Consider the following 54,355-nt stretch of genomic DNA (forward strand, 5'->3'; position numbering starts at 1 on the left):
GAACTCGATGTTCACGGCCTCGGAATGGCCGACAAAGACCGGCACCCGCACGCAGGTGACGGTGACCTTGATGTCGGGGTCCAGCATTTTGTGCGTCTCGTCCGACATCTTCTGCTCCTCGTCGGTCGAACCGTCCTCGAGGAAGGAGCCGATATAGGGGATGACGTTGAAGGCGATCTGTTTGGGGAATTTCTTGGGACGGGCGTCGCCCAGGCCGTAGATGGCCTTGGTCTGGTTCCACAGCTCGTCCATGCCTTCCTTGCCGGCGCCGGACACCGACTGATAGGTCGAGACCACGACCCGCTTGATCCTGGCCGCGTCGTGCAGGGGCTTCAGCGCCGTGACCAGCTGGATGGTCGAGCAGTTGGGGTTGGCGATGATGTTCTTCTTCTTGGCGTCCTTGACCGCGTCGGGGTTCACCTCGGGCACGATCAGGGGCACGTCGGCGTCCTTGCGGAAGGCCGAGGAGTTGTCGATCACGATGGGGCCGGCCTTGCCGATCTTCTCGGACCAGGCGCGCGAGACCTCGCCGCCGGCCGACATCAGGACCAGATCGACCTTGGAGAAGTCAAACTGTTCGATGTCCTGGCATTTGATGGTCTTGTCGCCGAACGAGACCTCGACCCCCTTGGACTTGCGCGAGGCGATGGCGTGGATTTCATCGACGGGGAATTCCAGCTCCTCGAGGATGTTCAGCATTTCGCGGCCCACATTGCCCGTGGCCCCGACGATCGCGACGCGATAACCCATGATGATTGGTCCTTCGGACGCGCTATCGCTCGGCCCACGGGGCCTCGCTGCTTGAGCGCGATGTGTTGTGTGGTGTGCATTTAGGCGTTCGCAGCCGCGAAGCAATCGCTTTTCGGCGGCAGGGACTTTAAGCAGGGGCTCATGACCTCCCGCATCCGAAACGCCTACGACATCCGCGTGGAAGAGGGCGTGCTGACGCCCGATCCGGCCCAGGCCGAAGTGCTCGTCGCCCTGGAGCGGCTGGAGACCGATCTGGCCCGGCGCGGCCTGTTCGGGCGCCCGCCCGAGGTGAAGGGGATCTATCTGTGGGGACCGCCCGGACGGGGCAAGTCCATGCTGATGGACCTGTTTTATTCCGCGACGCCCGAGCCCCGGAAAAGACGCGCCCATTTCCACGCCTTCATGGCCCGGGTCCACGACCTGGTGCGCCAGTGGCGCGAGGGCGACTCCAAAAGCCGCAAGGCCGTGTTCGGGACGCATAAGGGCGACGATCCCATTCCGCCCATCGCCAAGCTGATCGCCTCCGAAGCCCGGCTGCTGTGTTTCGACGAGTTGCAGGTGACGGACATCGCCGACGCCATGATCCTGGGCCGGCTGTTCGAGGCCCTGTTCGAGGACAAGGTGGTGCTGGCCATCACCTCGAACCGGGCGCCGGAGGACCTGTACAAGAACGGCATCAACCGCCAGCTCTTCACCCCCTTCATCGACATCATCCGCGACCGCTGCGCCGTGGTGCAGACGGCGGGCGCACGCGACTGGCGGCTGGACCGGCTGAGTTCGGCCGAGATCTGGCACACGCCGGACGACCGGGCCGGGTTCGAGACCCTGTGGCGCGAGCTGAAGGGGGGCGAGCCGGAGGAGCCGGCGCATCTGACCGTGCTGGGGCGCGATGTCGTGGTGGAGCGGACCGTGGGCTCGATGGCGCGGGCGAGTTTCGCGGACCTGTGCGGCCGGCCTCTGGGGCCGCAGGACTATCTGGCCATCGCCGAGCGGTTCCACACCCTGTTCCTGGAGGACGTGCCGATCCTGGGGCCGTCGAACCATCAGGAGGCGCGCCGCCTGGTGACGCTGGTGGACGCTCTGTACGAGGCCAAGACCAAGCTGATCGTCCTGGCCGCCGCCCGGCCTGAGGCCCTCTATACCGAAGGGGTGGGGGCGTTCGAGTTCGAACGCACCGTGTCGCGCTTCAACGAGATGCAGAGCAAGGACTGGCTGGCCCACGTGCGGGAGTGACACGAAAGACCCTCTCCCGCTTGCGGGGGAGGTGGCCCGGCGTTCGCGAAGCGAACCAGGGTCGGAGGGGGGAGTCTTGTTTGGCTGGAAGAAAACTTCCCCCATCGTCAGCCGTCTCGCTGCGCTCGACGAGCTGACACTTCCCCCGCAAGCGGGGGAAGATCTGGAAAGCGCAAAGAAAAAGGGCCTGCGGATTGCTCCGCAGGCCCTTCGTCATTCGATCTGTGCGATCGCTTAAGCCAGCGAGGCGTCGATATCCTTGCAGGCCTGCAGCAGGCCCTGGACCGAGGCGACGGACTTTTCGAACATCGCCTTTTCGTCGTCGTTGGTGGTGAACTCGATCACCTTCTCGACGCCGGCGGCGCCGATCAGGGCCGGGACGCCGACATAGAGGTCCGACAGGCCGTATTCGCCCGACAGCCAGACGGCGCAGGGCAGGACGCGCTTCTGGTCCAGCAGATAGGACTTGGCCATCGCAATCGCGCTTTCGGCCGGAGCGTAGAAGGCCGAGCCGGTCTTCAGCAGGGCCACGATCTCGCCGCCGCCCTTGCGGGTGCGGTCGACGATGGCGTCCAGCTCGTCCTGCGATAGGAAGCCGGCCTTGACGGCGTCCGGCAGGGGCAGGCCGCCGACGGTCGAGTGGCGCACCATCGGCACCATGTCGTCACCGTGTCCGCCCAGGGTCCAGGCGTGGATGTCCTGAACCGACACGCCGGTCTTTTCAGCCAGGAAGTAGGCGAAGCGCGCCGAGTCGAGCACGCCGGCCATGCCGACGACCTTCTCCTTGGGCAGGCCCGAGAACTTCTGCAGCGCCCAGACCATGGCGTCGAGCGGGTTGGTGATGCAGATGACGAAGGCGTTGGGGGCGTGGGCCTTGATGCCCTCGCCGACGGCCTTCATGACCTTCAGGTTGATGCCGATCAGGTCGTCGCGGCTCATGCCCGGCTTGCGCGGCACGCCGGCGGTGACGATGCAGACGTCGGCGCCCGCGATGTCGGCATAGTCGTTGGCGCCCTTCAGGGCCACGTCCGAGCCGAAGACGGCGGTGGCCTCGGCGATGTCCAGCGCCTTGCCCTGGGGGGTGCCTTCAGCGATGTCGAACAGGATCACGTCGCCCAGCGCTTCGCGCGCGGCCACATGGGCCAGGGTGCCGCCGATCATGCCGGCGCCGATGAGGGCGATCTTCGCGCGAGCCATGGATGTCTCCGTTTATTGCGTGTGCGAAAGGGGATTAATCGTGCGGGCGGTCTAGACCCGCATCGGCCGCGCTGCAAGGCTGGGAAAACCCTGTTGCGGAGACGCCATGACCGACTTTCGTCCAGACCCCGCCTTCGAAGCCGGATCGGTCGCCGCCGCCGAATGGCCGCTGTGCCATGTGCGGCTGCAGGACGACGCACGGTTTCCCTGGCTGATCCTGATCCCGCGTGTCGAGGGGGCGGTGGAGCTGGAAGACCTGAGCGTCGAACAGCGGGCCGCGCTGATGGAGGAGACGGTGCGGGCCGGCGCGCTGGTGCGGCGGTTGGGAACGGTCGAGAAGCTGAACGTGGGGGCCATCGGCAATGTGACGGCCCAGTTGCACCTCCATGTCGTCGGCCGCCGTCGCGACGACGGCCTGTGGCCCGATCCGGTCTGGGGGCGAGGGCCGGCGGTCTCCTATGCGGCGGAGGCGCGGGCGCGGCTGTTGGACGTGATCCGAGGCGGGTAGCCGAACCGACGACCGACGTGGCGTCGCGCCCCATTTGCGTCAGCCGCTCTCGCACCGCATATGAGCCCTATGGAAGACGCGCTGCGCATCCGGCTGGACGAACGCCAGGTGAACCTGATCGCCAAGGCCCTGGCGGAGCCGCGTCGCCGTCAGATCCTTAAGGAGATCGGCGCGGCCAGCGAACCCACCCCTTGCGGCGCGGTCGCCCAGCTTGTCTCGGTCAGCGCCCCCACCTTCTCGCACCATATGAAGGAACTGGAGACCGCCGGCCTGATCCAGATCTGCCGGCAGGGCAAGTTCGCCTTCCTGGTGCTGCAGCGCGACGTCCTGAACGCCTATTTGGCCCAGCTCGCGGAAATCTGAGGCCGGTTTCAGAAAATCAACAGCCCCGCTTATTGAATCAGTTCGATGGTTATCTAAATATCAAACCGTTCGCCGCTGAAGGCGACCGGAGAGAGATCATGAGCAAGCTTTCAGGCAAGACCGCCGTCGTCACCGGCGCATCGAAAGGCATCGGAGCGGCCATCGCCAAGGCCCTGGCCGCCGAGGGCGCCGCAGTGGCGGTCAACTACGCCTCCAGCCGCGAAGGGGCGGACAAGGTCGTGGCCGAGATCACCGCCGCCGGCGGCAAGGCCATCGCCGTCCAGGCGTCCGTGGCCAGCGGCGACGATGTTACGCGGCTATTCGACGAGACCCAGAAGGCGTTCGGCGGGGTGGACATCCTCGTCAATAACGCCGGCGTCTATGCCTTCGCGCCGATCGAGGACTTTACCGAGGCCGAGTACCGTCGCCAGTTCGACACCAATGTTCTGGGCTTGCTGCTGGCCACCAGCGAGGCGGCCAAGCGCTTCAGTCCCGACGGCGGCAGCGTGATCAACATCAGCTCGGGCGCCACCACCGTCGATATCCCGACCGCCTCGGTCTACACGGCCACCAAGGCCGCCGTGGACTCGATCACCCGCGTGCTCGCCAAGGAGCTCGGCCCGCGCAAGATCCGGGTCAACGCCATTGCGCCCGGCGCCGTCGAGACCGAGGGCACCCACGCCACGGGCATCATCGGCTCGGATCTGGAGGTCCAGATGGTCGCCCAGACCCCGCTCGGCCGCATGGGTCAGCCGTCTGACATCGCGCCTGTCGCTGTCTTCCTGGCCTCGCTCGACAGCGCCTGGATCACCGGTGAAATCATCGCGGTGGCAGGCGGAAACCGCTAAATCAAGCCGTGGCGAGGGACGCGGCCGGGGTCCGGCCGCGTCCGCATCCCTCAGATGATGTCCAGCGGGGTCTCGCGCGTGGGCGGGGGGAAGGCGGCGTCGAGGCGTTCGATGTCCTCGAGGTCGAACTGGATCTCCAGGGCGTCGGCGTTGGCCTCGACGTGTTCGATCGAGCCGGCCTTGGGAATGGCGATGACCCCGTCGTGGCGCAGGATGGCGGCGAGCGCCACCTGAGCCGGGTCGGCGCTGTGGCGGTTTGCGATGTCGCGGATCAGGGGCTGTTCCAGCAACTCGCCCCGTCCCAGGGGCGAATAGGCCATCATGGGCATGTCGCGGGCCTGCATCCAGGGCAACAGGTCGAACTCCACCCCGCGCGAGCCGAGATTATAGAGCAGCTGGTTGACGGCGCAGTCCTCGGCCCCCTCGATCTCCATCAGCCGTTCCATGGCGCGCAGATCCAGATTGGACACGCCCCAGCGGGCGATCATTCCCTCGTCGACCAGTTCCTGGAAGGCGGCGACCGTCTCTTCCAGCGGGACATTGCCTTCCCAGTGCAGCAGATACAGGTCCAGCCGGTCGGTCCCCAGCCGTTCCAGCGACTTCTCGCAGGCCAGCATCATCTTCATTTCCGAGGCGTTCTCGGGCCGGACCTTGGAGACCAGAAAGACCTCGTCGCGGCGCCCGGCGATGACCTCGCCCACCAGCCGTTCGGAACGGCCGTCGCCGTAGAGCTCGGCCGTGTCGATCAGGGTCAGGCCCAGGTCGATGCCGCGCGCCAGGGCCTGCTGCTCCTCGTCGCGCCAGGCGGGATCGTCGCCCATCTCCCACGTGCCTTGGCCCAGGGCGGGAACGGTCGTACCGTCTGCAAAGGTGACGAGGCGGGTCATGTCCGTCCTGTTCGATGAGCGGCGGAAGAGCCGCCTGCGAGGTTGAGATGCGCACCCGGCTTATCAAGACCGACGGCCTTGTCCAACAGATGCTGGAGGCGGGGTTCGAAGACCTCAACGCGCCATTGGTCCTGCTGATCCACGGCTTTCCGGAACTGGGGATCAGCTGGCGGGCGCAGGTCGAGGCCCTGTCGGCGGCGGGATACCACGTCGTCGCCCCCGACATGCGCGGATACGGCGGCACGGACAAGCCCAAGGGCGTCGACGCCTGTTCGATCCTGCATCTGGTCGGGGACATGGTCGATCTGGTCCGGGCGCTGGGCAAACAGAGCGCCGTCGTCGTGGGCCACGACTGGGGGGCGCCGGTCGCCTGGCATTGCGCCCTGTTGCGGCCGGATCTGTTCACGGCGGTGGCCGGCCTGTCCGTGCCGTTCCAGCCCCGTCGCCCCCAGGGCCCGCCGACGACCGTCATGGCCATCCTGTCCGAACGGGCCGGGCTGGGCGATCTCTATATCAGCCGGTTCCAGGCGGCGGACGCCCATCTGGCGCTGGAGGCTGATCCGGCGACGACGCTGAGGAAACTGTTCTGGTCCTATGACGGCGCCACCCCCGCGTCGAAACGGGCGACCGGCTTCATGGCGCGCGGCGTCGGCCTGCTGGACAGCATCGACGACGGCGCCGACCTGCCGCCGTGGATGACCCCCGCCCATTTCACCGAATATGTCGAGGCCTTCACGGCCGGCGGCTTCGACGCCCCGCTGAACTGGTATCGAGCGATCGATCTGAACTGGTCGCTGACCGCCTTCGCGCAGGAGCAGCGGATTCTCCAGCCCGCCCTGTTCATCGTCGGCGAGGACGATCCGGTCCGACACTATGCCGGCTCGGCCGAGACCGGGCTGAAGGACTGGGTTCCGAACCTGACGCGTTCGGTGGTCCTGCCCGGCGCTGGCCACTGGATCCAGCAGGAGCGGCCGGATGAGGTGACTGGGCTGCTGCTGGGGTTTCTGGGGGAGCTCTGACTCGCTTCCTTCTCCCCTTGCGGGAGAAGGTGGCCCGAAGGGCCGGATGAGGGTTCCGCCGGTGGGCCAACTCGCACTACCTTGCCCCTCACCCTTTGGCTGCTTCGCGCCGCCCTTCGGGTCGCGCAAGACCGATCGCTACGCTCTCGGGCGCTCAAGCCCTCTCCCGGCGGGAGAGGGGACGGGTTCACGCCGCCGCTTCCGCCGTCTCCATCTGCCCGCGAACTTCCGCGACGATCTCCAGGCTGTGGATGCGGGCGGCGTTGTCGAAGGCCATGCCGGTGATCATCAATTCATCGACGCCGGTCAGGGCGATGAAGTCCGACAGCTGTTTTTGCACCGTTTCCGGCCCGCCGACGGCGGAATAGAGCAGGCGGCTGCGCGCCCCCTCGATCTGTTGCGGGGTCAGGACGGCCGTGATGTCGTCGACGGGCGGGGGCAGCTTGCCCGGCTTGCCGGTCGAGAGTCGGGCGAAACTCTGTTGCATCGAGGTGGACAGGCGCACGCCCTCCGCGTCCGTATCGGCGGCGAAGACATTGATCGCGGCCATGGCGTAGGGCTGGGCCAGCCGGTCAGACGGGGTGAAGCTGCGGCGATAAAGCGCCAGGGCCTCCAGCAGCAGTTCAGGCGCGAAATGGCTGGCGAAGGCGTAGGGCAGGCCCAGCTGGCCGGCCAGCTGGGCGCTGAACAGGCTGGACCCCAGAAGCCAGATCGGCACGCGCAGACCCGCGCCGGGAACGGCGCGCACCGGCTGGTTGTCGGCGGCCGGCTCGAACCACTGGATCAATTCGACCACGTCGCGCGGAAACTGGTCGGCGCCGTCGAAATAGCGGCGCAGGGCGCGGGCTGTGGCGCCGTCGGTGCCGGGCGCGCGGCCCAGGCCGACGTCGATCCGGCCGGGGAACAGGGTCTCCAGGGTGCCGAACTGTTCGGCGACGACCAGGGGCGCGTGGTTGGGCAGCATGACGCCGCCGGAGCCGACGCGGATGCGCTGGGTGCCCGCCGCCACATGGCCGATGACGATGGCGGTCGCCGCGCTGGCGATGCCGGGCATGTTGTGGTGTTCGGCCAGCCAGAACCGCTCATAGCCCAGCCGGTCGGCGGCCTGGGCCAGGGCCAGGGTCTCGTCGAGGGCGCGGCGGGCGTCGCCGCCTTCGACGATGGGGGAGAGGTCGAGAACTGAGAACGGGATCATGACGCCTAGATCGGGGCTGACGGCCGAGGTTCAAGGGCAGGGAGCGGGGAACCGCAACCGGGTCGGGCGCTTTACCTCCGACGAACCCGGAGACATGAGCCATGACGGACGTTGACGCCGAAAAGACCGAAGCCGAGTGCGAGGATGCGCGCGAGGCCGCCGACATGGGCGAAAAGCCGGACCTGGGGCACAAGGCCGACGCCCTGATCGAGGCGTTGGACGGCACAGATTCCGGCTCCGACACCCGCGCCGGCTCGCTGCGCGGCGGGTCCGCCAGCGGATCGGACGATGATCCCGACTCGCTCGAGATCAACGAGGCCCTCGCCGAAGAAGGGCGGGCCTCGGCGGGGACACGGGGCCGCGCTGAAAACGACGATTGACGCTGACGCCTTGCTGCCGCCGCATCCTTGCGCCACGGTGGCGCCTTGACCATGGGTCCAAGGGACGATTCCCCGATGATACGCCGTCTGGCGGCCTCGGCCGCCTTAGTCTTGCTTTGCCTTGCAGGTTGCGACGACCGGTCCAGGACCGAAAAGGCGCCGGCCCAGGCCTCCCTCGCCGCCCCTGACCAAATGACCGCCCCGGCTTCGCCGTCGGAGGGAGAGGCTGCGCCTGCGCCCGAGGCGATGACGGCGGATATCCCCGCTGCACCCGGCGCGCCCGCTTATGCCGCCCTGTACCCCGGAGCCGCCCTGGACCAGCCGGCGACGACCGCCGCCGGGCCGGACGGCGAGGGCGGGCTGGTCACCTTCACCACCGCCGCCACGCCCGACGAAGTGGTGGCCTTTTATCGCACCCGCGCCGAGGAGGCGGGCCTGACCTCGGTCATGGGCATGAACCAGGGCGACGCCCGGGCCTATGGCGCGGCGGGCGGCCAGGCGGGCGCGACCAATCTTCAGGTGGTGGCGGCGCCGGGCGCCGGCGGCGAGACCTCGGTGCAGCTGAGCTGGAGCGCGGGTCTGTGAGACCGGTCGCCGCTCTGATCGCGGCGACGGTGATCCTGCCTTCGCTGCCCCTGGCGGCCTGCGCCCCGGCCGGGCGGCCTTCGCCCCGTCCGATCTTCAGCACGACCGACGAAGGCTATCTGTCGCCCGGCGTCGTCGCGCGGCTGGCCCAGGCCGTGCCCCCAGCGCCCGTGGCGGGATCGGCCCAGGATGCGGCCGACCGGGCGGCGTCGGCGCGGTTCACGGCCTTGGAGGATTCGGACCGCTGGCTGATGGCGACCGCCCATGCCGAACTGCGCCCGCCGCTGGCGCTTCAGCATTTCGACTGCGCCCTGGGGGTGCGACTGGGGTCGGCCGAGACGCCGACGCTGGACCGGATGATGGCCAAGGTCTTTCATGACGCCCAGGCGGCGGTCGTGCTGGCCCAGGCCCAGGCGCGAGGTCGTCGCGCCCGGCCGGTCGCCGAGGATCCCGCGCGCCGGGCCTGCCAGACCCTGACGCCGGCGATGCGGCGCAGCCCGTCCGCGCCCTCCGCCGGCGCGGCGTTGGGAACCGCCTATGCCGAGGCGCTGGCCCTGATCGCGCCGGACCGGGCGGCGGCGGTGCGGCGCATCGGCCATGAGATCGGCGTGAGCCGCCAGATCTGCGCCATGGACTATCCCAGCGATGGGCTGGCGGGCGAGGCGCTGGGGCGGGCCGTCGTCGCCGAAATCGTCGCGACGCCGGACTTCCAGGCCGAGATGGCGGCGGCGCGCGACGAACTGGCGGCGGCGCGGGCGACCGGGCGGACCAATCCCGGCTGCGCGGCCGAGCGCGCGGCCCTGGCTGTTCCCCTGCCCTGAGATGTGGAGCGGCCTGATCCTGCTGGCGGCGGTTCAGGCGGGCGATCCCGCAGGCGCGCGGGCCTGCACCCTGGCCGAGGTGCGCGACCTGACCGCCCCGTCCGATCAAGCCTATCGCCTGACGTGCCGCGCCGACCTGGCGGGCGTCGCCGTGCGGCGGCCTGTTCTGGTGGAGGGGGCCGAGGCCTCGGGCGCGGGGATCGACTGCGGCGGCGGGGTGATCCGACCGGCGCGCGAGGCGACGTCACAGACGCCGACGGTGGCGATCTGGTCGCGGCGTCAGGGCGACGGCTGGAGCCGTCCGGTCCAGACCTATGTGCGCAACTGCACCGTCGTCGGCAATGTGCGGATCTGGGGCATGGGGGCGGGCGGGTCGATGCGCGACCTGCTGGCCTCGTCACGGACGCCCGATCACACGACGGCGGCCCAGAGCGCGGCGCCCCTGGGCACGATTCTGGAGCGGGTGCGGTTCGAGGGCGTGGGGACTATCCCCCTGTATGTCGGGCCGGGGGTGACGCAGACCGTGGTGGCGCGCTCGCGCTTTTCGGGCCGGTCGGTCTCGACCGCCGTCTATCTGGACGCAGAGAGCGCCGGAACGGTGATCCAGGACAATGACTTCACCATTCGCACCGGGCGTGAACAGATCGCCGTGGACGGATCGGGCGCCAATCGCATCATCGGCAACCGCTTCGCCCTGGGCGGCCGCGGCGGGGTCTTCCTGTACCGCAACTGCGGCGAGGACGGGGTGATCCGTCACCAGACGCCGTCCTATAATCAGATCACGGATAATGTGTTTTCCGGCGTCGGCTGGCTGCGCCCCCGGACGGTGGTGGTGGGCGCGCGCGAGGGGAACCGGTCCTATTGCGGCGATGACGCCGGCTATCCGTTCGGGTCCAGCGCCGACGACGGCGACGGGGCGACCGGCAACCGGGTCGAACGGAACCGGACGCGTCCCTGACCCCGCACTTGCGAAATGACGCCAGCTCGGCCCTATTGGCGCGATGACGCCTCGGGGGATGCATCTAATGCGGCTGGTCTTGTTGTTGGCGGCCCTGGCGGCGGCGCTGGGGTTGGCCGTGATCACGACACAGACGCCTCGGCCCGCGCCGACAAGCGCCGCCGCGACCGGATTTTCGGCGGAGCGGGCCATGGCGGACGTGCGAGTCATGGCCCGCTCCCCCCGTCCCATAGGTTCGACCGATCACGCCCTGGTCCAAGCCTATCTGCAGGGCCGAATGGCGCAGCTGGGCCTGGCGCCCACGCTCCAGGCCGGGGCGCTGTCGCCCGCCGCCGTGCGCCGGATCGAGGACCGGGGCGAGTCGGTCGAGGGCCTGTCGGTGGTCAATCTGGTCGGCGTCCTGCCGGGCCGGAACCCCAGCCTGCCCCTCGTGGTGCTGATGGCCCATTATGACAGCGTGCCCGGCTCGCCGGGCGCCGCCGACGACGCCAGCGGCGTGGCGGCGGTGCTGGAGGCGGTGCGGGCGATCAGGGCGCGCGGACCGGCCGACAGGGGGCTGGTCGTGCTGCTCACCGACGGGGAGGAGCTGAACCTGGACGGGGCGCGGGCCTTCTTCAGCGAACATCCGTTGCGGGGTCGGGTCGGGGCGGTGGTGAACCTGGAGGCGCGCGGCGGCGGCGGTCGGGCCATGATGTTCGAGACCGGCCCCGGCAACGCCCAGACCATCGACCTTTACGCTCAGGCGACGCGCCGGGCCGACGGGGGCGCGGCCAGCAACGCCCTGGCCATCTTCGTCTATCGGCTGATGCCCAACGGCACCGACTTCACCCTGGCCGCCGACCGGGGCCTGGCCGGGATCAACCTGGCCTTCATCGGCCGGCCGGCCCAGTACCATTCGCCCAGCTCGACGCCGGACGCCCTGGACCAGGGCAGCCTGCAACATATCGGATCCCAGGCGCTGGAAATGACCGACGCCCTGGTGCGGGCGCCCGTCCTGCCGAAGGCCACGCAGAACGCCGTCTACGCCGATGTCTTCGGCCTGGGGGTGTTGCGGCACGGGCCGGGGACGGGGTGGAGGCTGCTGGGTCTGGCCTTTCTGTTGACCGGTTTCGCCGCCTGGGGCGCGCGTCACGCCACGGGCCTGACCTTGCGTCAGTTCGGCAAGGGGCTGAGCGGGGGCGTCTGGCTGCTGGCCGCCGGGATCGTCGTGGCCCAGGCGGTGCGGGTTCTGGCCGGGCCGGTCGGCGGCCGGATCGAATCGGCCGAGACCTATTATGTCCTGCTGCGCCGCCTGCCCTGGATGGAGGCGGGCGTAGGCTTGGCCGTGCTGGGGGTGATGTTCGCCCTGCTGGCGGGGCGGGCCCTGATCGGGCGGCGTCTGCTGGCGGGGGTGATCGCCGCGGCGGCGGTTCTGGCCACGGGCCTGGGCGGGTTCGATCCGGTGGTGCTGGGTGCGGCCCTGGTCGCCGTGGGTCTGAGCCTGTGGCCTGGCGGCGAGGACGAGACGGTCTGGGGCGGCTGGCTGGGGGCCGTCGTCCTGGTGCTGATCCTGGGCGTCCTGGTTCAGGCCGTGGCGCCCGAGGCGGCTTTGCTGTTCGTCTGGACCGGGTTGGCGGCGGCCGGCGCAGCGGCCCTGGCGGCGGGGATCGGGGCGCGGCTGGAGCGATGGGCCGCCTTGGCGCCCGCGGCGGTCGCCACCGGGGTCGTCGGCGGCTGGCTGGCGGGGCTGGGCCATTTCGTCTTCCTGGGCGTGGGGATGGACCAGCCGGGCGCGCTGGGCCTGATCGCCGTGCTGATCGTCGCCCTGGCCCGGCCCTTGGCTCCGGGTGGGGGAAGCGCGCGCCACACCCTGGCCGGGCTGGCGGCGGCCATGCTGATCCTGGGCTGCGGCCTGTCCCTGGCGGCCCGCCATGCCGAGCCGGCGGTTGAGGCGCCGGTCGCCGTTCCCTGATGCGTCAAAATCGGACGTAGGGTTCGGATGTTCTCATCGGTTCCAGATGAGAACATCTTGTGAACTGGAACAAACCGTGCACATAGTCGGCCTCACAAAAACGGGGGCGGGTCCATGGCGGGTCTCTCCCAAGCTTCTGACGGGAATCATGGCAAGGGAGACGAAGGCAATGGCACAGGCGGCTTTGAAACTGGTGGGCAAGGAAGACGGCGACAAGCAACGGGCCCTGGAGGCGGCGATCGCGCAGATCGATCGCGCCTTCGGCAAGGGTTCGGTGATGAAACTGGGCAAGGGCGGGGTCGCCGACGTGATCCCCTCGGTGTCCACCGGATCCCTGGGCCTGGATATGGCCCTGGGCATCGGCGGCCTGCCGCGCGGGCGGGTGATCGAAGTGTTCGGCCCTGAATCCTCGGGCAAGACGACCCTGGCCCTGCACACCGTGGCCGAGGTTCAGAAGGCCGGCGGCACCGCCGCCTTCGTCGACGCCGAACACGCGCTGGACCCCGGCTACGCCCAGAAGCTGGGCGTGAACCTGGATGATCTGCTGGTGTCCCAGCCGGACACCGGCGAACAGGCGCTCGAGATCGTCGACACCCTGGTGCGCTCCGGCGCTGTGGACATCGTGGTCGTCGACTCCGTCGCCGCCCTGACCCCGCGCGCCGAGATCGAGGGCGAGATGGGCGACAGCCTGCCCGGCCTTCAGGCGCGTCTGATGAGCCAGGCGCTGCGCAAGCTGACCGCCTCGATCTCCAAGTCGAACTGCATCGTCCTGTTCATCAACCAGATCCGTCACAAGATCGGCGTCATGTACGGCTCGCCCGAGACGACGACAGGCGGCAATGCGCTGAAGTTCTACGCCTCGGTGCGTCTGGACATCCGCCGCACCGGCGCGATCAAGAACCGCGATGAGGTGGTCGGCAACACCACCCGGGTCAAGGTGGTCAAGAACAAGGTCGCCCCGCCGTTCCGCGAGGTCATCTTCGACATCATGTACGGCGAGGGCATCTCCAAACTGGGTGAGATCATCGACCTGGGCGTCAAGGCCGGGGTGATCGAGAAGTCGGGCAGCTGGTTCAGCTATGACTCGACCCGGATCGGTCAGGGCCGCGAGAATGTGCGCGAATTCCTGAAACAGAACCCGGACATCGCCGCCTCGATCGAAAAGGCGGTGCGGGCCTCGACCAGCAAGATCGCCGACGAACTGCTGGGCACGCCCGAGCCGGACGAAGGCCAGGATCTCGAAGGCTGACGACCGTCTCGCCTTCCTAGACACTCCGTCGCCCCAAGCGACCCGCCACCGACCCCGCGAGGGACGGCGGAGCGACCCGTCCGACCTCGTGTCGGGCGGGTCTTTTTTGGGATCACCATATCCGCCAGGCCCAGGCGGCCGAGCGTGGATTTATGCCGTCATTGGGCGAGATACCGGCCAAATAGTCCGACAAGGCTGCTGGCGACGATTAAGGCGCGCGCCAGCCAGACCGCAGCCTTGCTCCCGACCGGCACGTCTGGAGACGGCGCCCGACCCAGGATCCAGTAAATGACGAGACGACCACGCTCGTAACTGGCCAGGGACGAGGGCGGTTGAAGTCTATTTCCATGTCGCCTTGCGTCAGCCTCCAGGCGTCCAGCCAGGGGAAACAAGGTCATGGTGGCCATCAGGGTGGCGATCGATAGGATGAATTGAACAGCAAACATGGTGGCCAGTGAACGTTTGGATTGACCGCATCATATCGCGTGAACATGACACGCGTATGGGTTGCTGCGTGGCTATCTAACCAAAACGGGCGACCCGAAGGCCGCCCGTTCCGTCGTTCTACGATGTCCGCAACCGATCAGGCGGCGGCCTTCTCCGGGGCGAACTTGCCGTAGAAGGTCTCGTTCTTGGCCGCCATGTCGCGCAGCAGCTGCGGGACCTTGAACCGGTCGCCGTAGGTCGCGGCCAGACGGTCGGCGGTTTCCACGAACTGGGCCAGGCCGATGCCGTCGATCATGCTGATCGGGCCGCCGGTCCAGGGCGCGAAGCCCCAGCCCAGGATAGCGCCCAGATCGGCTTCACGCGGGTCGTCGATGACGCCCTCTTCCCAGCAGCGGGCGACCTCGACCGCCTGGCGATACAGCAGGCGGGTCTTCAGCTCGTCGATCTGGGCGAAGGCGGTCGCCTCCTCGGGCTTGTCGATGCCCTTGGTGGTCGGCGCCAGTTCGCCCAGTCCCTTCCAGATTGTCTTGGGCTTCTGATCATAATCATAGAAGCCCTTGCCGTTCTTGCGGCCGTACCGTCCGCCCTCGACCATCTTGGCGACGATGTCGGCGCCTTCCGACGGGACATATTTGTCGCCCAGGTCCAGCGCCGTCTGTTTGGCGATCTTGTAGGACAGGTCCAGGGCCACGTCGTCGTGCATTTCCAGCGGGCCGCGCGGCATGCCGGTCATCCGACCGACATTGTCGATCAGGGCCGGGCCGTAACCCTCTTCCAGCATCGCCATGCCTTCCATCAGGAAGGTGGAGAAGCAGCGCGAGGTGTAGAAGCCGCGGCTGTCGTTGACGACGATCGGGGTCTTCTTGATCTTCAGCACATAGTCCAGTGCCTTGGCGATGGCGGCCTGACCCGTCTTCTCGCCCAGGATGATCTCGACCAGCATCATCTTGTCTACGGGCGAGAAGAAGTGGATGCCGATGAAGTCCTCGGGACGGACCGAGGCCTCGGCCAGGCCGGTGATCGGCAGGGTCGAGGTGTTGGAGCCGAACACGGCGCCCTCGGCCAGTTGGGCCTCGGCGCGCTTGGTCACATCGGCCTTGATCTCGCGGCTTTCGAACACGGCCTCGACCACCAGGTCCGAACCCTTGATGTGGTCATAGTCGGTCGTCGCCGTGACCAGGGCCAGGGTGGCGTCATATTTGTCTTGGGTCATCTGACCGCGCGACAGACGCTTCTTCAGCAGCTCCTCGACATGGGCCTTGCCCTTGTCGGCGGCTTCCTGGGTCTGGTCGATCAGGACGGTCTCGATCCCGGCCATGACCTGCACATAGGCGATGCCCGCGCCCATCATGCCGGCGCCGAGGACCGAGACCTTCTTCGGATCGGACTTGGGCACGTCGGCCGGACGCACGGCGCCCTTGTCCAGTTCCTGCTTGGACAGGAACAGGCTGCGGATCATGGCCTGGGCCTGAGGCGTCATCAGGGTCTTGATGAAATAGCGGGTCTCGATCCGCAGAGCCGCATCCATCGGAACCTGGGTCCCCTCGTAGACGGCCTTCATCAGGTTCACCACGGCCGGATAGTTGCCGTAGGACTGTTTGCGCAGCATGGCGTTGCCGACCATGAAGTTCTGGATGCCGGCCGGGTGATAGGGGCCGCCGCCGGGCAGTTTGAACGACTTGTCGTCCCACGGCTGGATGGCCTTGCCGCCGTTCTTGATCCAGGTCTTGGCGGCCTCGACCGACTGGCCCTTCTCGACCACCTCATGGACGATGCCGGCGCCCTTGGCGTCATTGGGGCGGAAGGACTTGCCTTCGCTCATGGCCATCATGGCGTTCTGAACGCCGACCAGGCGGGTCAGGCGCTGGGTGCCGCCGCCGCCGGGGAAGAGGCCGACCTTGATCTCGGGCAGGCCCAGCTGGATCTTGTTGTCGTTCTCGACCACGCGATAATGGCAGGCCAGGGTGAACTCCAGCCCGCCGCCCAGGGCCAGGCCGTTGATCGCCGCCGCCACCGGCTTGCCGCAGGTCTCCAGCGCGCGGAAGGCGCCGTTCAGCTTCCAGCCGGCGTCGAACGCCTTCTGCAGGTCGCCGCCGCCCGACAGCACGCCGCCGGCCATGTCGCCCAGGTCCGCGCCGGCGCAGAAGCCCGAGGCCTTGCCCGAGGTGATGACGGCGCCCTTGATGGCCTCGTCGGTCTTGATGCGTTCGACCAGCTCGGGGATTTCCTTCATCACCGAGGAGGTCAGGGTGTTCATCGAACGGCCCGGCACGTCGAAGGCGATGACGGCGATGCCGTCGGCGTCGATGTCGATCTTGAAGTTTTCCATAGTCATTCGCTCCGGATCAGACGCGTTCGATGACGGTGGCGGTGCCCATGCCGCCGCCGATGCACAGGGTGATCAGGGCCGTCGACTTGTTCGAGCGTTCCAGCTCGTCCAGGGCGATGCCGGTGATCATGGCGCCGGTGGCGCCCAGGGGGTGGCCCATCGAGATGCCGCCGCCGTTCACATTCATCTTGGCGTGGTCGATGTTCAGGGCCTGCATATAGCGCAGGACGACGGCGGCGAAGGCCTCGTTCAGCTCCCACACGTCGATGTCGTCGGGCGTCATGCCCAGCTTGCCCAGCAGTTTGCGGGTCACATATTCCGGGCCGGTCAGCATGATCGACGGCTCGGAACCGATTGAGGCGCCGCCCAGGATCTTGGCGCGCGGCTTCAGGCCCAGGGCCTGGCCGGCTTCCAGCGAACCGATCAGCACGCCGGCCGAACCGTCGACGATGCCGGACGAGTTGCCGGGGGTGTGGACGTGGTTGACGCGCTCGACCTCGGGGTAGCGTTGGTTGATCACGCTGTCGAAGGCCATCTCGCCCATCATGGCGAACGACGGGTTCAGGCCGCCCAGGGTCTGCATATCCGTGTTCGGACGAATGGTCTCGTCACGGTCCAGGATGGTCAGGCCCAGCTGATCCTTGACCGCCAGAACCGAGTTCTTGAACCGGCCCTCGGCCCAGGCCTGGGCGGCGCGCTTGTGGCTCTCCACCGAATAGGCGTCCACGTCGTCGCGGCTGAAGCCGTATTTGGTGGCGATCATGTCGGCCGACACGCCTTGCGGCACGAAATAGGTGGGGAAGGCCGACGACGGATCGGTCGGCCAGGCGCCCATGTCCGAACCCATGGGCACGCGGCTCATGGCCTCGACGCCGCCGCCGACGGCGAAGTCGGCCTCGCCGGACTTCACCTTGGCCGTGGCCATGTTCACGGCTTCCAGGCCCGAGGCGCAGAAACGGTTGACCTGAACCCCAGCGGTATATTGCGACCAGCCGGCCGAGAGCACCGCCGTGCGGGCGATGTCGGCGCCCAGTTCGCCCACAGGGGTGACGCAACCCAGGATGACGTCGTCGACCTTAGAGGTGTCCAGGTCGTTGCGGTCGCGCAGGGCCTCCAGAACCTGGGTGGCCAGGCTGAGGCCGGTGATCTCGTGCAGCGAGCCGTCCTTCTTGCCCTTGCCGCGCGGGGTGCGGACGGCGTCGTAGATATAGGCGTCAGCCATGGGCGTGTGTCTCCATTTTGATCCCGGCGCTCAAGGTCCGCCGAATGGGCGAACGTCTCGCGACCTTGGGGGAAGGACGGGTCTAAGCTCGGACGTCAAAAACCCTACGTTTACGTCAACGTCAAGTAATAAGCCGCGTGAACGGCCGCGGCGACAGGGCCGCACAAATCCAGATGGTGACCGGTCGGAGGTCGCGCCAGCCATAAAAGCGCGCAAGGCGCCGGCCACGGCCGTTACGGTCGGGCCGGCTCCGGCTGTGTCAGCGCGGCGGAATGCGGGTGGCGCCGCCCGTGATGCGGCAGGCGTATTCGGTCTCGGGTCGGCCGCTTTGCAGGCCGGTCGGGGTCAGAATGCCCTGACGCTCGGTGCAGCTCGCTTCAAGTCGCTTGAGGTCTTCCTGATAGGTGTTCGTCTGGCCCGTCGAGGCGCAGGCTGTCATCAGCGGTGCAGTCATCAGGATGGCGAAGAAGAGGGTGCGCATGGTGTCTCCTGTTTTCCGAAACGCGTCGGCGTTTCGGTCCTGCCCCCCGGCGCCGCCAGACTACTGCGCGACCGCCAGCCTGACCAGCTTGCCGTCGGCTTCATCGGTGATGGCCCAGACCGCGCCGTCCGGCCCCACAGCCACGTCGCGGACGCGTTCGCCCAGGTCGGTGAGCAGCCGCTCCTCGCCGACGACGCGGTTATTTTCGATCACCAGCCGGGCGATGTGTTTCTCCTTCAGGCCGGCCACCAGCAGATCGCCGTTCCAGCCGGGGAACATGGCGCCCTGATAGAAGGTCGCCCCGCCCGGCGCGATGACCGGATCCCAGTAATAGACCGGCTGCTCCGTGCCCTGCGCCTGCGTATTGCCGCCCGTGATCTGTCCGCCCGCGTATTCCACGCCATAGGCCGCGTCAGGCCAGCCATAGTTCAGGCCCGGCTTGTCCAGGTTGACCTCGTCGCCGCCGCGCGTGCCGTGCTCAATGGTCCAGACTGCGCCCGTGCCGGGCTGGACGGCGATCCCCTGGACGTTGCGATGGCCCAGGCTCCAGATCTCGGGCAGGGCGCCCTCACGGCCGACGAAGGGATTGTCCTGGGGCACGGAGCCGTCGGCGTTGATCCGGATGGTCTTGCCCATGTGCGAGCCCAGGTCCTGGGCCTGCGCCCGCATCGGCCTGTCGGAGCGTTCGCCCAGGGTGATGAAGAGCTTGCCGTCCGATGCGAACGCCAGGGACGAGCCGAAATGCTTGTCGCCGTCATAGACGGGCAGGGCGCGGAAGATGACCTGGACGTCCTCCACCCGCGCCCCGTCGTTGGACAGGCGACCCCGGGCGACTGAGGTGGCGTTGCCGCCATCCCGAGGCTCCGCATAGCTCCAGTAGATCAGCCGGTCCTGGCCGAATCCGGGGCTTGTGATAACGTCCAGCAGGCCGCCCTGGCCGCGTGCATCGACGCGGGGCAGGCCCTGGACCGGTTCGCCGACCTGGCCCTGGGCGGTGATGATGCGCAGCCGACCGGGCTTTTCCGTCACCAGCCAGCGCCCGTCAGGCATCAGGGCCAGGCCCCACGGATGCGTCAGGCCCGAGGCGACGACGCTGTGGCTCAGGGCGACGTCGGTCTTCACCCCCGGCGCCCGGGTCTGACCGGGGAAGGCGGGCTGCTGGTCGGGGTTGTTGGCCGGCCGGGTCTCCGGCGCGCCCGCCTGGCTTGAGGCCGGAGCGCTCTCGCCGTTGGCGCCGCAGGAGGCGGCGAGGACGAGCAGGGATGTCGAGGCGGCGAGGACGATCAGGCGCATGGCGGGGGAAGCTCCGGCGAGGTCTTGAGGGGATCTGGGACGGACTGGGGGCTGACATCGGCAACGACCCCTTCAGCGTTACCGTTCCCGCCGAGGCCTGTCCTGCGCCGCATCGCCGCACGATCTGCGTCGAGACGACTTGAACCGCGCGCCCGACGGCGATATAGGCACGCCTCTTTCGCGCTGGCCCGAGGTCGCGCGGACGCCCGGAGACGGGATGCGACTGGGTAGCTCAGATGGTTAGAGCGGTGGATTCATAACCCACAGGTCGGCGGTTCGATCCCGCCTCCAGTCACCACCTTCTCATAAGCTCCGATGCCCAAGGGAAATGGTCCGCCCTTAGAGAGCGGACCGATAGGTTCTGTTGGAATTTTATGACCAAATGCCGCCGCAGTACTCGCCGTAATATAGCGCGCTGGCGGTGCGATAGCATTGCTTCCAAGCCGTCGTACCGTAGGTATAGCCGCCCAAGTATGTGCAGTAGTCTTCGGGCGGCATGATGCAGACAGGATCTGATGGATCGGCAGACGCCACAGTCACGGAAGCAAGCGACGCAGTAGCGGCCATCGCGAGGGCAGCGCTGAACCGGGCGAAGCTCGAACGGAACAATTTCATTTCATTCCTCCTGGGGACTATTCCCTAAGAGAGGGAACCATGTTTATAGCCGGCAAGCAACTGTGGGTTTTCTTTTGTTACCTGAAGTTGCGTCTGTGGCAAACGACCTCGCAGAAGCTCTTTTGGCAACCGGCCCGGTCCTGCCGCGTTCAGCGGCCGACAACCTTGACCGGAGAGACCTCATGACCATCCGAACGAAAGCCCTGCTGACAGCCGCCGCCGTCCTGTCCCTGGGCGCCGCCGCCTGCACCGAGGCCGAGCAGGAAAAGACCGAAGCCAACGCCGAGGCGGCTGCGGATCGCACCGGCGAAGTCGCCGCCCAGGCGGGCGAAGTCATCGAGTCCGGCGCCATGAAGGCCGCTCAGGCGGTCGAGACCGGCGCGGGCAATGTCGCCGACGAGTTGGAGGAAAACCAGGCCGAGGCCGCCGCCGAGGGCAAGCCCGGCGCCGTCAACCCGAACACCGATCAGCGCGTGCCGGCCGACAACTGACGCCTCAGGCGCCCGGCGTCGCCCCGACCGGGGGCGCGCCCTCCGCCAGCAGGGCGTCGATCAGGGCGTGGGCCTCGGGGCTGTTCCAGTCGGCTTCGCCCGAGAAGGTGGCGCGGATACGGCCTTCGCGATCCAGGAAGATGGTCTGGGGCATCTTGCCCTTGCCCGGAAACTCGAACGGCAGCTGGAATTTGATGTCGCTGTACAGCGGCAGGGGCTCGTGAACGTCGATGAAGCTCTTGGCGTCGGCCAGGGCGTCGGGCGAGGCGTCGACATTGATCGGCAGGACGATCAGATCCTCGTTGCGCTGATAGGACCGGGCCAGCTGGGCCAGGGTCGGCATTTCGGTGCGGCATGGCGCGCACCACATGGCCCACAGATTGACCACCACCACCTTGCCCTCGAAGGTCGAGAACCGCACGGCCGTGCCGTTGCGGTCGCGGAACATGTATTCCGGCGCGGTCTTCAGCTCGGACGGCGTCTCCAGCGACGCCAGCGGCCCGACGGCGAACCGGGCCAGATCGCTTTTCGCGACGGGCGTCGTCTGGGGTTGCGCCTTCTGCCGATGATTGGCGTATAGCGACATCGCCAAGCCGCCGGCGCCGGCGAGCGTGCTGAACAGCACGAGCGCGCCGACGACCGCCCAGATCGCCTTTCTCGAGCCACTCATGACAGACGCCGCCTCCGATACCGCCCAAGCCAGTGCTTCTAAGGCCCCGGCCAAGCCCGCAGGTCAAGACATGTGGGGCGGCCGCTTTTCGTCGCGCCCCGCCGAGATCATGCAGGCGATCAACGTCTCCATCGGCGTGGACCAGCGTCTGTGGCGTCAGGATCTGGCCGGATCGCGCGCCCATTGCCGCATGCTGGCCAAGCAGGGCGTCATCCAGCCGGCCGACGCCGAAGCCATTCTGGGCGGGCTGGACGCCATCGAGTCTGAGATCGTCGGCGGGACCTTCCCCTTCCGTGACCAATTCGAGGACATCCACATGAATGTGGAGGCCCGGCTGTCGGAACTGATCGGCGAACCCTCGGGCCGGCTGCACACCGCCCGCAGCCGCAACGACCAGGTGGCCGTCGATTTCCGCCTGTGGGTCCGCGACGCCGCCGACCGCACCATCGGCCAGCTGAAGGCGCTTCAGGCCGCCCTGCTGGACCGGGCCGAACAGCACGCCGACGATCTGATGCCGGGCTTCACCCATCTGCAGACCGCCCAGCCCGTGACCCTGGGTCACCATCTGATGGCCTATGTCGAGATGTTCGGCCGCGACGCCGGCCGGTTCGCCGACGCCCGCACGCGGATGAACGAGAGCCCGCTGGGCGCCGCCGCCCTGGCCGGCTCGCCCTTCCCGATCGACCGCCACATGACGGCGGCCGAACTGGGCTTCGACCGGCCGATGGCCAATTCGCTGGACGCGGTGTCCGACCGCGATTTCGCGCTGGAAAGCCTGGCCGCGGCCTCGATCACGGCGGGACACCTGTCGCGCCTGGCCGAGGAGATCGTGGTCTGGATGACGCCGATGTTCGGTTTCGCCAGCCTGCCGGACGACCTGACGACCGGGTCGTCGATCATGCCGCAGAAGCGCAATCCAGACGCCGCCGAACTGGTCCGGGCCAAGACCGGCCGGATCCTGGGCTCGCTGGTCGCCCTGTCCACCGTGATGAAGGGTCTGCCGCTCGCCTATTCCAAGGACATGCAGGAAGACAAGCCGCCGGTGTTCGAGGCGTTCGACGCCCTGGACCTGGCCCTGGTCGCCATGACGGCCATGGTCTCGGCCCTGCGGCCCAATACCGAACGGATGGCGGCGGCCGCCGGCGCCGGCTTCTCGACCGCGACTGACCTGGCCGACTGGCTGGTGCGCGAACTGAACCTGCCGTTCCGCAAGGCGCACCATGTGACGGGCGCGGCGGTGAAACAGGCCGAGGCGATGGGCGTGGACCTGTCGCAACTGCCGCTGACGGAAATGCAGAAACTGGAGCCCGGGATCACGGAAGCGGTTTACAAGGTGCTGACCGCCGAGGCTTCGTGCCAAAGCCGTCAGAGCTATGGCGGCACCGCGCCGGAACAGGTCCGCGCGCGCATCGCCGACTGGAGAGCCCGCCTATGAAAAAGACCCTGATCCTCGCGGGCCTGCTCGCCCTGTCGGCCGCCGGCTGCGGCCGCATGGCCGACCTGGAATCGCCGGCGCGCGAGACCGAGCGCGCGCCGCGCAGCAGCCGCGCCCCCGGCCTGCCCGAACCGGCGACCCTGAACCGCCCGTCCAGCAGCGTGCCGATCGACGGCGGTCCCTCCAATCCGATCGGCGCCGGCGCCGCCCAGAACGATCCCCGCTAGGCCGCCTTGCATCATTTCGACCTGAAGGACGGCGCCCTGTACGCCGAGGGCGTCCCGCTCGAGATCATCGCCGACGAGGTGGGGACGCCCGTCTATGTCTATTCCACCGCGACGCTGAAGCGGCACTACGGCCTGTTGCGCGCCGCCGCCGACGCCCATCGCGAGGCCCTGGGCGAGGCCCTGATCGCCTTTGCGGTCAAGGCCAACTCCAACCTGTCGGTGCTGGCGACTCTGGCCAAGTTGGGCTCGGGCGCCGACACGGTGTCCGAGGGCGAGATTCGTCGCGCCCTGGCGGCGGGAATTCCGGCTGACCGGATCATCTTCTCCGGCGTCGGCAAGACGGATGTGGAGATGGTCTTCGCCATCGGCGTCGGCGTGCGCCAGATCAATATCGAATCCGGCGCCGAGCTGGATCGGCTGATCGCGGTCGCCGCCCTGATGCAGGCGTCGCCCGCCGTGGCCGTGCGGGTCAATCCGAATGTGGGGGCGGGCGGCCACGCCAAGATCACCACGGGCGGCAAGGGCGATAAGTTCGGCGTGCCGGTCGAGGAGGCGATGGCCCTGTACGCCCGCGCCTCGGCCTCGCCCTATGTCACGCCCGTCGGCCTGGCCTGTCACATCGGCAGCCAGATCAACGACCTGGCCCCGCTGGAGGCCGCCTTCACGGTGCTGGCCCAGATGACCCGCGACCTGCGGGCCCAGGGGCATGCGGTGACGCGGCTGGACCTGGGCGGCGGCCTGGGCGTGCCCTATTCGGGCGGGGTCGAACCCCCGTCGCCGGCGGATTATGTCGCCATGGCCGCGCGGGTCCTGTCCGGGCTGGACGTCGAGGCGGCGTTCGAGCCGGGGCGTCTGCTGGCCGCCAACGCCGGGGTGCTGCTCAGCCAGGTGATCCAGGTCAACGAACGCTCGGACGGGCGGCGCTTCCTGGTGCTGGACGCGGCGATGAACGACCTGATGCGCCCGGCCCTGTACGACGCCTTCCACGACATCAAGCCGGTCAATCCCCGTCCCGGCGCCGCCCTGTCTCATGACGTGGTGGGGCCGGTCTGCGAGACGGGCGACACCTTTGCGCGCGACCGCAGCCTGCCGCCGCTGGAGGCCGAGGATCTGGTGGTCTTCACCGGGGCCGGCGCCTATGGGGCCGTCATGGCCAGCGAATACAACAGCCGCCCCCTGGTCCCTGAGGTTCTGGTCGACGGCGACCAGTGGGCCGTCATTCGGCCGCGCCCCACCTATGAAGACATGCTGGACCGGGAACCCTTCGCCGACTGGCTGTAAGGTGGAATTGGTCTCGACCGTTATAAAGTAACGGAGTATAGCCCCACCCATGTCGCCCGTCTCCGAACCGTCCGTGTTGCTGTCCCTGCTCGGGGGCGGCTTCGTCGCGGCCTTCCTGCACGCCGCCCTGCCGACCCATTGGCTGCCCTTCACCCTGGTGGGTCGGGCGCAGGGCTGGCGGGCGTCGCGCGTGCTGCTGGCCGTAACGGCGGCGGGCCTGGCCCATATCGCCTCGACGGCGGTGGTCGGCGGCCTGATCGTGGCGGCGGGCCTGGCGCTGGATCAGTGGGTCGAGGGGCTCCTGCCTCATCTGGCGGCGGTGCTGCTGTTCCTGTTCGGCGCCTTCTATCTGGCGCGCGCCACGGTGTTGCGGCCCGCAACGGCGGGCGGCCCGACGATGGAGGCCGCGCCGCCGGCCGTGTCCGACAAGGCCGCCTTCCTGGGTCTGGTCGCCATGATGGCGGTGTCGCCGGGCGAGGTGCTGCTGCCCATCTATCTGTCTTCGGCCTCCCAGGGCCTGGCGGCCCTGGCTCTGCTGACCCTGGTCTTCGCCGTCGGCACCATCGCCGGCATGGCGGTGTTCACGGGCCTGGCCAGCGCGGGCGCGTCGATCCTGCGGATGGAGCGGTGGGCGCGCTATGAGGGGGCGGTGCTGGGCGTGGCCCTGATCGCCCTGGGGCTGGTGATCGTTCTCCAACCGCATTGATGGGTATTACATGATAACGTTCAATGCGTTATCAAGTACCAGCTTGGCCGTTGGCGCAAAGAGCGTATAGGCGAAGCCATGAACGTCTCGCTCGAACACGACCATTCCGATCATGGGCACGATCATGATGATCACGGCCATGACTCTTCGCATGGCCATCACCACCATCATCATGGGCATGGGCACGCCCATGGACCGGTGGACACCGGCGACTGGCGCTACGCCGTCGGCCTGGTGGTCAATCTGGCCTTCGTGTTCTGCGAGTTCGGCGCGGGCCTGATCGCGGATTCGACCGCCTTGCTGGCCGACGCCGGGCATAATTTGTCGGATGTCCTGGGCCTGGCCATGGCGGGCGGCGCGGCCTGGCTGGCGCGGCGCGGGGCGCACGGGGCGGCGGGCGGGCGGCGCACCTACGGCTTCGGCAAGGCCACGGTGCTGGCGGCCCTGGGCAACGCCCTGCTGCTGATCTTCGCCTGCGGGGCCATCGCCTTCGAGGCCGTGCGGCGTTTTGCAGAACCCGCGCCGGTCGGCTCGGGCGTGATCATGACGGTGGCGGCCATCGGCTTCTTCATCAATCTGGGCACCGCCCTGCTGTTCATGAAGTCCCAGCACGACCTGAACGCGCGGGGCGCCTATCTGCACATGATGGCCGACGCCGGCGTGTCGCTGGGGGTGGTGGCGGCGGGCGGGCTGATCATGCTGACCGGCTGGTCCCTGGTCGATCCGATCGTCAGCCTGGTCATCGTCGCCGTGATCCTGTGGTCGACCTGGGGCTTGCTGAAGGACTCGGTCAATCTGGCCATGGACGGGGCGCCCGCCGACGTGGACGTGGCCAAGCTGGAAAAGGCGCTGATGGGGCTGCCGGGCGTGCGCGCGGTCCACGACCTGCACGTCTGGGGCCTGTCCACGACCGAGACCGCCCTGACGGCCCATCTGGTCCACGACCGCGAGGACGGCGTCGCCCTGCTGATGGAGGCTCAGGCGCTGGCGAAACGCCATTCCATCCGCCACACGACGCTTCAGCTGGAAAGCGAGGCCCTGCCGGACTGTCCGGGGTGTTGAGTTCCACCCACCCCCACAACCGTCATCCTAGGCCTTGTGCCTAGGATCCATAGACTCAGGACCCGCCGCATAGCGAAGAGCGGCAAAGTCTGCGCCTCATAGTCCGACACCGGGAGTATGGATCCTAGGCACAAGGCCTAGGATGACGTGCGGTGGCGGAGCACCGCGTCGGCGCCGTGTCCGCCCCTACGCCTGGGCGAACGCCAGCGGCGCGCCCCAGAATTGCGACACCATTTCCGACTGCGGACCGGCCTGGCCCGTCGTCAGGAAGTCGCGGCGGCCGCTGTCGCCCAGTTCGAATTCGGGATGCCGCGCGAAATACCGCTCCAGCGCATCGGCCACGGCGGTCGGCTGATTGATCAGCACCGTGCCCGCCGGCAGGGCCGAGGCGAACAGTTCGGCGATGATCTCATAGTGGGTGCAGCCCAGGATGGCCTTGTCCGGGTGGCGGCCGATGCGGCGGCGCAGGGCGTCGACGTGGTCGTCCACCACCACCTTCAGCTCCTCGCGCGGGGCGCCCAGCTCGATCAGGCCCGCCAGGCCGGGGCAGGGTTCGGAGAAGACGGCGATGTCCTCGCGCCGCTTGTCGATCTCGATCTCGAAGACGCGGCTGATGGCGGTGGCGGCGGTGCAGAAGACGCCGGTGACAGCGATCGCCTCGACCTTATCCCCTTCTGCGGCGCGCTCCGCCTCGAAGCTCCAGGGCTTGCCGGTCGCGGCCTCGATGGTCGGCACGATGATGCCCAGCACATTGACCGGCCGGCCCAGCCGTTCGCGCAGGCCGGGGATCCAGGTCTGTTGCAGGCGGCGCAGGGCGATGGCGCTGGCGGTGTTGCAGGCCAGAACCACGACCGAGGCGCCGGCCTCGAACAGCCGCTCGCACCCCGCCCGGGTCAGTTCGACGATGTCCTCGCCGCCGCGCCCGCCATAGGGCGCGTGGGCCTGGTCGGCCAGATAGACGAAGTCCCGCTGGGGAAAGCGTCGGGTCAGTTCACGGTGGACGGTCAGGCCGCCCACGCCGGAGTCGAAAACGCCAATAGCCATATCCGGGCTTTAGAACAGTGCGACGATCGATCCAACAAGATTACGGGCCTTTAACGGGCGGGACAGGTGACGATCCGGTCCGGTGCGCCTAAGTGTGACCCCGACATGATTTTTCCACGGAGCATTCCATGCACAGACGCCAGCTTCTCATCGCGGGCGGCAGCCTGATGGCCCTCTCGGCCTGCGCCTCCACCGGATCCGGCGCTACGCCCGCCACCGGCGCGCCGACCGCCATGGACCTGGCTGAAGAAGGCCGCATCGCCCGCGCCGTCCTGCCGGCCGCGACGCCCAAGGCCGAACTGCTGCAGCCGTGGACCGGTTCGTATGACGGCCTGCCGCCGTTCGACAAGGTGACCCCGGCCAAGCTGCGCGAGGCCATGCTGGAAGGCATCGAGCTGCAACGCGCCGACATCGCCGCCATCGCGAACAACCCGGAGGCCCCGACCTTCGCCAACACCATGGCGGCGCTGGAGCTGGCCGGCGAGCCGCTGGACCGGGCGTCCAACCTCTATGGCGTCATGACCTCCAATATCGGCGGCGAGGCCTATGACGCGGTCGACACCGAACTGTCGCCCATCCTGTCGGCGGCCTCGGACGAGATCACCTTCAACGCGGCCCTGTTCCAGCGCGTCAAGACCGTCGCCGACAACGCCGACGCCATGGGCCTGAGCGCCCAGCAGAAGCGTCTGGCCGAGCGTCGCCGCGACGCCTTCATCCGTTCGGGCGCCAATCTGGACGCGGCGGGCAAGGCCGAGCTGGGCCGGATCAACACCGCCCTGTCCAACGCCTTCACCCGCTTCGGCCAGAAGGTCGTCGCCGACGAAAACGCCTGGACCCTGATCCCGAACGAAGCCGGTCTGGCGGGCCTGCCCGCCTCGAACAAGGCCGCCGCCGCATCGGCCGCACGCAGCCGCAATCTGCAGGGTTGGGCCATTCTGAACACCCGTTCGGCCGTCGATCCCTTCCTGACCTTCGCCGACGACCGGGCCCTGCGCGAGCAGGTCTGGAAGAAGTTCGTCAACCGCGGCGACAACGGCGACGCCAACGACACCAATGCGACCATCGCCGAGATCGTGAAGCTGCGCGATCAGCGGGCCAAGCTGCTGGGCTATCGCAACCATGCCGAACTGCGCATGCAGGACACCATGGCCAAGACCCCGGCCAATGCGCAGAGCCTGATGGACCGCGTCTGGGCGCCGGCCAAGGCGCGCGTCGCCGAAGAGGTCGCCGACATGAAGGCGATCGCCGGCTTCGACATCGAGCCCTGGGACTACCTCTATTTCGCCGAGAAGGTCCGCAAGGCCAAGTACGACCTGGATCAGAACCAGCTGAAGCCCTATTTCGAACTGAACGCGGTCCGCGCCGGTTCCTTCGCCATGGCCGAGCGTCTGTACGGCTTCAAGTTCACCAAACTGCCCAAGGGTTCGGTCCCGACCTTCGAGCCGGACGTCGAGGTCTATGAACTGCACGACAAGGCCACCGGCAAGCTGATCGGCCTGTACTACACCGACGACTACGCCCGTCCGGGCAAGCGTTCGGGCGCCTGGATGACCACCTACCGGTCCTTCTCGACGCTGGACGGATCGAAGGTGATCCTGGGCTCGAACAACAACAACTTCACCAAGCCCGAGCCGGGCGAACCGGTGCTGATCTCGCTGGACGACGCCGAGACCCTGTTCCACGAGTTCGGCCACACCCTGCATTACTTCTCGTCGAACGTGACCTATCCGTCGTTCGGCAATACGCCGCGCGACTTCGTCGAATATCCGTCGCAGGTCCACGAGCACTGGGTGCTGAGCCGGCCGATCCTGGACGGCTATCTGAAACATTATCAGACGGGCGAGGCCATGCCCCAGGCCCTGGTCGACAAGATCCAGGCCTCGTCCACCTTCAACCAGGGCTATGCGACCGTCAGCTATCTGTCGTCGGCCATCGTCGACATGGACCTGCACACCCAGGCCACGCCGCCGACCGACATCGACGCCTTCGAGAAGGCCAGCCTGACGCGGATCGGCATGCCCAAGGAGATCGTGATGCGGCACCGCCTGCCGCAGTTCAATCACCTGTTCACGTCCGACGCCTATTCGGCCGGCTACTACAGCTACCTGTGGTCCGAGACGATGGACGCCGACACCTGGGCCTATTTCGAGGAGTCGGGCGACGTGTTCAATCCGGACATCGCCGGCCGCTTCAAGTCGATCATGCTGGCGCCGGGCAACACCACCGACCGGGCCGAGGCCTACCGCGCCTTCCGCGGTCGCGACCCGGACGTGGCGGCCCTGCTGAAGGTCCGCGGCTTCCCGGTGTCCTGATCGGGCAGGCTTGGGGCGAAAGCCTATAACGGGGACGCCGTCGGACGATCGGTCCGGCGGCGTCCTGCGTTTCAGGCCTCGAAGGAGCGGCTGCCCCGGGCGTATTCGGTCCGGGCGTGCGCGGGCAGGTTCGACAGGGCTTCGTCGCGCACGCCTGCGCGGCAGGCGAGGCGTTCGAGGGGCGTGCGGTTTGCGCACAGTTGGTCGGCCACCTGACGAATGCGGGTGTCCAGCCGCGCCGCGCCGTCGCGGGTGGCCAGGTCCAGATCCCCATAGGAGATGCGAAGGTCGGATGCGGAGGCGGCGCTTGCGGCCAGGACGGCGGCGGCCGTTAGAGAGACAATCCTGAACATGATCCTGTTTCCTTTTTTCCCGCCCCTCTATCGGCTGGGGCAGGGAAGGGTGGCGCAGAACCGCATCCAAACGGCGAAGCTTCCGCGGCGGAAACACGGCTGATTCATAATTCGGCGTCATGACATTTCGGACAGGCGAACGTCCCCCGCTGGGGCCGTCGATGCGAGGAGCCTCGCGCGTTGAGCGCATTTCGTCACGCGCCGTCCTGCACTAAGGCGTTAGCAACGCATCCGTTTCGGGAGATTCCATGTCCGTCGTCGCCTCCTATGTGTATCGAGAGGGACAGCGCGTACGGGCGGCGCCGCTGACGGAAAAGGGCCTGACGATGAAACCCGGCGAATTCGTCTGGATCGGCCTGCACGAGCCGACCGACGCCGAGTTCGATGTCCTGGTGAAGCGGTTCCACCTTCACCCCCTGGCGGTGGAAGACGCCCTGTCGGCCCACCAGATGCCCAAGGTCGAGGTCTATGGCCACGAACTGTTCGTCGTCGCCCGCACCGCCGAAAAGGTGGACGATACGATCAGCTATGGCGAGACCCACGTCTTCGTCGGCACGGACCACGTCATCAGCATTCGTCACGGCTCGGCCCGGTCGCACACGGCCCTGCGCGCCCAGCTGGAGGCCTCCCCCGAACAGCTTCGCGCCGGTCCCGACTTCGTCCTGCACGGGGTGCTGGACTTCATCGCCGACGCCTATGTGCCGATCGTCGACGGGGCGGAGGACAGCGTGCTGGAGCTGGAGCAGCGCGCGCTGGACACCTTCCTGTCGCGGCGCGAGATCCGCCGCCTGTTCACCCTGCGCCGCGAACTGCTGAAGTTCCGGCGCATCCTGGGGCCGATGGAGGAGGTGGCGGGTCGGCTGCAGTCGCTGGACCTGCCCTGTATCGACCCGGACATCCGACCCTATTTCCGCGACATCGCCGACCATGTGCGTCGGGTGAACAGCCGGTTGAACGGGCTGACGGACATCCTGGCCTCGGTGTTCGAGGTCGCCAATCTGCTGGAACAGCAGCGGCAGGGGGTGATCACCCGCAAGCTGGCCTCATGGGCGGCGCTGCTGGCCGTGCCGACGGCCATCGCCGGCATCTACGGCATGAACTTCGAGTTCATGCCCGAACTTCACTGGCGTTACGGCTATGCGGTCGTGATGGGTCTGATCGTCGCGGTCTGCGTCGGCCTCTACATCACCTTCAAACGCACGAAGTGGCTTTAGACCGATGAGCCGGCGAAGGGCGGGGGTGCCCTTCGCCGGCCGCAGCATCAGCTGTTGGCGAACAGGCCGACGACTTGGGCGACCTGACGGGCGCCGCGCGGCGCGCGCGCGTATTCCACCTGACGCTGGCGCGGCAGCTGGCGCATGGCTTCGGCGCGAACGGCGACCTCGCAAGGCCGGCGGTTGACGATCCGGCTGCCCGGAACGGTGAAGTTGCGGCACAGGCTTGCGGCGGCCTGATCGACGCGGCTGTCGAAGACGGCGGCGCCGGCGGCCGTGGACAGGTCCAGATCGCGGAAGGCGATCCGGGCTTCGTTGCTTTGGGCCAGGGCGGGGGACACGGACAGGACGGCGACGGCGAAGAGAACGGGGGAGAGAACCTTCATCGCTTTGCTCCTAAGAGAAAGATAATCGCTCGAAACGGCGACGAAGGCGCAATACGCGTGTTGTGTAACAGCTCAATGAGGGTTCAGCCGCCAATCCAAGACGGGCGGATTAAATCGTCGTCATGGTTGCGGCTGTAATCAGCCGCTGTTGCGCAGCCCTGCCGCCACGCCGTTGATCGCCAGCAGAATCCCCTCGCGAACACGGGGGTCTTCATCCCCGGCGCGGCGGCGGCGGATCAGTTCGATCTGCACATGGTTCAGCGGCTCGACATAGGGCATCCGCAGCCGGATCAGCCGATCCAGCTCGGGTTGGCCGCCCAGCAGCCTGTCATGGCCGGTGATGGCCAGGACGGCGTCGTGGGTTCTCTGCCACTCGTCGCGGATCTCGCCATAGATGCGCGCCGCCAGCGCCGGATCGGGCACCAGGGTGGCGTAACGGCGGGCGACCGTCATGTCCGACTTGGCCATGACCATTTCCATGTTCTGGACCAGGGTGCGGAAGAAGGGCCAGACCTCGGCCATGGCCTTCAGTTCGGCCATGTCCTGGCCCTGGACGGCCGAGCCGAAACCGAACCAGCCGGGCAGCATGACCCGGCTCTGCGACCAGCTGAACACCCAGGGAATGGCGCGCAGATCCTCGATCCGGGTCGAGGCGGTGCGCGAAGACGGGCGCGAGCCGATCTTCAGGTCGGCGATCTCGGCGATGGGGGTGGCGGCGCGGTAATAGTCGACGAAGCCGTCGGTCTCGTAGACCAGCTTGCGATAGGCGGCCATCGACCGGGCGGACAGGTCCGACAGGGTGGCGCCGTGGTCGGCGGTGAAGACGTGATCCTTGCCCTGATCCAGCGAGGCGAGGACGGCGCCGCAGGTCAGGGCGTCGAGGTTGCGCAGGGCGATCTCGGGCTCGCCGTACTTGTTGGCGATGACCTCGCCCTGTTCGGTGGTGCGGATGCGGCCCTGGACCGTGCCTTCCGGCTGGGCCAGCACCCCGGCGAAGGACGAACCCCCGCCGCGCCCGACCGTGCCGCCGCGCCCGTGGAACAGCTGCAGCTTCAGGCCGGCGGCCTTGGTCACCTCGACCAGGGCGCGCGAGGCCTCGTGCAGCTCCCAGCCGGACGTCAGATACGAGCCGTCCTTGTTGGAGTCCGAATAGCCGATCATCACTTCCTGAACGCCGCGCGCCTTGGCGACGGCCAGGGCGGACGGCTCCTTCAGCAGGCGCTCCAGCGTCGGACGCGAGGCGCGCAGGTCCTCAATGGTCTCGAACAGGGGGGCGGCCTGGATCGGGCAGGCGGCGGGATCCTCGGGGCGATAGAGGCCGACCTCCTTGAGCAGCAGATAGACCTCCAGCAGGTCCGAGGCCGCGTCGGTCTTGGAGACGATATGGGTGCGGATCGCCTGGGGGCCGAAGGCGGCCAGGGCCTCGGCGGCGGCCTGAAGAATGCCGCGCTCCTTCAGGGTTTCGGCCGCATACTCGGCATAGGGGCTGAACAACAGGCGCGGCGAGGCCAGTTCTGCGGCGAGCACCGAAAGCCGCCCCTCTTCGTCCAGGCCGGAATAGTCGGCGCAGACCCCGGCTGTCTTCAGCAGGTCGGCGACGACCCGTTCGTGGACGTCCGAGTTCTGGCGCAGGTCCAGGGTCGCCATGTGAAAGCCGAAGATCTCGACGGCGGTGACCAGGTCGCTGAGCCGGTCGTCGGCGAAGACCTCGCCATTATACGCCACCAGGCTGTCGCGCATGATCTTCAGATCGGCCTCGAAGGCGTCGGGGCCGGGGTAGGGCTCGGCGGCGACAACGGCGCGGCGGGGCGGCGGGGTTCCCCCCCGCGCCTCATAGGTGGCGGCCAGGCGGCCGTAGACGCCGGTCAGGGCGCGTCGATAGGGTTCGTCGGCGCGATGGGGGGACGGGTCGTGGGCGGCGTCCGCCAGGACGGCCAGTTCCGGCGAGACCTGGGCCAGTTCGGCCGCCAGACTGAGCTCGGCGCCCAGGGCGTGAACCTCTTCCAGGTAATAGCCCAGGACGGCGCGCGACTGGGTGCGGAAGGCGGCGGCCAGCACGGCGCCGTCGACGTTCGGATTGCCGTCCCGATCGCCGCCGACCCAGGTGCCGACCCGCATGAAGGGCTGAAGGTCCGGGGCGTCCAGCAGACGCCGCCAGGCCGACAACTGCTTCGGCGCGACGCGCAGGAAGATGCGGTCCAGGAAGGAGACGACGGTGTCGATCTCGTCCTGCACCACCAGTCCCTGGGTGCGGACCAGACGCGTGGCCCACAGGATGACGATCTGGCGGCGCAGGGGTTGGTTGATCTGGGCGGCTGAACAGGCGTCGCCGGCCTTGTCGCAGGCGTCCAGCATGTCGCTGACGGCGGCGATCCGGTCGATGACGCTCTTGCGCCGCACCTCGGACGGGTGGGCGGTCAGGACCGGCGAGACCAGGGCCTCGTCCAGCAGGGCGCGCACGGCCGCCTTGTCCACCTTCTGTTCGGCCAGCCGTTGCAGGGCGCCTTCGGGCGTATCGGGACGGGCGCCGGCCACGACCTGGCCCTGGGCGCGACGACGGGTGGCGCGATCCTCGGCGATATTGGCCAGCAGGGAGAACAGGGCGAAGCCGTGGGCCAGGCCGGCGGCCTGATCCACCGTCATGGCGGTCAACAGCTTCTCCAGCCGCTTGGCCGGATGCGAGGCCGGGTCGCGGTGATAGGCGACCGAGGCCTGGCGCACCGCCTCGACATGATCGAACAGATCCTGGCCGCCTTCCTGACGAATGACCTCGCCCAGAATGCCGCCCAGCAGTCGGACTTCTTCACGCAGGGCGTCGTCGGCGGCGGGGGTCATCATCGGCATGTCCTAGTCGGCAGCGGGGAGACCGGCATGTGAAAGAGCCGAAACGCCCCCGTCAACGCACGTTCCATGACAGGTCGCGATAGGAAAGGTCATGGTGAACCCGCCGTTAGGGTTTCTTAACCGGCGCGATGCAAGACTGGGCGTGAAGGATTCCGCCCCGTGTCCATGTTCGCCAAACGCCAGTCCGCCCTTGCCGCCGCCGCCGGTTCTCCGCCCGCGGCGCGTGGAAAGCCGAGCCTGAAACCTGTCGTCGCCGCGCTGAAGAAGCCGCCGGTGATCGCGGGGCTTTCCGGCCTCTTCCTGCTGTCCGCGACGGCCCTGTTTCTGACCGTCCTCGGCGACCCGCGCGCCGGCACGCCTTCAGCCCGGATCGCCCTGCATCGTGAAGAGGCCGCGCCCGCCCCGGCCCCGACCGGGTTCGAGGCCTTCTCCATGGGGGCCATGGGCCTGTATCAGGACCTGACCGGAACCGGGGACCCCAGCGGCGCCGCAGGCGGCGAGGCGGTGATCACCCTGCCGGACGGCGCCACCGTCGCGGGCGGGGCCAGCTATAGCGCCCCCGTCCAGGCGGCGTCTCCGCTGGCCAAGGCCCCGATCGCCGGCCTGTCGCAACCCGGTGCCAGCGGCCCCCTGCCGATGATCGCGCCCGACGGCCGCGTTCCGGCCCAGGCCTACGCCCGACCCTTCCGCTCGAACGGCAAGCCACGCGTGGCCCTGATCGTCGGCGGCCTGGGGCTGAACGCCGTCACCACCCGCGCGGCCATCGAACGCCTGCCGCCCGAGGTGACGCTCAGCTTCGTGCCCTATGCCGACAATCTCCAGTCCTGGATCGACCAGGCCCGCGCCCAGGGCCACGAGGTCATGCTGGAAATGCCGATGGAGCCCACCGGCTATCCCGACAACGACCCCGGCCCCTACACCCTGCTGGCCAGCGGAACCCCGGACGACGTCCAGGCCAAGATGGACTGGCTGCTGGGCCGCGCTGTCGGCTATTTCGGCGTCACCAACTATCTGGGCGACCGGTTCGCCACCTCGGACACGGGAATGAGCGCCTTCCTGTCGACCCTGCGCCAGCGCGGGATCGCCTTCCTGGACGACGGTTCGTTCCAGCGCCGTCCCGGCGCCTGGGCCCGCGCCAGCGCCGACAAGGTCATCGACCAGACCCAGTCCCCCGCCGCCATCATCGCCGCCCTGAACAGTCTGGAAGCCCAGGCCAAGCTGCGCGGCTCGGCCCTGGGGACCGGCTTCTCCTATCCGGTGACGGTCGAGGCCGCCGCTCGCTGGACCGCCGGTCTGGAACAGCGCGGTCTGCAGCTGGCGCCCGCCTCGGCCATGACCCTGCGGCCCGGCCGGTAATGACCGACCTCAGTCTGTACCGCCCCAATGTCGGGGTCGTGCTGTTCAACGCCGACGGCCAGGTCTGGTACGGCCGCCGCCATGCGACGCCCGGTCCGCATAACTGGCAGTTCCCGCAAGGGGGCGTGGACGAGGGCGAGGATCTGCTGGCCGCAGCCCTGCGCGAACTGCGCGAGGAGACGGGGGTGACCTCGGTCGAATTTCTGGCGCGGACCGACGACTGGATCCTTTACGACTTCCCGCCCGAGGCGATGAACAACGCCAAGGCCTGGCGCGGCTTCGTCGGCCAGCGCCAACAATGGTTCGCCTTCCGCTTCACCGGTCAGGACGGCGAAATCGACCTGCAAGCCGACGACGAGATCGAGTTCGACGCCTGGCGCTGGGGCGCCCTGTCCGAGGCCTGCGACCTGATCGTGCCGTTCAAACGCCCGGCCTATGAACAGGTGGTCGCCGCCTTCGCGCATCTGGCCGCCCAAAAGCCCGCATAGAAAAAGGGCGGCGCGAACGCCGCCCTTCCATAGTGTTCGGTCCGAAGGCGGATCAGGCCGCCTTGTCTTCCATCTTGGTCTGGGCCTTGCCCTCGATCAGGGGCTGGCCGGCGCCGATCTCGATGCGGCGGGGCTTGAGCGCTTCCGGCAGTTCGCGCTTCAGCGAAATCGACAACAGGCCGTTGACCAGATTGGCCTCGCTCACGACCACATAGTCGGCCAGCTGGAAGCGGCGCTCGAAATCGCGCTCGGCCAGGCCGCGGTGCAGATAGGTCTTCTGCGCCTCGGCGTCGTCGTTGGCGGTCTTGCGGCCGGTCACGGTCAGCAGGTTTTCCTTCACCTCGATATTCAGCTCGTCGGGAGAGAATCCGGCGACGGCGATCTCGATGCGATAGGCGTTCTCGCCCGTGGTCTCGATATTATAGGGCGGATAGCCGCCGTCCTGGCTGGTCCGCGCGGCGGTTTCCAGCAGATTGGCCAGACGGTCGAAACCGACGGCCGAACGGTACAGCGGGGTGAAATCATAGGTACGCATCAGCATCCTCCTGAGGATCAGCAAGGTTGAGCCGCCCGGCGGTTTGCCCGGACGGTAGGAGTTCAGCCCGGCGACCCGAAATCGGCGCCGTCGGTCTGGAGAGCCCGGAACCGGCGCTCTCGGACACTGAAATGGGATGCGGCGAACCGGCGTCAAGGGGGTGGAATACGCGGCAAATCGTCGGCGTCTCGGGATCGTCATTTGCGCCGGCCACGATGCTCCGTAAGGAGGGGCGAACCGGATCAAGGAACACGCCCATGCGTCTCGCCGCCCTCGGCCTCTCCGCCCTGCTGTCGACCGTCGCCCCGACGATGGCCGCCGCCCAATCTCCGGCCCAGCCGCCCTCCCAGACCGAAGGCGCCTGGACGCCGCCGCGCTCGGCCCTGTCCAGCGCCATGCCGACCTTCGAGGAGGATACGGCCCTGAAGGCCGCCGTCGCCGCCCAGACCCGTCCCGCCGCCGACCGGGCTCGCGACGCCGCCCGTCACCCCTATGAGGCCCTGACCTTCTGGGGCCTGACGCCGGGCATGACGGTGGTCGAGATCGAGCCGGGCGGCGCCAGCTGGTGGCGGCATATCCTGGAGCCCTATGCGGCGGCGACCGGCGGTCGCTATGTCGGAGTCGGTCGCCCGCTCGAGGGCATGGGGGTCGAGGCCGGCTCGGCCGACTTCATCCTGGTGGCCCGCGCCTTCCACAACTGGTCCCGCGACGGCCGCACCCAGCCCTATCTGAAGGCCTTCTACGCCGCCCTGAAGCCCGGCGGGATCCTGGCCGTAGAACAGCACCGCAGCGCCGAGGGCCTGAACGTCGCCGACGTCGCCTCGACCGGCTATGTGCCCGAAAGCTATGTGATCCACGAAGCCCAGGACGCCGGCTTCGTCCTGGAGGCCCGCAGCGAGCTGAACGCCAATCCCAGGGACGACCACGACCACCCGTTCGGCGTCTGGACCCTGCCGCCGGTGCGCCAGTCCCAGGCCCGCGACGGCTCGGCCGCCCTGACCCCCGATCAGCGCGCGACCTTCGATGCGGTCGGCGAAAGCGACCGCATGACCCTGCGTTTCCGCAAACCGGAATAGTCGGGTTTTGACCCGCGCCACGAACCTGCTTATGCCCGTTCGACCAAGGTTTGCCGGACACGGGGCCCGGCGTTCCGAGGGGGTGTTTTGATGGCTGCTCTTTCTGCGATTTCCAGCGACCCGTCGCGCCGGTTCCTGTTGTCCGGCGCTGCGGCTCTGGCCCTGATCGCCGTGGCCGGCTGCGGCCCCAAGAAGGAGGAAGCCCCCGAGGCGCCGCCCGCCCCCGCCGGTCCGCCCGAAGGATCGCTGGAATGGGCCGTCGCCGGGCCGTGGCGCGCCCAGGACCGGCCCCGCGACGCCTTCCGCCATCCGATGGAGACCCTGCGCTTCTTCGGGCTGCAACCGCGCATGACGGTGGTCGAATTCTGGCCCGGCAGCGGCTGGTACACCGAAATCCTGGCCCCTTATCTGACGCGGGGCCAGGGGACCTATATCGCCGCCCTGTTCCCGGAAGGTCCGACCGCCGATCCGGCCCAGGCCGCCCTGAACGCCGCCTTCCAGACCCGGTTCAGCGCCGACAAGAAACTGTATGGCGAGCCCCAGTTCACCACCTTCGGCGCCGCCTCCGGCCCGGTGGCTCCGGCGGGCACGGCCGACCTGTGCCTGTTCATGCGCACCCTGCACGGCTGGATGGCGGCCGGGATCGCCGAAAAGGCCTTCTCCGACGCCTTCGCCGCCCTGAAGCCTGGCGGCGTCCTGGGCGTCGAACAGCACCGTCTGGCCCCGGAAGAGGACCAGGATCCGGTGGCGGCCAACGGCTATGTCCAGGAGGCCTTCGTCCGACAGCTGGCTGCAGAGGCGGGCTTCGTCTTCGTCGCCGCATCCGAGGTCAACGCCAACGAGAAGGACACCAAGGATCATCCGTTCGGCGTCGACACCCTGCCGCCGACCCGCCTGACCGCCCCTCGCGGCGACCCCGCCGACCCCGCCTTCGACCGATCCAAATACGAGGAGATCGGCGAGAGCGACCGCATGACCTTGAAATTCAGGAAACCCGAGTGAACCGCGCCCAAGCCTTCGCCGCCAACGCCCCCCTGATGGGGGTTCCAGGCGCGTCCTCGCCGCCGGGCGGCAAGGGCGACTGGTACCGTGGGGCCGGCGGCATGCGGCTGCGCGCCGCCCTGTGGACGCCGTCGCACCTGACCGCCGAAAAGCCGCGCGGCACGGTGGTGCTCAGCCCCGGCCGCACCGAACCGATCGAGAAATATTTCGAGGTCATCGGCAATTTCCTGGCGCGCGGCTGGTGCGTCCTGGCCCACGACTGGCGCGGCCAGGGCTTGTCGGCCCGGCTGCTGCCCGACCGGCTCAAGGGCCACGCCCGCGCGGTGGAAGAGTTTCTGGACGACTACGGCCGGCTGCTGGACGCCTTCGAGGACCAGTGCCCCAAGCCCTGGATCATGGTCGGCCATTCGATGGGCGCCTGCCTGAACCTGTTGTCGCTGGAAGCCGGCGAGAGCCGGTTCTCGGGGGCGGTCCTGTCCAGCCCGATGCTGCGCATCAAGACCGGCAAACGGTCTATGTGGTCGGTCAAGCTGGCGGTCCGCTGGAACATCCGCCACGGCCACGCGGGCGACTATATCCTGGGCGACCCGGATGATCCGTTCGACCATACCTTCGCCGAGGACGCCCTGACTTCGGACGAGGCGCGCTACGAGATGTGGCGCCAGCAGCTGTACGCCTGCCCCCACCTGGCCATCGGCGGCCCCACCTACGGCTGGCTGGCCTTCGCCCTGGACGCCGGCGAGCGGGCGCTGAAGCCCAAGGCCCTGAAAGCGGTCAAGATACCGGTCGCCATCGTCCAGGCCGACAATGACGACGTGGTGTGGAAACAGACCAACCGCTGGGCCGCCAAACGCCTGGGCCGCGGCCGCTATGTCGAGGTCCCCGGCGCCCTGCACGAGGTGATCATGGAGGCCGACGACAAGCGCGCCGTCTTCCTGGACGAGTTCGACGCCATGGCCGACTATGTCTCGCCGATCCCGGACCTGCCGACCGTCGCCGATCCCGCCGCCCGCACCGAGGACGTCACCGAAGAGACGCCGTCCGTGGCCTAGGGTCGACGGCCTAGAGGATGTCCTGAAGCAGGGTCAGGAAGGCCCGGACGGCGGGATTGGCCCGGCGGCCTTCCGGCCAGAGCGCCGTGATGTTGTGGCGCTCGACGGCGTATTCGGTCAGGATCGGAACCAACTCGCCGCGCGCCACATAGGGGGCTGCGACAAAGGTCGCGCTCAGGCCGACGCCGCCGCCGGCCACCAGGGTGGCGAGCACCGCCTCGCTGACATCCACGATGATTCCGGACGGCGGGACGATCTCGATCTCCCGCTCGCCGATCTTGAACGGCCAGCGAAAAACCTGACCGCTGCTCTGGTAGCGGAGATTGACGGTGTCGTGCTCGGCCAAGGCGTCCGGATGGATCGGCGCGCCCCGTGACGCCAGATAGGCAGGCGAGGCGAAGGCGCCGAGCCGCATGGGCGCCAGGCGGCGCGACAGGAGCCGAGAGTCCGCCAGTTCCCCGATGCGGACGGCGACATCGACGCCCAGATCCACGATATCGACGATCTGGTCGCTCAGCCGCAGATCGACCGTCACCTTGGGATAGCGTCGGCGAAACTCTGGCAGCGCCGGCGCGATCACATGGATGCCCAGCGGGAGCGAGGCGGCGATCCGCAGAACGCCCGACGGCTCCGAGCGGGCCGTCATCGCCACCTGTTCGATCTCTTCGGCGTCCTGCAGCAGTTTCAGCGCCCGCCCATGCAACTCACGCCCCTCCGGCGTCAGCGTCAGGGAGCGGGTCGTGCGGGTGAAGAGCGACACGCCCAGACGTTGCTCGAGCCGTTGCACGCTCTTGCTGACGGCGGACGGCGAGATGGAGAGGCTGCGGGCGGCGGCCGTATAGCTGCCCAGGGATCCCGCCCGCGCGAACGCGATCAGGCCTGTCAGCCGATCCAGGCCCATATATTCCGTCATGGCGCTATTTAAGCGAAACGCGGGATCATTATCAACATGAATGGACGCGACTATCTGCCTGTCATGGATGCGCAGACGCATTCCGTGAGGATCAGACAATGCCCGCAGAGACCATGAAGGCCATCCAGCAGCATGCATTCGGCGGACCCGAGGTGCTGGTGTACGAGGACGCTCCCCTGCCCGGACTGAAGCCCGGCGAAGTGCGGGTTCGCGTTCACGCGGTCGGGCTCAATCCTCCCGACTTCCATCTGCGCGAAGGCTACAAGGCCCTGCCGCCCGAATGGCGGCCGCAGGTCGACTTCCCCATGATCCTCGGAACGGATGTTTCGGGCGTGGTGGAGGCGGTCGCCGATGACGTGAAAACCTTCGCCGTCGGCGACGAAGTCTATTCGATGGTGCGCTTCCCCACCGGCATGATGGGGGGCGCCCGGGCCTATGCCGAATACGTCAGCGTGCCCGCCTCCGAACTGGCGCTCAAGCCGACCAGGGTCGATCACGTTCAGGCCGCCGGCGCGCCGATGTCGCTGCTGACCGCCTGGCAGTTCCTGGTCGCGCGCGGTCATGATGAGCCCAACCCGCTTCAGCCGACCCTGCATCATCCGGTTCCGCTGGCCGGCAAGACGGTCCTGGTGAACGGTGCGGCGGGCGGCGTGGGGCATTTCGCCGTGCAGATCGCCAAGTGGAAGGGCGCGCGCGTCATCGCGGTCGGGTCCGGCAAGCAGCAGGCCTTGCTGCGCGATCTGGGCGCCGATGAGGTCATCGACTACGAAACGACGGCGGCGGAGACCGTGGTGCGGGATGTCGATCTGGTCATCGACGCCGTCGGCGGTCCGGCCGCCGCCCGCTTCCTGCCTGTGATCAAGCGGGGCGGGGCGCTGTTTCTGGTGTTCCCGCTGGGCTTTGCGGCGGCTGAGGAGGCGCAAAGACGGGGCGTCATGGTCTCTACGACCCAGGTTCGCTCCAGCGGGGCGCAACTGGCCGAGATCGCGCGTCTCCTCGACGACGGCACGATCCGCGTCGTGATCGGAAGTCAGTTCCCGCTCGCGGAAGCCGGCAACGCCCACGAGCGGGCGGCGCAAGGCGGGTCGCAGGGCAAGATCGTCCTGAAGGTCGCCTGAAATCGATCGGCCCGCCGCGCGCCGCCCTCCTCGCGGACATCGAAGACACGTGTTTAGGAAAGCAGAGCCTGATGACGACCCGATCGAAACTGCGCCATGGCGCCTTGGCCTGGTTTGAAATGGTCGGGGCCGTCATGACCGAAGCCGCCGTGCAATCGGGGCTGGCGGCGGACCTGAATGTGTCCCTTGTCGAACGCTATACGGACGGGGCGGAAATAGGCGAGGGTCTCGTGCAAGGTCTTCGCTTCGACATCCGTGACGGAAAGCCGGGGTTCCGAGCCGGAGCGCGGCCTGACGAGCGCGCGGACATCACCATCGAAATCACCGCTGCCGGGGCGCGCGCCCTGAACCTCCTATACGGCGATGACCCCGAATACGCCCTCCTGCTGGATAGGCTTCTGAGCATCGGCGAGATGCGGATAGAAGGCGACCCCTCACAACTGGGCGATTGGCTCAAGGCCGTGCACGACCCCATCGTGGACCGAACCATTTAGATCGGGATGCGGTTGACCCGTCGCCTCAAGCCGCCGCGCGCTTCAGCGTCACCAGGGCCTGGTCGATCAGGCGTGAGTCGCCGACGGCGAGGATCTGGCCGGTGCCGTCCGGGGCGGCGCCGCGCCAGTTGACGACCCGTCCGCCGGCGGCCTCGATCACGGGTACCAGGGCGGACCAGTCCCAGGATTTCAGGCTGGCCTCGGCCACCAGGTCCATCTGGCCCGCCGCCACCATGGCGTAGGCATAGGCGTCGCAGCCCAGGCGGGCCAGGCGGGCGGCGGCGCGCACCTGGGTCCAGGCGCCCAGTTCGGCGCCGTTGAAGATGTCGGGGTCGGTGGTCGAGATGACGGCGTCGGTCAGGTGTTCGCAGGCCCGCACGGCCAGGGGCCGCTCGGTCGCGCCGCGCAACAGGCGGGCGCCGGACGGGCCGCCGATGAAGATCTCGTCCAGATAGGGCTGGGCGATCAGGCCCACAGTCGGCTTTTCGGCGACGCGCAGGGCGATCAGGGTGGTCCACAGCGGCAGGCCCGAGATGAAGGCCCGCGTCCCGTCGATGGGATCCAGAACCCAGACGTGCTCGGCGTCCGGCCGGTCCTCGCCGTATTCCTCGCCGATCACGCCGTGGTCGGGATAGCGGGCGGCGATCAGGCGGCGAATCGCGGCCTCGGCCTGTTTGTCCCCCTCGGTGACGGGGTCGAAGCCCGCCGCCCCGCCCTTGTCCTCATGCCCGATCCCCGAGCGGAAGAAGGGCAGGGTGACGCGCGCGGCCTCGTGCGCCAGTTCAACGGCGAAGGATTCGAATTCGATCATGGGCGCTCTTAGCGCGGATCGCCCCGTGCAGAGAACCCCGGCCGCAACGCCTGCACCCTATTCGTTCAGGCGACCGCGTCGTTGACGTCGTGAAGGGACTTGGCCAGATCCAGCAGGCGTCGGCGCGGGCGTTCGCCCAGCTGGTAGTAGGCCTGGATCAGGTCCAGGGTCTCCTTGCGCGAGAACATCTCGCCCCCTCCGGCGGACGTTCCCGGCGCCGCGTCCTTGCGCTCCAGCGCCTCGGTCACGCCGTCGTAGAAATAGCTGACCGGCGTCTCCAGCGCCTCGGCCAGTTGCCACAGACGGGCGGCCGAGATGCGGTTGGCGCCGCATTCGTATTTCTGGATCTGCTGGAAGCGGATGCCGACCTGAACGGCCAACTGCTGCTGGGTCAGGCCCAGCAGGCGGCGGCGGCGACGCAGGCGGCGGCCCAGGTGGAGATCGATGTCGGTGGCCATGACCCTCATGCCTTATCTGAAGACCTGTCCCGACACGGGACGGTTCGCCCGCCACGCCGCAATCCGCATGCCGCAGGTCGCGTCAGGGGCGAGTTTCGCGGCTCATCGAACTCTGCATGTCGTGATCGCAACCCAATCCGGCCGCGTGCATTTACTCCCCAGCTTGGCTTCACAGGAAGGAACCTACACCATGGGCATTATCGCCTGGATCATCATCGGCATCGTCGCGGGCTGGCTCGCGGAACAGATCATGGGCCGCAACCACGGCCTGATCACCAATCTGATCGTCGGCGTCATCGGCGCCCTGATCGGCGGCTTCGTCGCCAATGCACTGGGCTTCGCCTGGGGCGGCTGGATCGGTTCGACCATCGTCGCCACCATCGGCGCCATCATCCTTCTGTTCCTTCTGGGTCTGGTCAAGCGTCGCGCTTGATCGTCCCTCTGGACTGAGAATGAACGAAAGGGCGGCTCGCGAGAGCCGCCCTTTTTGTATGTTTCGACCGGCTTATTGCGCCGCAGGGGCGGGCCGGAAGTCGCCCTGCGCGGCGATCAGGACGCCGCCCTGCACCGTGGCGGCGTCGGCGGGCAGCAGGCGGGTCGATCCGTCGGGCAGACGGATCAGATAGCCGTCGATACGGCCGCCCGACCCCCGACTGACACCCACGACCTGGCCCAGCGCCTCTCCGCTCGATCCCCGCGCCGTTGCGCCGACGGCGACCTCGGCGGGGGCGTCTTCCGAGCGGGCAGGGGCTTCGGCAGGCGTATCGACATGGCGCGAGGGCGGCGCTTTGTCCTGACCGTCAACCTGAGTCGACGCGGTTTGGGCCCACGCGGTTTGGGCCAGGACGGCCGTGGCCGCCAGGGCCGCGAGGGTTGCGAAACGCATCATGGAACGGTCCTTCCTGTCAGGTGACAATGGAAAAGGCGGCCGGGATGTCCCGGCCGCCTTCTCGACGTCTGTGGCTCAGGCTCGAGCCCAGGCGGTCATGGATCAGCGCTGGGGCTGGTCGCCGGTCGGCGGGGCCATCGGGTCGCTGCTGCCCGATGGATCGGCAGGCTCGGGCGTGGTGGGTTCCGTGGGGATCGGCCCAGTCGGGGCCGGTTCGGCCGTCATCGGCGCGGCAGGCTCGGCGGGCATGACCGAAGGATCGGCGGCGGGGGCGGGCGTCGTTGCGGCGGACGGAGGCGGCGGCGCGCCAGCGATCGGGGCGGCGGCGTCGTACTCGGACTTGGTATAGGCCACCACCACATTGGCGCCGTCCTGGCGGATGCCGTTCAGCGGCACGGCGCGAAGCTGGCCGTCGGCGCCGCGAACTGTCAGTTCCTGGGCGCCCGAGGCGTTGTTCTGAACGCCTTCAAGCTTGCCCAGTTCGCCGTCGGGACCGTGCACCGAAGTGCCGGGCGTCAGCGACAGGCTGGGCTGAGCGGGGGCGTCTTGGGTTGCGGGGGCCGCGGGAGCGATTTCCTGCGCCAGGGCGGGCGAGGCGATCAGGAAGGCGGCGGCGGCGCTGCTCAGAATGGCGGTCTTGAAGTTCATGGGAGAACATCCGGTTGCACGGGCCCGGCGCCCGCAATCACCAAACCCACCATGTTACGGATTGTTTCGTCGGCCCCAAAATGACCCTGAACCTGCCCCGGTTGGACGATTCCTGGTCTAAGGTGCGGCATTGCGTCGAATCGGCAGGAGGCCGCGTGAATCGCCGGAACGCCTATGTCCCCGGCCTGCTGCGCAGGCTGTTGGGGCTCGCCTATGAGCTGACCCCTCAGGTTTTCGCCGTGGTGGCCTTCTGCGCCGGGGCGCTGATGCTCATTTCGGCGGTGACGCCAGAGTTCGACGACCGGTTGCGGCAACTCACCGGCGTCGTGTCGCCGATCCTGATCGACCTGTCCCATTTTGTGGCCAGCATCGCCGGATTCATGCTGATCCTGCTGTCGGCCGGTCTGTGGCGACGGCGCCGCGGCGCCTATTGGGCGGCCCTGGCGGTGCTGGCCGTCGGGGCGGTCTTCTCGGTTCTGAAGGGGCTGGACTGGGAAGAGTCCGTCGATCTGGCGCTCGTCGCCGCCCTGCTGGCGCCGTGTCGCACGGCCTTCAACCGCCGCTCGCGTCTCAGCGAGCCCCTGCGGCCCGGCTGGCTGCTGCTGCTGATCGCGGTGGTGGGGTCGATGCTGTGGCTGGGCTTCTTCGCCTATCGCGACGTGGCCTATTCGGACGAGTTGTGGTGGCGGTTTCTGGTGGATCGCCAGGCCTCGGGCTTCCTGCGCGCGGGCCTGGTCCTGTCCCTGCTGACCCTGCTGGTCGCAGGACGCTCCCTGCTCAGTTCGCCTGGCGCCGACAGTCACGGTCCGGCCTCGAAGGACCAGATCGAACGCGCCCGCATCGCCCTGGAGGCGGCGGAGGAGGCCACGCCCGAGGCCTGGCTGGCCATGCTGGGCGACAAGGCCCTGTTGTTCAGCCCCTCGGGCCGCAGCTTCCTGGCCTATCGGGTGCGGGGCCGGCGCTGGATCGCCATGGGCGAACCGGCAGGGGCGCTGGCGGAACGCCAGGAGCTGTTGTGGGCCTTCACCGAACTGGCCGACAGTTACGGCGGTGCGGCGGTCTTCTACTCGGTCGGGGACGATATCCTCAGCGAACTGGCGACCATGGGCCTGGCCATGCGCAAGGTCGGCGAGACGGCGGTGATCCGCACCGAGGCCTTCGCCCTGGAGGGCAAGAGCAAGCAGAACCTGCGCACGGCCGTGAACCGGGCCGAACGCGAGGGGGCCAGTTTCGACATCCTGCCCGCCGGCGCCGCCAGGGCGCTGGAGCCCGAGCTGAAGGCGATTTCGGACGCCTGGATGGGCCTGCACAACGGGGCGGAGAAGTCCTTCTCCCTGGGCCGGTTCGACATCGACTATCTGAACCTGACGCCCTTGGCGGTGGTGCGCGAGGGCGAGCGGATCGTGGCCTTCGCCAATCTGCTGGTCACGCCGGGCGAGGCGGCGGTGGACCTGATGCGCTATACGCCCGAAGCGCCGCATGGGGTGATGGACTATCTGTTCATCCGCTGCGTCCAGTGGGCCAAGGCCGAGGGGATCGCCACCTTCGACCTGGGCATGGCGCCCCTGGCCGGGCTGGAGGATCGTCGCGTCGCCCCCGTCTTCGCCCGCGTCGGCGCCCTGGTGTTCGAGGAGGGCGGCGCCCTGTACGGTTTCCAGGGTCTGCGCAGCTACAAGGCCAAGTTCGCGCCGGACTGGAAGGCCCGGTTCATCGCTGCGCCCGTATCCACCCCCCTGCCCCTGGCCCTGCTGGACGTGGCCCTGCTGACCAGCGGCGGCTGGCTGGGCATGTTGGGCCTGCGCAAGGGCCGCTGATATCGACGGGCGGCGCCGAAGCGGTCATGGTGCGCCCATGTCGTTCAAGCCCCTCTTTTCCCGCGCCCTGGCCCTTGCGCCGGAGCGCCTGCATTTCGCCGCCCACAGCCATCACCTGTGGCCCGACGTCAGTTTCGAGGCCCAGCAACAGGCCTGGCTGGACGCCAATCGGCACGCCGACCGCAAATGGGACCTGATCTTCGACGAGATCATCCCCCAGGCCCAGGCCGAGGTGGCGAACGAACTGAAGCTGGCCTCGCCGGACAGCGTGGTGTTTTCGCCCAACACCCATGACCTGCTGCTGCGGGTCTTTTCGGCCTTCGAGACCCAGCCGGTGCGGATACTGTCCACGGACGGCGAGTTCCACTCGTTCCGGCGTCAGGCCGAGCGCTGGGAGGAGGCGGGTCAGGCCGTGGTCACCCGCGTGCCCTTGGCGCCCTTCGACACCTTCGCCGAGCGGTTCGTCGCGGCGGCCGCAGCGGGCGGTCACGACTGGATCCTGGTCAGCCAGGTCTTCTTCCGCACCGGCGGCCTGTTCGACGGGATCGAGGCCCTGGCCGCCCTGGCCCGGCCCGAGGGCCCGTGGGTCCTGATCGACGGCTATCACGGCTTCATGGCGACCCCGACGGATCTGTCGGCCGTGGCGGACCGGGTCTTCTATGTCGGCGGCGGCTATAAATACGCCATGGCGGGCGAGGGGGCCTGTTTCCTGCACGCCCCCGACGGCTTTGCGCCCCGGCCGGTGGTCACCGGCTGGTTCGCCGAGTTCGGGGATCTGTCCGGCCCGCCGGGCGGGGTCCAGTATCGCTCGGACGGCGGCCGGTTCTGGGGCGCGACCTTCGACAGTTCGGCTCTGTACCGGTTCAACGCCGTGCGCCGGATGTTGAGAGAAGCCGGGCTGACCACGGCGGACGTGGCGGACCACAGTCGGGCTCTGGCGATGCAATTCCAGGCGGCGCTTCAGGCCGGAGAGGCCGGAGCGGTCGGCGCAGCCGAGATGCTGAACCCGGTCCAGGGCGACGACGCCCGCGCCCGTTTCCTGGCCCTGCGCCACGACAACGCTCCGGCCTGGCGGGCGGACCTGCTGGCGGCCGGCGTGGTGACGGACGTGCGCGACGACGTGATCCGGTTCGGCTTCGGCCTGTATCAGGACGCCGCTGACGTGGATCGGCTGATCGCGGCCTGCCGCGCCCTGTAGGGTTTCAGCCTCCCCTAGAAGAAGGTGGTGTCGTCCTGCTTCTTGGCCTGGGGCGCGGCGCGGGGCGTCGTCGCCGGCGGGGTCTGGCGCGGCGTCCCGGCGTTCGGCGGCGTGTTCGGCGTTTGGCCGTTGGGCGTCTGCCCGTTCGCAGGCGGGATCGCCGGCAGGGCCGGATAGGGCATGGCCGGGGTCTGGCCCGCTTCGGCCGGGCTTCCGTCGCCCGGATAGGCTTCCGCCGCCGGGAGCTCATCGACCGGCGTCGCCTGACCCACGCGGTCGGGCGCGTTCAGATCGTCACGGATGAAGGCCCAGGACCGACTGTCGGCGCAACCGCAGGCCTTCAGGAAGCCGTCGCGGTCACGCCACAGGATCAACGGATAGGTGATGTGCACCCCGGCGTCGCTGAGCAGGGCGGTCAGGCGTTCGTCGAACTGGCGGCTGGCGTCCACCACGGCCGAGCGGGCCAGATTGCCGTCCGCCTGGGGGATGCCGGCGGCGGTCCAGTTCCGCGCGGGCGTCGCCGCCCAGCGTTGGTACAGGGACCAGTCGCGGGTCAGCCACAGTTCCGCGATCGTGGCCCGTTCGGCGGCGGTGGACTGGGCCAGGCCCTCGCGGTCGGCGCGAGCGAACAGGATGACGCGCGGCTCGACCCCTGCGGCCTGCAGCTTGGCGACCTCCTCCTGCTCATAGCGCTGGGCCGACGCGCTGTCGCGATAGCCGACGATATAGAGGGGTTCGCCCCCGCCGCCGCCCGACACCCAGGAGGCCTCGTCGAGAAGTTGCTGGATCTGGGCCTGGTTGCGGCTGATCGTGACCGGCTGGAACCGCGAATAGAAGTTCCAGTAGGCCCAGTAGCCGAGCCCCGCCAGGATCAGGCCGATCAGGGCGGCCAGGGCGGACCAAATGAGGAATCGACGCATGGGGGAGGAGTGCTCCAGCTTCACCGTTGGCACGGGTTAACGCATAGCACCGAAATCCGTTGTCCGCTCATTCGCCGTGCCGTTTTCCCCGGCGAAATCCGCAGGTGACGTTCGCACGCCACACCCGCCCATCCCGGCCCGCGCCGGGGATGGCGGGGGATTTCAAGGCTGCCAGCCCGAGGTCTGGTCGACGTCGCTTTCGCCCGCCAGGGCCCCGCGGGTCTTCTTCACCTCGGCCCAGGCGGCGCGCAGCAGGGCCGCCACGCCTTCGCCCGACACGCCCGAGACCAGCATGGGCCGACGACCGGCGACGGCCTCCAGCTCGGCCGCCTTCTCCTCGCGCGCCTCGGGCGTCAGGGCGTCGATCTTGTTCAGGGCCAGGATCTCGGCCTTTTCGGCCAGACCTTCGCCATAGGCTTCCAGCTCGCCCCGGATGATCCGGTAGGCGGCGGCCACGTCGTCCTGGGTGCCGTCGATCAGGTGGATCAGGCTGGCCGAGCGCTCGACATGGCCCAGGAAACGCGTGCCCAGGCCCGCGCCCTCGCTGGCCCCCTCGATCAGACCGGGAATGTCGGCGATGACGAACCGCTCGGACGGCGACAGGTCCACCATCCCCAGGTTCGGCGCCAGGGTGGTGAAGGGATAGTCGGCGATCTTGGGCTTGGCGGCGCTGGCGGCCGCCAGGAAGGTGGACTTGCCCGCGTTCGGCAAACCCGCCAGACCAATGTCGGCGATCAGCTTCAGCCGCAGCCAGATCCACCGCTCCTGACCGTCCTGGCCGGGGTTGGCGTAGGTCGGCGCCTGGTTGGTCGGCCCCTTGAAACGCACATTGCCCCAGCCGCCGTTGCCGCCCTTCAGCAGCAGCTCGATCTTGCCGGGCGTGTCCATGTCCAGGAGCACGGTCTCCTTGTCCTCGTCCAGCACCTGGGTGCCGACCGGCACCTTCAGATGCACGTCGTCGCCCTTGCCGCCGTGCATCTGGCGGCCCTGGCCGTGGTGGCCGGTCTGGGCCTTGAAATGCTGCTGGTAGCGATAGTCGATCAGGGTGTTCAGCCCGTCGACCGCCTCGATCCAGACGTCGCCGCCCTTGCCGCCGTCGCCGCCGTCGGGGCCGCCGTTGGGAATGAACTTCTCGCGTCGAAACGACACGGAGCCCGCGCCGCCGTTGCCGGAGCGGATATAGATCTTGGCCTGGTCGAGGAACTTCATCGCGGGCTTATGCCGCAAGACGACGGCGAATTACAGGCGTGACCTTCGGTTCAGCGTGTCTCGAACGTCAGGGTGATTTCGCGCATCCCTGCCTGACCGGATTGAGCCCTGCCAGTCCTGACCCCGCGCAGGGCTTCGCGGCCGAAACCCTGGCCGACCGGCGTCTCGGACACGATCAGGCAATTCGTGGGGATGCCGTTGGCCGTGAAGTCGCACCGGAGAACCACGACGCCGGATTTCACGCCCGTCTCCAGCGCCTTGGCGGGCATTTCAATGCGGGGCGGAGTTTCCCAAACCACGGGCGGCGCTGAAGCCGTGGCCTGGGCGGTCGTCAGGGCGGCCAGAAGAGCGAACAGGGTCATGTTTCAGAGCTAGATGACCACGCCTGTCGTCGCAACCCCCGGTTTTACTGTCTGCTTCCTAGCCGAGCTGTGCCGTTCATGGAGCGTTAAGCGGTGCAGACGAGATTCTCTGTCATGAACCTGTCCAGCGCGACATCCATGACCAGCGTCCTGGCCGAGGGCCGGGTCCAGCGCGAAAAACAGGCGCAGGAGCGCGCCGAGGCCAGGCTGCGCGATGCGCGCTCCGCCGTCGAAACGTTGAAGCAGCGCAACACCGCCGCCGCTAAGGACGCCCAGGAACAGCGCAAGGCGGCCGCCAAGCAGAAGATCGAACAGATCAAGGCCCGCATCCGCATGTTGCAGATGAGCGGCTCGGCCGATCCCAAACTGCTGGCCCAGTTGGCGAAGGAACTGAAGTCCGCAGTCAAAATGTACGGCGGATCGGGCGGCGCGTCGGTGGAGATCGGCGGCGCCGACGCCGGTTCTTCGGCGGCCTCCAATGCGGCGCCGGCGGCGGCGGCGGACCCCAGCGCCGGTGCGACCGAGACCGCGCCCACGGAGACGCCCATCGCGGCGGAGCCTCCCGCCCCTCCCGCGAATGAGGATGCTGCGGCGCCCAAGGGCGAGGGCGAGGGCGAGAAAAACCCCGAAACCACCAAGTCTGAAGACAATCCGTATCGGCGCATGGCGGCGGAAGCCCAGGCGCGCGTCGCTGAGCAGTCACGACGCGGGGCGGCGCAGCAGGAGGATCGCGACTTCCTGTCCGACGCCCGCAATCTGGCGAGCCAGATCAAGAGCATGGCGAAGCGGGCGCAGCACCAGGCCGAGACCGACCCCGCCCTGCGCCAGCACGCCGACCAAGCGGCGCAGGCTGCAACCGAGGCCGTGCGGGCGATCGAGAGCGCCGGCCGCGATCTGGGCGCGGCCGGGGTCTCCCTGACTGTCTAGATCAGCCGCGCGCCCAGACGCCGAACGGATCGCTCCATTCCAGGCCAAGGGCCTGGGCCACGGCCGGATAGGTGATCTCGCCCTTCAGCACGTTCAGGCCACGCGCCAGGTGGGGATCGGCCTTCAGGGCGTCCAGACCCTTGTCGGCCAGGGCCAGGCCGAAGGGCAGGGTGGCGTTGTTCAGGGCTTCGGAACTGGTGCGGGGCGCGGCGCCCGGCATGTTGGCGACGCAATAGTGGACCACGCCGTCGATGACATAGGTCGGGTCTTCGTGGGTCGTCGCGTGCGAGGTCTCGAAACAGCCGCCCTGGTCGATGGCCACGTCGATCAGCACCGATCCCGGCTTCATCGTCTTCAGATGTTCGCGCTTGACCAGTTTCGGGGCCGAGGCGCCCGGCACCAGGACGGCGCCGATCACCACATCGGCCTTGATCAGTTCTTCCTCGATCGCGCCGATCGAGGAATAGCGGGTGATGACCCGGCCGCCCGTGATCTCGTCGATATAGGCCATGCGCGGGATCGACCGCTCCAGCACCACGACCTCGGCGCCCAGGCCCATGGCCATGCGGGCCGCGTTCAGGCCGACGACGCCGCCGCCCAGCACCAGCACCCGCGCCGGGGCCACGCCGGGAACGCCACAGAACAGCAGGCCCATGCCGCCGTTATGCTTCAGCAGGGTCTCGGCGGCCGAGAAGACGGCGATCCGGCCGGCGACTTCCGACATGGGCGCCAGCAGCGGCAGGCCGCCGCGCGCGTCGGTCACGGTCTCGTAGGCGATGGCGGCGCATTTCGACGCCAGCAGGCCCTTGGTCTGTTCCGGGTCGGGGGCCAGGTGCAGATAGGTGTAGAGGATCTGGTCCTCGCGCAGCATCTCCCACTCGACCTTCTGCGGCTCCTTGACCTTCACGATCATGTCGTTGTTGGCGAAGATGGTCGCCGCGTCGGCGACCAGGGTCGCGCCCGCCTTTTCGTAGTCGGCGTCGGTGAAACCGGCGCCCAGGCCGGCGCCGGTCTGGACCGAGACCGCATGGCCGTGGGCCACATATTCGCGCACCGCCGTCGGCGTCAGGCCGACCCGATGTTCGTTCTTCTTGATTTCGCTGGGAACGCCGACGCGCATGGGGAACCTCTCCGGAAATAATGGGAGCGTCCGTCTCTGCGGGCGGATCGCCGTTGCGCCACATATAGCGCCGAGCGGGTCGCAGAATCCTGTTCATTTGACGACCTGATCGCCGTACATACGCAGTCTCTGCGATGGATTGACCAAATGAAGACTGTTTCCGCCGTCGAACTGGACGGAACTGACAGGAAGATGCTCCGCCTGCTCCAACAGGACGGACGGATGACCAATGCCGACCTGGCGCGTCAGGTGGCCCTGTCCGAAAGCGCCTGCCTTCGTCGTTTGCGAGCGCTGGAGGCGGCGGGGGTGGTCGATCACTATGCGGCGGTGATCAGCGAGCGGGCCGTGGGCCTCCCGATCAGCGTCTTCGTCACCGTCACCCTGTCGTCCCAGTCCGAGGCGGTTCTGACCGCCTTCGAACAGGCCGTGGCCGCCGCCCCCGAGGTGATGGAATGCTATCTGATGACCGGGGGCGCCGACTATCTGCTGCGGCTGGTGGTGCGCGACGTCGACGATCTGGAACGGGTCCACGCCAAGACCCTGACGCGCCTGCCCGGCGTCCACCGCGTCTCCTCCAGCGTGGCCATGCGGTCGGTGGTCAAACGGGGGGCCTTGCCGGTGTGAGTAGATTTTTATCTATAAGCTAATCGTTCTAAAGCTGACTGGTACCGTGATATTAAGGCGGCCGCAGGGTCCACTCCTTGGAAAAATGCAGCCGAATCAAATCCATCCTTAAAAGTGAGGTTGGTTGCAGATCGAACCTCATCTACGATGTTTTTACGTACCTCCCTGGTCCAGCCCGGGAAACCAATTTGCTTTACTTTCTGATTTATAACTTCAACCGGTCCGAATCCAAGCCATTTTCTTCGTTCTTTTCTTCTAACTACGTCAATATAGTTCTTGTCTTGATTTGTTAGCTCGTACCCAAAGCGCATTAATATCTGATTTAGCTGCCTATACGTGACTATATATCTTCGCTTATCAACATTCCGGAAATTTTCTTTTATAAAATCAGAAATATAGTACACAGCAGCATCAGAATCGCCAAAATTTGAAGCTAGAGACTTAAATTTTGATTTCTTTCTGTATTCATTTGATGCGATGTGAACGACAAAATCTTCTATCACAAGTTCGGTTGCGATCGTTGTGTAATTCTTTTTGTAAAGTGCGTAAAGTAGAACTAAGAAAGCTGTGGGTTTATTGGCATCGTGGAAGGGGTGATCTTTCACTAGTCCAAAAAATAGCGATGATATTTGCTCGATATCGTTGTGCCATTTTACTGAATTAAAGTGGACTGATTGTTGCCTTGAGATGGCCGACTCGAGCAGGCCCAAATCACGAGGCCCTGCTTGAAAAAGCCCTTCCCCGCTGTCCGAGAAGTAATCGCATACTAGGTAATGCGCACGCAGGACATCGAAGAGACCAACGCATTGATTGCCGAAGGGGTCTTGATATTCGTATTTGGCAAGGACGCTCTCAAGTGAATGTTGCGCAGTTTGGCTAAGGGCTTGGAAGCCCATCAGAGTTTCAGACGACATAACGTCGTCATACGCGATTCTCATGAACTTGAAAGTTGCCCCTACCTCAACGCCAGGGTCACCGTCTTCAC

56 protein-coding genes and 1 tRNA gene (2 of these 57 running past the window's edge) are annotated in these 54,355 nt (G+C 67.8%); 32 read left to right on the forward strand and 25 right to left on the reverse strand.

The genetic code is table 11. The annotated features are described in order from the left end of the window. Window positions 1-750, reverse strand: partial view of an aspartate-semialdehyde dehydrogenase gene (locus GYM46_RS09585; protein WP_008259247.1) — the 5' portion only. The gene continues 297 nt to the left of window position 1, outside the view; the window shows 750 of its 1,047 coding nt (coding positions 1-750); its start codon is at window positions 748-750; the stop codon falls past the left edge of the window. A 141-nt stretch (window positions 751-891) separates the two neighbouring features. Between GYM46_RS09585 and zapE the strand changes: the two genes are divergently transcribed. Then, entirely contained in the window at window positions 892-1,983 is a 1,092-nt protein-coding gene (zapE, locus tag GYM46_RS09590) for a cell division protein ZapE (protein WP_008264025.1), read from the forward strand. 234 nt (window positions 1,984-2,217) lie between these two features. On the opposite strand, the gene mdh is transcribed toward zapE, so the two are convergent. Then, window positions 2,218-3,180, reverse strand: coding sequence for a malate dehydrogenase (mdh, locus tag GYM46_RS09595; protein WP_008263318.1), 963 nt, complete (start codon window positions 3,178-3,180; stop codon window positions 2,218-2,220). A 106-nt stretch (window positions 3,181-3,286) separates the two neighbouring features. Between mdh and GYM46_RS09600 the strand changes: the two genes are divergently transcribed. The 3 genes from GYM46_RS09600 (at window position 3,287) to GYM46_RS09610 (ending at window position 4,899) form a co-directional block, all read left to right on the forward strand. Next, complete coding sequence (locus tag GYM46_RS09600) at window positions 3,287-3,688, forward strand: HIT domain-containing protein (protein ID WP_008263872.1); 402 nt, start codon at window positions 3,287-3,289, stop codon at window positions 3,686-3,688. 69 nt (window positions 3,689-3,757) lie between these two features. Continuing rightward, window positions 3,758-4,051, forward strand: coding sequence for an ArsR/SmtB family transcription factor (locus tag GYM46_RS09605; RefSeq protein WP_008263087.1), 294 nt, complete (start codon window positions 3,758-3,760; stop codon window positions 4,049-4,051). Between the two features lie 98 nt (window positions 4,052-4,149). Then, a complete protein-coding gene (locus GYM46_RS09610; protein WP_040350207.1) occupies window positions 4,150-4,899 on the forward strand; it encodes a glucose 1-dehydrogenase in 750 nt (249 codons plus the stop codon). Between the two features lie 50 nt (window positions 4,900-4,949). Here GYM46_RS09610 and GYM46_RS09615 read toward each other — a convergent pair whose 3' ends face one another. Further along, window positions 4,950-5,786, reverse strand: a complete 837-nt coding sequence (locus tag GYM46_RS09615) for an aldo/keto reductase (RefSeq protein ID WP_008264070.1) — start codon at window positions 5,784-5,786, stop codon at window positions 4,950-4,952. Window positions 5,787-5,833: 47 nt separating this feature from the next. On the opposite strand from GYM46_RS09615, the gene GYM46_RS09620 reads away from it, so the two are divergent. Continuing rightward, window positions 5,834-6,805 (forward strand): alpha/beta fold hydrolase, encoded by a 972-nt coding sequence (locus tag GYM46_RS09620; RefSeq protein WP_008258845.1) that lies wholly within the window; start codon window positions 5,834-5,836, stop codon window positions 6,803-6,805. 187 nt (window positions 6,806-6,992) lie between these two features. Here GYM46_RS09620 and GYM46_RS09625 read toward each other — a convergent pair whose 3' ends face one another. Further along, the gene (locus tag GYM46_RS09625) at window positions 6,993-8,000 is read right to left on the reverse strand and encodes an LLM class flavin-dependent oxidoreductase (protein ID WP_008262923.1); all 1,008 of its coding nucleotides are present in this window, start codon (window positions 7,998-8,000) and stop codon (window positions 6,993-6,995) included. A 101-nt stretch (window positions 8,001-8,101) separates the two neighbouring features. Here GYM46_RS09625 and GYM46_RS09630 point away from each other — a divergent pair, with 101 nt between their 5' ends. The 6 genes from GYM46_RS09630 (at window position 8,102) to recA (ending at window position 13,944) form a co-directional block, all read left to right on the forward strand. Next, window positions 8,102-8,380 carry a hypothetical protein gene (locus tag GYM46_RS09630; RefSeq protein WP_008261484.1) on the forward strand — a complete coding sequence of 93 codons (279 nt, stop codon included), beginning with the start codon at window positions 8,102-8,104 and terminating at the stop codon, window positions 8,378-8,380. A gap of 75 nt (window positions 8,381-8,455) precedes the next feature. Then, a complete protein-coding gene (locus GYM46_RS09635) occupies window positions 8,456-8,965 on the forward strand; it encodes a hypothetical protein (protein WP_035310603.1) in 510 nt (169 codons plus the stop codon). Beyond that, window positions 8,962-9,786 (forward strand): hypothetical protein, encoded by an 825-nt coding sequence (locus GYM46_RS09640; RefSeq protein ID WP_008260999.1) that lies wholly within the window; start codon window positions 8,962-8,964, stop codon window positions 9,784-9,786. The genes GYM46_RS09635 and GYM46_RS09640 overlap by 4 nt, the downstream gene beginning before the upstream one ends. A gap of 1 nt (window position 9,787) precedes the next feature. Beyond that, window positions 9,788-10,744, forward strand: a complete 957-nt coding sequence (locus tag GYM46_RS09645; protein WP_008261925.1) for a right-handed parallel beta-helix repeat-containing protein — start codon at window positions 9,788-9,790, stop codon at window positions 10,742-10,744. A 67-nt stretch (window positions 10,745-10,811) separates the two neighbouring features. Next, the gene (locus GYM46_RS09650; RefSeq protein ID WP_008264335.1) at window positions 10,812-12,695 is read left to right on the forward strand and encodes a M20/M25/M40 family metallo-hydrolase; all 1,884 of its coding nucleotides are present in this window, start codon (window positions 10,812-10,814) and stop codon (window positions 12,693-12,695) included. A gap of 169 nt (window positions 12,696-12,864) precedes the next feature. Further along, entirely contained in the window at window positions 12,865-13,944 is a 1,080-nt protein-coding gene (gene recA, locus GYM46_RS09655) for a recombinase RecA (RefSeq protein ID WP_008261712.1), read from the forward strand. Window positions 13,945-14,527: 583 nt separating this feature from the next. On the opposite strand, the gene GYM46_RS09660 is transcribed toward recA, so the two are convergent. From GYM46_RS09660 to GYM46_RS09675, 4 genes are all read right to left on the reverse strand, one after another. Next, entirely contained in the window at window positions 14,528-16,720 is a 2,193-nt protein-coding gene (locus GYM46_RS09660; RefSeq protein ID WP_008260478.1) for a 3-hydroxyacyl-CoA dehydrogenase NAD-binding domain-containing protein, read from the reverse strand. Between the two features lie 16 nt (window positions 16,721-16,736). Continuing rightward, the gene (locus GYM46_RS09665; protein ID WP_008260643.1) at window positions 16,737-17,942 is read right to left on the reverse strand and encodes an acetyl-CoA C-acetyltransferase; all 1,206 of its coding nucleotides are present in this window, start codon (window positions 17,940-17,942) and stop codon (window positions 16,737-16,739) included. Between the two features lie 259 nt (window positions 17,943-18,201). After that, a complete protein-coding gene (locus tag GYM46_RS09670) occupies window positions 18,202-18,423 on the reverse strand; it encodes a hypothetical protein (RefSeq protein ID WP_008261254.1) in 222 nt (73 codons plus the stop codon). Between the two features lie 60 nt (window positions 18,424-18,483). Next, entirely contained in the window at window positions 18,484-19,716 is a 1,233-nt protein-coding gene (locus GYM46_RS09675) for a PQQ-dependent sugar dehydrogenase (RefSeq protein ID WP_008262532.1), read from the reverse strand. Between the two features lie 221 nt (window positions 19,717-19,937). Between GYM46_RS09675 and GYM46_RS09680 the strand changes: the two genes are divergently transcribed. Continuing rightward, window positions 19,938-20,014, forward strand: a tRNA-Met gene (locus GYM46_RS09680). Between the two features lie 499 nt (window positions 20,015-20,513). Further along, window positions 20,514-20,822 (forward strand): hypothetical protein, encoded by a 309-nt coding sequence (locus GYM46_RS09685; RefSeq protein ID WP_008262229.1) that lies wholly within the window; start codon window positions 20,514-20,516, stop codon window positions 20,820-20,822. A 4-nt stretch (window positions 20,823-20,826) separates the two neighbouring features. On the opposite strand, the gene GYM46_RS09690 is transcribed toward GYM46_RS09685, so the two are convergent. Continuing rightward, window positions 20,827-21,492, reverse strand: a complete 666-nt coding sequence (locus GYM46_RS09690) for a TlpA family protein disulfide reductase (protein ID WP_008259002.1) — start codon at window positions 21,490-21,492, stop codon at window positions 20,827-20,829. Here GYM46_RS09690 and argH point away from each other — a divergent pair. The 5 genes from argH (at window position 21,491) to GYM46_RS09715 (ending at window position 26,203) form a co-directional block, all read left to right on the forward strand. Continuing rightward, window positions 21,491-22,927, forward strand: a complete 1,437-nt coding sequence (argH, locus tag GYM46_RS09695; RefSeq protein ID WP_164952696.1) for an argininosuccinate lyase — start codon at window positions 21,491-21,493, stop codon at window positions 22,925-22,927. The genes GYM46_RS09690 and argH overlap by 2 nt on opposite strands. Beyond that, window positions 22,924-23,154 (forward strand): hypothetical protein, encoded by a 231-nt coding sequence (locus GYM46_RS09700; RefSeq protein WP_008262007.1) that lies wholly within the window; start codon window positions 22,924-22,926, stop codon window positions 23,152-23,154. Before argH ends, GYM46_RS09700 begins: the two co-directional genes overlap by 4 nt. Window positions 23,155-23,160: 6 nt before the next feature. After that, a complete protein-coding gene (gene lysA / locus GYM46_RS09705; RefSeq protein WP_008262408.1) occupies window positions 23,161-24,435 on the forward strand; it encodes a diaminopimelate decarboxylase in 1,275 nt (424 codons plus the stop codon). 49 nt (window positions 24,436-24,484) lie between these two features. Next, the gene (locus tag GYM46_RS09710; protein WP_008262528.1) at window positions 24,485-25,141 is read left to right on the forward strand and encodes a hypothetical protein; all 657 of its coding nucleotides are present in this window, start codon (window positions 24,485-24,487) and stop codon (window positions 25,139-25,141) included. Window positions 25,142-25,219: 78 nt separating this feature from the next. Beyond that, entirely contained in the window at window positions 25,220-26,203 is a 984-nt protein-coding gene (locus tag GYM46_RS09715; protein ID WP_008262164.1) for a cation diffusion facilitator family transporter, read from the forward strand. 186 nt (window positions 26,204-26,389) lie between these two features. Here GYM46_RS09715 and GYM46_RS09720 read toward each other — a convergent pair whose 3' ends face one another. Further along, complete coding sequence (locus GYM46_RS09720; protein WP_008262261.1) at window positions 26,390-27,247, reverse strand: glutamate racemase; 858 nt, start codon at window positions 27,245-27,247, stop codon at window positions 26,390-26,392. Between the two features lie 128 nt (window positions 27,248-27,375). On the opposite strand from GYM46_RS09720, the gene GYM46_RS09725 reads away from it, so the two are divergent. After that, window positions 27,376-29,559, forward strand: a complete 2,184-nt coding sequence (locus tag GYM46_RS09725) for a M3 family metallopeptidase (RefSeq protein WP_008262930.1) — start codon at window positions 27,376-27,378, stop codon at window positions 29,557-29,559. 71 nt (window positions 29,560-29,630) lie between these two features. On the opposite strand, the gene GYM46_RS09730 is transcribed toward GYM46_RS09725, so the two are convergent. Then, window positions 29,631-29,912: a UrcA family protein gene (locus GYM46_RS09730; protein ID WP_008259287.1), complete on the reverse strand. Its 282-nt coding sequence runs from the start codon at window positions 29,910-29,912 to the stop codon at window positions 29,631-29,633. Window positions 29,913-30,160: 248 nt separating this feature from the next. Here GYM46_RS09730 and GYM46_RS09735 point away from each other — a divergent pair, with 248 nt between their 5' ends. Then, window positions 30,161-31,126, forward strand: coding sequence for a magnesium and cobalt transport protein CorA (locus tag GYM46_RS09735; protein WP_008260239.1), 966 nt, complete (start codon window positions 30,161-30,163; stop codon window positions 31,124-31,126). Window positions 31,127-31,173: 47 nt separating this feature from the next. Here the strand turns inward: GYM46_RS09735 and GYM46_RS09740 are convergent, their stop codons facing one another. Both GYM46_RS09740 and ppc read right to left on the reverse strand, forming a co-directional pair. Then, window positions 31,174-31,512: a UrcA family protein gene (locus GYM46_RS09740; RefSeq protein WP_008260089.1), complete on the reverse strand. Its 339-nt coding sequence runs from the start codon at window positions 31,510-31,512 to the stop codon at window positions 31,174-31,176. 138 nt (window positions 31,513-31,650) lie between these two features. Next, window positions 31,651-34,350 carry a phosphoenolpyruvate carboxylase gene (gene ppc, locus GYM46_RS09745; RefSeq protein WP_156796477.1) on the reverse strand — a complete coding sequence of 900 codons (2,700 nt, stop codon included), beginning with the start codon at window positions 34,348-34,350 and terminating at the stop codon, window positions 31,651-31,653. Between the two features lie 171 nt (window positions 34,351-34,521). On the opposite strand from ppc, the gene GYM46_RS09750 reads away from it, so the two are divergent. Further along, the gene (locus GYM46_RS09750) at window positions 34,522-35,712 is read left to right on the forward strand and encodes a divergent polysaccharide deacetylase family protein (RefSeq protein ID WP_008264027.1); all 1,191 of its coding nucleotides are present in this window, start codon (window positions 34,522-34,524) and stop codon (window positions 35,710-35,712) included. Then, window positions 35,712-36,200: an RNA pyrophosphohydrolase gene (locus tag GYM46_RS09755; protein WP_008259137.1), complete on the forward strand. Its 489-nt coding sequence runs from the start codon at window positions 35,712-35,714 to the stop codon at window positions 36,198-36,200. The genes GYM46_RS09750 and GYM46_RS09755 overlap by 1 nt, the downstream gene beginning before the upstream one ends. Before the next feature lie 52 nt (window positions 36,201-36,252). Here GYM46_RS09755 and GYM46_RS09760 read toward each other — a convergent pair whose 3' ends face one another. After that, window positions 36,253-36,735: an Hsp20 family protein gene (locus tag GYM46_RS09760; RefSeq protein WP_040350206.1), complete on the reverse strand. Its 483-nt coding sequence runs from the start codon at window positions 36,733-36,735 to the stop codon at window positions 36,253-36,255. Between the two features lie 257 nt (window positions 36,736-36,992). On the opposite strand from GYM46_RS09760, the gene GYM46_RS09765 reads away from it, so the two are divergent. The 3 genes from GYM46_RS09765 to GYM46_RS09775 all read left to right on the forward strand — a co-directional run bounded on the left by GYM46_RS09765 (window position 36,993) and on the right by GYM46_RS09775 (window position 39,865). Beyond that, a complete protein-coding gene (locus GYM46_RS09765) occupies window positions 36,993-37,811 on the forward strand; it encodes a class I SAM-dependent methyltransferase (RefSeq protein WP_008264318.1) in 819 nt (272 codons plus the stop codon). 90 nt (window positions 37,812-37,901) lie between these two features. After that, the gene (locus tag GYM46_RS09770; protein WP_008261396.1) at window positions 37,902-38,813 is read left to right on the forward strand and encodes a class I SAM-dependent methyltransferase; all 912 of its coding nucleotides are present in this window, start codon (window positions 37,902-37,904) and stop codon (window positions 38,811-38,813) included. After that, complete coding sequence (locus GYM46_RS09775; RefSeq protein WP_008260849.1) at window positions 38,810-39,865, forward strand: alpha/beta fold hydrolase; 1,056 nt, start codon at window positions 38,810-38,812, stop codon at window positions 39,863-39,865. The genes GYM46_RS09770 and GYM46_RS09775 overlap by 4 nt, the downstream gene beginning before the upstream one ends. Before the next feature lie 10 nt (window positions 39,866-39,875). On the opposite strand, the gene GYM46_RS09780 is transcribed toward GYM46_RS09775, so the two are convergent. Next, window positions 39,876-40,778, reverse strand: a complete 903-nt coding sequence (locus GYM46_RS09780) for a LysR family transcriptional regulator (RefSeq protein ID WP_008259428.1) — start codon at window positions 40,776-40,778, stop codon at window positions 39,876-39,878. Window positions 40,779-40,876: 98 nt separating this feature from the next. On the opposite strand from GYM46_RS09780, the gene GYM46_RS09785 reads away from it, so the two are divergent. Together GYM46_RS09785 and GYM46_RS09790 are read left to right on the forward strand one after the other, a co-directional pair. Continuing rightward, window positions 40,877-41,896 (forward strand): NADP-dependent oxidoreductase, encoded by a 1,020-nt coding sequence (locus tag GYM46_RS09785; RefSeq protein ID WP_008262787.1) that lies wholly within the window; start codon window positions 40,877-40,879, stop codon window positions 41,894-41,896. Between the two features lie 134 nt (window positions 41,897-42,030). Beyond that, window positions 42,031-42,390 carry a hypothetical protein gene (locus tag GYM46_RS09790; RefSeq protein ID WP_232216260.1) on the forward strand — a complete coding sequence of 120 codons (360 nt, stop codon included), beginning with the start codon at window positions 42,031-42,033 and terminating at the stop codon, window positions 42,388-42,390. A gap of 25 nt (window positions 42,391-42,415) precedes the next feature. On the opposite strand, the gene hisN is transcribed toward GYM46_RS09790, so the two are convergent. Together hisN and GYM46_RS09800 are read right to left on the reverse strand one after the other, a co-directional pair. Further along, window positions 42,416-43,201 (reverse strand): histidinol-phosphatase, encoded by a 786-nt coding sequence (hisN, locus tag GYM46_RS09795; protein WP_008259366.1) that lies wholly within the window; start codon window positions 43,199-43,201, stop codon window positions 42,416-42,418. Between the two features lie 65 nt (window positions 43,202-43,266). Next, a complete protein-coding gene (locus GYM46_RS09800) occupies window positions 43,267-43,668 on the reverse strand; it encodes a helix-turn-helix transcriptional regulator (protein WP_008263638.1) in 402 nt (133 codons plus the stop codon). 181 nt (window positions 43,669-43,849) lie between these two features. On the opposite strand from GYM46_RS09800, the gene GYM46_RS09805 reads away from it, so the two are divergent. Further along, window positions 43,850-44,092, forward strand: a complete 243-nt coding sequence (locus tag GYM46_RS09805; protein WP_008258823.1) for a GlsB/YeaQ/YmgE family stress response membrane protein — start codon at window positions 43,850-43,852, stop codon at window positions 44,090-44,092. A 72-nt stretch (window positions 44,093-44,164) separates the two neighbouring features. On the opposite strand, the gene GYM46_RS09810 is transcribed toward GYM46_RS09805, so the two are convergent. Together GYM46_RS09810 and GYM46_RS09815 are read right to left on the reverse strand one after the other, a co-directional pair. Then, a complete protein-coding gene (locus GYM46_RS09810) occupies window positions 44,165-44,548 on the reverse strand; it encodes a hypothetical protein (RefSeq protein WP_008259788.1) in 384 nt (127 codons plus the stop codon). A 102-nt stretch (window positions 44,549-44,650) separates the two neighbouring features. Further along, complete coding sequence (locus GYM46_RS09815) at window positions 44,651-45,196, reverse strand: hypothetical protein (protein WP_008262313.1); 546 nt, start codon at window positions 45,194-45,196, stop codon at window positions 44,651-44,653. 155 nt (window positions 45,197-45,351) lie between these two features. Here GYM46_RS09815 and GYM46_RS09820 point away from each other — a divergent pair, with 155 nt between their 5' ends. Both GYM46_RS09820 and GYM46_RS09825 read left to right on the forward strand, forming a co-directional pair. After that, window positions 45,352-47,010, forward strand: coding sequence for a GNAT family N-acetyltransferase (locus GYM46_RS09820; protein ID WP_008260454.1), 1,659 nt, complete (start codon window positions 45,352-45,354; stop codon window positions 47,008-47,010). A 37-nt stretch (window positions 47,011-47,047) separates the two neighbouring features. Beyond that, complete coding sequence (locus tag GYM46_RS09825) at window positions 47,048-48,208, forward strand: hypothetical protein (RefSeq protein ID WP_008263505.1); 1,161 nt, start codon at window positions 47,048-47,050, stop codon at window positions 48,206-48,208. A 14-nt stretch (window positions 48,209-48,222) separates the two neighbouring features. On the opposite strand, the gene GYM46_RS09830 is transcribed toward GYM46_RS09825, so the two are convergent. The 3 genes from GYM46_RS09830 to GYM46_RS09840 all read right to left on the reverse strand — a co-directional run bounded on the left by GYM46_RS09830 (window position 48,223) and on the right by GYM46_RS09840 (window position 50,699). After that, complete coding sequence (locus tag GYM46_RS09830; RefSeq protein ID WP_008260464.1) at window positions 48,223-49,128, reverse strand: hypothetical protein; 906 nt, start codon at window positions 49,126-49,128, stop codon at window positions 48,223-48,225. Window positions 49,129-49,290: 162 nt separating this feature from the next. Then, the gene (gene obgE / locus GYM46_RS09835; RefSeq protein WP_154726100.1) at window positions 49,291-50,337 is read right to left on the reverse strand and encodes a GTPase ObgE; all 1,047 of its coding nucleotides are present in this window, start codon (window positions 50,335-50,337) and stop codon (window positions 49,291-49,293) included. Between the two features lie 50 nt (window positions 50,338-50,387). After that, the gene (locus GYM46_RS09840) at window positions 50,388-50,699 is read right to left on the reverse strand and encodes an energy transducer TonB (RefSeq protein WP_008260429.1); all 312 of its coding nucleotides are present in this window, start codon (window positions 50,697-50,699) and stop codon (window positions 50,388-50,390) included. Window positions 50,700-50,813: 114 nt separating this feature from the next. On the opposite strand from GYM46_RS09840, the gene GYM46_RS09845 reads away from it, so the two are divergent. Next, window positions 50,814-51,626, forward strand: coding sequence for a hypothetical protein (locus GYM46_RS09845; RefSeq protein ID WP_008260786.1), 813 nt, complete (start codon window positions 50,814-50,816; stop codon window positions 51,624-51,626). Window position 51,627: 1 nt separating this feature from the next. Here the strand turns inward: GYM46_RS09845 and ald are convergent, their stop codons facing one another. After that, window positions 51,628-52,746, reverse strand: a complete 1,119-nt coding sequence (gene ald / locus GYM46_RS09850) for an alanine dehydrogenase (protein ID WP_008262361.1) — start codon at window positions 52,744-52,746, stop codon at window positions 51,628-51,630. Window positions 52,747-52,893: 147 nt separating this feature from the next. Between ald and GYM46_RS09855 the strand changes: the two genes are divergently transcribed. Beyond that, window positions 52,894-53,370 carry an Lrp/AsnC family transcriptional regulator gene (locus GYM46_RS09855; protein WP_008258826.1) on the forward strand — a complete coding sequence of 159 codons (477 nt, stop codon included), beginning with the start codon at window positions 52,894-52,896 and terminating at the stop codon, window positions 53,368-53,370. 8 nt (window positions 53,371-53,378) lie between these two features. On the opposite strand, the gene GYM46_RS09860 is transcribed toward GYM46_RS09855, so the two are convergent. Together GYM46_RS09860 and GYM46_RS09865 are read right to left on the reverse strand one after the other, a co-directional pair. Continuing rightward, complete coding sequence (locus tag GYM46_RS09860) at window positions 53,379-54,266, reverse strand: Fic family protein (protein WP_164952697.1); 888 nt, start codon at window positions 54,264-54,266, stop codon at window positions 53,379-53,381. Between the two features lie 59 nt (window positions 54,267-54,325). After that, window positions 54,326-54,355 carry the final stretch of an NAD-dependent succinate-semialdehyde dehydrogenase gene (locus GYM46_RS09865; protein WP_008261528.1) on the reverse strand. It continues 1,425 nt past the right edge of the window, so 30 of the gene's 1,455 nt are visible here — the last part of the coding sequence; its start codon lies off the right edge, out of view — the gene reads right to left on this strand; the stop codon is at window positions 54,326-54,328.

Source organism: Brevundimonas mediterranea, from assembly GCF_011064825.1.
GTDB lineage: Bacteria > Pseudomonadota > Alphaproteobacteria > Caulobacterales > Caulobacteraceae > Brevundimonas > Brevundimonas mediterranea_A.

Excerpts from the sequence above, each read along its gene's own strand:
- GYM46_RS09650 (WP_008264335.1), top strand. The coding sequence starts at position 10,812 with ATGCGGCTGGTCTTGTTGTTGGCGGCCCTGGCGGCGGCGCTGGGGTTG.
- GYM46_RS09785 (WP_008262787.1), top strand. The coding sequence starts at position 40,877 with ATGCCCGCAGAGACCATGAAGGCCATCCAGCAGCATGCATTCGGCGGA.
- ald (WP_008262361.1), bottom strand. The coding sequence starts at position 52,746 with ATGCGCGTCGGCGTTCCCAGCGAAATCAAGAAGAACGAACATCGGGTC.
- GYM46_RS09780 (WP_008259428.1), bottom strand. The coding sequence starts at position 40,778 with ATGACGGAATATATGGGCCTGGATCGGCTGACAGGCCTGATCGCGTTC.
- GYM46_RS09765 (WP_008264318.1), top strand. The coding sequence starts at position 36,993 with ATGCGTCTCGCCGCCCTCGGCCTCTCCGCCCTGCTGTCGACCGTCGCC.
- GYM46_RS09720 (WP_008262261.1), bottom strand. The coding sequence starts at position 27,247 with ATGGCTATTGGCGTTTTCGACTCCGGCGTGGGCGGCCTGACCGTCCAC.
- zapE (WP_008264025.1), top strand. The coding sequence starts at position 892 with ATGACCTCCCGCATCCGAAACGCCTACGACATCCGCGTGGAAGAGGGC.
- GYM46_RS09625 (WP_008262923.1), bottom strand. The coding sequence starts at position 8,000 with ATGATCCCGTTCTCAGTTCTCGACCTCTCCCCCATCGTCGAAGGCGGC.
- GYM46_RS09620 (WP_008258845.1), top strand. The coding sequence starts at position 5,834 with ATGCGCACCCGGCTTATCAAGACCGACGGCCTTGTCCAACAGATGCTG.
- GYM46_RS09630 (WP_008261484.1), top strand. The coding sequence starts at position 8,102 with ATGACGGACGTTGACGCCGAAAAGACCGAAGCCGAGTGCGAGGATGCG.
- GYM46_RS09740 (WP_008260089.1), bottom strand. The coding sequence starts at position 31,512 with ATGAAGGTTCTCTCCCCCGTTCTCTTCGCCGTCGCCGTCCTGTCCGTG.
- GYM46_RS09725 (WP_008262930.1), top strand. The coding sequence starts at position 27,376 with ATGCACAGACGCCAGCTTCTCATCGCGGGCGGCAGCCTGATGGCCCTC.
- GYM46_RS09840 (WP_008260429.1), bottom strand. The coding sequence starts at position 50,699 with ATGACCCTGTTCGCTCTTCTGGCCGCCCTGACGACCGCCCAGGCCACG.
- ppc (WP_156796477.1), bottom strand. The coding sequence starts at position 34,350 with ATGATGACCCCCGCCGCCGACGACGCCCTGCGTGAAGAAGTCCGACTG.
- GYM46_RS09860 (WP_164952697.1), bottom strand. The coding sequence starts at position 54,266 with ATGGGCTTCCAAGCCCTTAGCCAAACTGCGCAACATTCACTTGAGAGC.
- GYM46_RS09645 (WP_008261925.1), top strand. The coding sequence starts at position 9,788 with ATGTGGAGCGGCCTGATCCTGCTGGCGGCGGTTCAGGCGGGCGATCCC.
- GYM46_RS09770 (WP_008261396.1), top strand. The coding sequence starts at position 37,902 with ATGGCTGCTCTTTCTGCGATTTCCAGCGACCCGTCGCGCCGGTTCCTG.
- GYM46_RS09685 (WP_008262229.1), top strand. The coding sequence starts at position 20,514 with ATGACCATCCGAACGAAAGCCCTGCTGACAGCCGCCGCCGTCCTGTCC.
- GYM46_RS09710 (WP_008262528.1), top strand. The coding sequence starts at position 24,485 with ATGTCGCCCGTCTCCGAACCGTCCGTGTTGCTGTCCCTGCTCGGGGGC.
- GYM46_RS09665 (WP_008260643.1), bottom strand. The coding sequence starts at position 17,942 with ATGGCTGACGCCTATATCTACGACGCCGTCCGCACCCCGCGCGGCAAG.
- GYM46_RS09735 (WP_008260239.1), top strand. The coding sequence starts at position 30,161 with ATGTCCGTCGTCGCCTCCTATGTGTATCGAGAGGGACAGCGCGTACGG.
- GYM46_RS09855 (WP_008258826.1), top strand. The coding sequence starts at position 52,894 with ATGAAGACTGTTTCCGCCGTCGAACTGGACGGAACTGACAGGAAGATG.
- GYM46_RS09845 (WP_008260786.1), top strand. The coding sequence starts at position 50,814 with ATGAACCTGTCCAGCGCGACATCCATGACCAGCGTCCTGGCCGAGGGC.
- GYM46_RS09730 (WP_008259287.1), bottom strand. The coding sequence starts at position 29,912 with ATGTTCAGGATTGTCTCTCTAACGGCCGCCGCCGTCCTGGCCGCAAGC.
- GYM46_RS09800 (WP_008263638.1), bottom strand. The coding sequence starts at position 43,668 with ATGAGGGTCATGGCCACCGACATCGATCTCCACCTGGGCCGCCGCCTG.
- GYM46_RS09805 (WP_008258823.1), top strand. The coding sequence starts at position 43,850 with ATGGGCATTATCGCCTGGATCATCATCGGCATCGTCGCGGGCTGGCTC.
- recA (WP_008261712.1), top strand. The coding sequence starts at position 12,865 with ATGGCACAGGCGGCTTTGAAACTGGTGGGCAAGGAAGACGGCGACAAG.
- GYM46_RS09760 (WP_040350206.1), bottom strand. The coding sequence starts at position 36,735 with ATGCGTACCTATGATTTCACCCCGCTGTACCGTTCGGCCGTCGGTTTC.
- GYM46_RS09635 (WP_035310603.1), top strand. The coding sequence starts at position 8,456 with ATGATACGCCGTCTGGCGGCCTCGGCCGCCTTAGTCTTGCTTTGCCTT.
- GYM46_RS09825 (WP_008263505.1), top strand. The coding sequence starts at position 47,048 with ATGTCGTTCAAGCCCCTCTTTTCCCGCGCCCTGGCCCTTGCGCCGGAG.
- GYM46_RS09600 (WP_008263872.1), top strand. The coding sequence starts at position 3,287 with ATGACCGACTTTCGTCCAGACCCCGCCTTCGAAGCCGGATCGGTCGCC.
- GYM46_RS09790 (WP_232216260.1), top strand. The coding sequence starts at position 42,031 with ATGACCGAAGCCGCCGTGCAATCGGGGCTGGCGGCGGACCTGAATGTG.
- GYM46_RS09670 (WP_008261254.1), bottom strand. The coding sequence starts at position 18,423 with ATGCGCACCCTCTTCTTCGCCATCCTGATGACTGCACCGCTGATGACA.
- GYM46_RS09815 (WP_008262313.1), bottom strand. The coding sequence starts at position 45,196 with ATGAACTTCAAGACCGCCATTCTGAGCAGCGCCGCCGCCGCCTTCCTG.
- GYM46_RS09715 (WP_008262164.1), top strand. The coding sequence starts at position 25,220 with ATGAACGTCTCGCTCGAACACGACCATTCCGATCATGGGCACGATCAT.
- GYM46_RS09810 (WP_008259788.1), bottom strand. The coding sequence starts at position 44,548 with ATGATGCGTTTCGCAACCCTCGCGGCCCTGGCGGCCACGGCCGTCCTG.
- argH (WP_164952696.1), top strand. The coding sequence starts at position 21,491 with ATGACAGACGCCGCCTCCGATACCGCCCAAGCCAGTGCTTCTAAGGCC.
- hisN (WP_008259366.1), bottom strand. The coding sequence starts at position 43,201 with ATGATCGAATTCGAATCCTTCGCCGTTGAACTGGCGCACGAGGCCGCG.
- GYM46_RS09690 (WP_008259002.1), bottom strand. The coding sequence starts at position 21,492 with ATGAGTGGCTCGAGAAAGGCGATCTGGGCGGTCGTCGGCGCGCTCGTG.
- GYM46_RS09615 (WP_008264070.1), bottom strand. The coding sequence starts at position 5,786 with ATGACCCGCCTCGTCACCTTTGCAGACGGTACGACCGTTCCCGCCCTG.
- GYM46_RS09700 (WP_008262007.1), top strand. The coding sequence starts at position 22,924 with ATGAAAAAGACCCTGATCCTCGCGGGCCTGCTCGCCCTGTCGGCCGCC.
- GYM46_RS09830 (WP_008260464.1), bottom strand. The coding sequence starts at position 49,128 with ATGCGTCGATTCCTCATTTGGTCCGCCCTGGCCGCCCTGATCGGCCTG.
- GYM46_RS09750 (WP_008264027.1), top strand. The coding sequence starts at position 34,522 with ATGTTCGCCAAACGCCAGTCCGCCCTTGCCGCCGCCGCCGGTTCTCCG.
- mdh (WP_008263318.1), bottom strand. The coding sequence starts at position 3,180 with ATGGCTCGCGCGAAGATCGCCCTCATCGGCGCCGGCATGATCGGCGGC.
- GYM46_RS09675 (WP_008262532.1), bottom strand. The coding sequence starts at position 19,716 with ATGCGCCTGATCGTCCTCGCCGCCTCGACATCCCTGCTCGTCCTCGCC.
- GYM46_RS09660 (WP_008260478.1), bottom strand. The coding sequence starts at position 16,720 with ATGGAAAACTTCAAGATCGACATCGACGCCGACGGCATCGCCGTCATC.
- GYM46_RS09605 (WP_008263087.1), top strand. The coding sequence starts at position 3,758 with ATGGAAGACGCGCTGCGCATCCGGCTGGACGAACGCCAGGTGAACCTG.
- GYM46_RS09755 (WP_008259137.1), top strand. The coding sequence starts at position 35,712 with ATGACCGACCTCAGTCTGTACCGCCCCAATGTCGGGGTCGTGCTGTTC.
- GYM46_RS09610 (WP_040350207.1), top strand. The coding sequence starts at position 4,150 with ATGAGCAAGCTTTCAGGCAAGACCGCCGTCGTCACCGGCGCATCGAAA.
- obgE (WP_154726100.1), bottom strand. The coding sequence starts at position 50,337 with ATGAAGTTCCTCGACCAGGCCAAGATCTATATCCGCTCCGGCAACGGC.